Origin of the sequence: Enterobacter sp. HSTU-ASh6, assembly GCF_026319105.1 — a bacterium.
Classification (GTDB): domain Bacteria; phylum Pseudomonadota; class Gammaproteobacteria; order Enterobacterales; family Enterobacteriaceae; genus Enterobacter; species Enterobacter sichuanensis.
Window position 1 is genome coordinate 56162 of record NZ_WSPD01000002.1, and the last position, 57319, is coordinate 113480.

Below are 57319 nucleotides of genomic sequence, written 5' to 3' on the forward strand. Positions count from 1 at the left end.
TGCGCCATTACACCGGATAATTCTCGCAGAGAATAGTGGGTGGAATGTAATCGTGGATGGTATTTATACGGCCGAAGGGCTGGAAGATAAATCAGTAGTCTGGTCTAAATATCACTATCTGGTGCGGCAGGAAGCAATGCGTTTACATAAGCGGCTTCCTGCCAGCGTCGAGCTGGATGATTTAATTCAGGCAGGATCGATTGGCTTTTTAAGTGCGGTCGACAGTTTTGATCCGAAAAAAGGGGTAACGCTCACGGCGTGGATCACCCAGCGGGTGAAATGGGCGTTATTAGATGAGCTGAGAGAAAGCGACTGGGTTCCGCGACGGGTTCGCACCCATACGCGGGAAATAGTCGCGATTATTCAGCAAATCGAACAGGAAAAAGGCGGTGAAGCCACTGAGGCTGAAATTGCAGAGCGCATGGGCGTATCGCTGCAGGAATTTCAGCAGATGCTGGCAGATAATAATGCCAGTCAGATGTATTCGGTTGATGAGCTTCAGGAGAATTATGCCGACAGCTGGGAAACAAGCGATGACGAAAATGAATCGCTTAATCCACTGAATGATGCTGTCCGCCAGAATCTCATCGAGCGTATTACGGAACATATTCAGTTCATACCCGAAAGAGAGCAGGTGCTGTTGCAGCTCTATTATCTTCAGGATTTGAACATGAAAGAGATTGGCCTGGTGTTGGGTATCACGGAAACACGGGTGAGCCAGCTGCACAGCCTGGCGGTTAAAAGGTTAAGAAGTCGTATGGAATCGGATTGCCGATAAATACAGGTTCTTAACATTTATAATGTTAACACCGGTTAAGCAGCAGGATTAATCATTAAAATCAAGGTTTAATAACGTTTAACAATGCTTTATTAACTTTTTAAATCAACAGGTTAACAGTGACTGGAGGATTTGGAGACATTTCTGTCGCTTGTTCGGAAAATACTTAGTGTTTATGATTTTGCCAGTTTTGTGATGCAGCCTCCTTTGGCATTGAGAAGTACGTAACGCATTTACTGAGGAAGAATGACTTACCTCAGTGAATATCAATACCAAAAGACTCTCTGCATCAGTTCGGAAACGTTATCTATCTAAACTGACATGCCAGCTATTGGCTGAATAACATTGGGAGTTTTCGCCTGTGTCTAATTTCGACGAGTACCTGCAGAATATTCATGATATTAACCTGTCCTATTTACTGCTGGCCCAGCAGCTGATTCGTCAGGATAAATTCGCGGCGGGTTTTCGCCTGGGGTTGTCTGAAGGAACCATTGATAACCTGAAAGAACTTTCGTTGCCGCAATTAATGAAACTGGCGACAACCAATCAGCTTATTTGTCGTCTGCGCGTGGATGATGAAGTAGTGATTGAAAATTTAACCAAGGATTCGCGCATTGAAGCCCTGCAGCAGATCCATACCGGCATTATTTTGTCGACCCATCTTCTGAATGCTTTAAGTGAAGAAGATGCCGTGACGGCGGAGGAGGCATAATCATGTGTGGTGAAAAAAGTCTGCTGCAGGAAATTGATGAAGTGAATATCGCCATGGGATTAATTTCTCTCGGGGCGAGAATGCAGGTGCTGGAATCAGAAACGTCTCTGAGCCGTCGTCGTCTGCTGCGTTTATATAAAGAATTACGCGGCTGTCCGCCGCCAAAAGGGATGCTGCCTTTTTCAGAAGACTGGTTTATGTCGTGGGAGCAGAATATTCACTCGTCCATGTTCTACAACATTTACCTCTATTTGAAAAAGACCGAACAGGGACGCTCCATTGAAATGCTGATGAAGACCTATCGTCTTTATCTGGAGCAGTGCAGCACCTGTTCCGATGAAAAACCGGTACTGGGTCTGACCCGTGCCTGGACATTATTACGCTTTATCGACTGCGGCATTATTTCGCGTAAAGCCTGCAGCGTGTGTGGCGGCGGTTTTATCGTCACCACCGAATTTATCAAAAACCCATTTACCTGCAGCTTGTGCAGCCCGCCGTCGCGTGCGCTTAAAAAATCCCAGGTGAGCAATCCCGGCCTGCTGGGGGCGTTCGCCGCGCCGGAGATCCTCACGGCGTAAATCCTGACGGGCGGATATGTACAAGATGGCGTTTACCTGATGCCGGGAAAACCGGCATCGGTCAAGTAAGGAAAAGGAGAGAGTGTGTTAGTTATTGTTGGCTATCTTGTTGTCATATCGACCGTTTTTGGTGGTTTTCTCTTATCCGGCGGTAACCTGATGGCGCTGTTTCAGCCGCTGGAGCTGTTGATTATCGGCGGGGCCGGGGTCGGGGCGTTTATCGTTGGCAACAACGTGAAATCCCTTAAAGCAACGGGCAAGGCGCTGGTTAAGCTGTTCGTGGGTAAGCGCTACAACAAAGCGGTGTACATGGACCTGATGGCGCTGATGTTCCTGCTGCTCTCCCAGAGCCGCGTGCACGGGCTGATGTCGCTGGAAAAGGACATTGAAGACCCGCAGAACAGCGATATTTTTAGCGCCTATCCCCGCCTGATGAGCGACCCGATGCTCGCCAACTTTATCCTCGACTACTTCCGCCTGATGATTGGCGGCAGCATGAATTCCCATGAAATCGAAGCCCTGATGGATGAGGAGATCGAGACCTGCGAAGAGGAGCTGGAAGTGCCTGCCCACAGCCTCAATACGGTGGGCGATGCGTTTCCGGCGTTCGGCATTGTGGCGGCGGTGATGGGGGTGGTGAACGCCCTGGGGTCGGCGGATCGTCCGGCGGCGGAGCTGGGCGTCCTGATTGGCCACGCGCTGGTAGGGACCTTCCTCGGGATCCTTATCGCCTATGGTTTCGTGCTGCCGCTGGCCACCCTGCTGCGCCAGAAGAGTTCCGATCAGGTCAAAATCCTGCAGTGCATCAAGGTGACGCTGCTCTCCAGTCTCAACGGCTATGCCCCGCAGATTGCCGTGGAATTTGGCCGTAAGACCATCTTTACCAGCGAACGTCCGTCGTTCGAAGAGCTGGAAGAGCACGTGCGCGAAGTGAAGTCCAACGCCACGCTGAAAACCAAAACCTCGGACAGCGCCGCATGAAGAACGTCACGCCTGTCATCATTTCCCGTAAGCGCAAAAAGAAAAAGCATGCGCACCACGGCGGTACCTGGAAGATTGCCTATGCCGACTTTATGACCGCCATGATGGCCTTTTTCCTGGTGATGTGGCTGCTGTCGCAGTCCACGGACATGGAGAGGGAGCTGATAGCCGACTACTTCCGCATGCCGCTGAAGCCGTCGATGGCGAACGGCGATAAGACCAGCCTCAGCGACAGCGTCATCCCCGGCGGCGGGGATGACATTCTCAAGCGGCAGGGCGAAGTGTTTAAAGGACAGCTGAGCCAGATCGATAAGCACAAGCGCGTCGAGAGCCTGAAGCAGGCAAAAGAGAAGCTGCAGAAGATGATTGAAACCGATCCGCGGCTTAACAACTTCAAGTCCAACATTTTGCTGAATCTGACCAACGACGGTCTGCTGATCCAGATCACCGACTCCCAGGACCGCCCCATGTTCCGCGTGGGCAGCGAGCTGCCGGAATCCTACATGAACGGCATTCTGCAGGCGCTGGTGCCGCTGCTGCAGGAGCTGCCTAACGCGCTGAGCCTGACGGGCCATACCGACTCCCTGCCGTATGCCGGGGGCGAGGGCGGCTACAGCAACTGGGAGCTGTCCGCCGGTCGTGCCAACGCCGCGCGTCGGGTGCTGGTCAGGGCCGGGCTGAGCGATGAGCGCTTTCTGCGCGTGATTGGCACCGCCAGCCGGATGCCGCTGGAGAACACCCCGCCTGAAAGCGCGGTGAACCGCCGCATCAGCATTCTGGTCCTCAGCCGCTCGAAAGAGCAGGAGATCCGTCTGGAAGATACCCAGGCCCAGCGTGCAGAAAGCGTGCTGAGCGACATCAATCTGCAAAACGTGCAGGGCTATACCGATGGACATGAATGATTTTTCGCAGATCTTTTTTACTGAGGCAGAAGAGCTGCTGGCCGACATGGAGCAGCATCTGCTGCAGCTTGATGTGGTGGTGCCGGACCAGGAGCAGCTGAATGCCATCTTCCGCGCGGCACACTCCCTGAAAGGGGGCGCAGCGACCTTCGGTTTTACCGCCTTACAGGAGACCACCCACCTGCTGGAGAACCTCCTCGACCAGGCGCGGGCAGGGGAGAGGACGCTCAGTCGCTCGATCATCAACCTTTTTCTGGAATGTAAGGACATTATGCAAGCGCAGCTGGAAGCCTATCAGGCTTCGCAGGAGCCTGATGACGCTCAATTTCGCTATATCTGTGAAGCCCTCAGAGAAATAGCTCTTGAAGGAAAACCGCCCGCACCTGAGCCCGCGCCCGTGCCAGCCAGCACGGCCGGGGAGAAGGAAGCCACGCTGGTCGTGACCCTGCGCGACGTTGACGCGCGCGAGCAGACGATGCTGCGCGACGAACTGAGCAATATGGGGACGATTACAGACACGCAGACCTCGTCTGACGGCATGACGGTGACGCTACAGACCACCGCCTCGGCGGACGATATCACCGCCGTGCTCTGCTTTGTGCTCGACAGCAAGCAGATTGAGGTCCGGCCCGCAGCACCTGCAGCGGCACCAGCGCCCGCTGCGCCACCCGAAACCGTTGCCAAAAAAGCGCCACCGGCGCCGCGGGCAGCCAGTCAGGAGTCCGGCAGCATTCGCGTGGCGGTGAGTAAAGTGGACCAGATCATCAACCAGGTGGGCGAGCTTATCATCACCCAGGCGATGCTCTCCCAGCTCTCTCGGACCCTCGATCCGGCCAGCTACGATCTGCTGTCCGGTTGCGTGGCGCAGATGGAGCGCAACACCCGCGAGCTGCAGGAGTCGGTGATGTCCATTCGTATGATGCCGATGGACTACGTCTTCAGCCGCTTCCCACGGCTGGTGCATGACCTGGGCGCTCGGCTGAATAAAGAGGTCGAGCTGACCCTGAAAGGCGGCTCTGCCGAGCTGGATAAGAGCCTGATCGAGCGCATTATCGACCCGCTGACCCACCTGGTGCGTAACAGTCTGGACCACGGCATTGAAGAGAAAGAGGTGCGCGTCGCGAAAGGCAAACCGGTCACCGGCAACCTGACGCTCTCGGCCGAACACCACGGCGGCAATATCGTGATTGAAGTGAGCGACGACGGGGCCGGGCTGAACCGGGAGAAGATCCTCGCCAAAGCCCGTTCCCAGGGGATGACCATCAGCGACACCATGAGCGACGACGACGTCTGGATGCTGATCTTCGCCGCCGGTTTCTCCACCGCCGAGAGCGTGACGGACGTCTCCGGGCGCGGCGTCGGCATGGACGTGGTGCGACGCAACATTCTGGCGATGGGCGGTCATGTGGACGTGCTCTCCACGCCGGGAGCCGGCACCACCATCCGCATTATCCTGCCGCTGACCCTGGCCATCCTCGACGGCATGCTGGTGAAGGTGGGGGAGGAGATTTACGTCCTGCCGCTGGGCGCGGTGATGGAATCGCTGCGGCCGACCGACGAGATGCTGTGCCGCTTCGTCGGCGAAGAGCGCCTGCTGCAGGTGCGCGGCGAATATCTGCCGCTGGTGCTGCTGCGCCAGCGTCTCTCGGTGGCGGGCGAGGCCCCAGACGACGATGGCATTGTGGTCATCGTGCAAAGCGCGGGCTGCCGCTACGCGCTGTGGGTCGACCAGCTTATCGGCCAGCAGCAGGTGGTGGTCAAGAACCTTGAACATAACTACCGCAAAGTGCCTGGCGTCTCCGCAGCAACCATCCTCGGTGATGGCAGCGTGGCGCTGATCCTTGATGTGGTTGAGCTCTCAACGCTCAACGCTCCACAACCCCAGAGGGAGGGGGTAAACGCATGACCGTAGCAACCGCGAGTAAACCCGCCGCACCCGACGCCATCGCTCAGGAGTACCTGGTATTCCGCCTGGGCGATGAAGAGTACGGCATTGATATCCTTAAAGTGCAGGAGATCCGCGGCTGCGATCGCCTGACGCGTATTCCGAACGCGCCGAACTTTATCACCGGCGTAACCAACCTGCGCGGCGTGATTGTGCCGATTGTCGATCTGCGCGTGCGCTTTGAACTGCCCGACCCGACGCAGGACGACAGCACGGTGGTGATTGTCCTCAATCTCAATGACCGCGTGGTGGGCATTGTGGTGGACGGCGTGGTGGACGTGCTGTCAATGGACGTGGATAAGATCAAACCGACCCCGGATGTGGCCTCGGTGCTCTCCGGGCGCTACCTGCTGGGGCTCGGGGTGCTCGACAGCCGAATGATTATTCTGGTGAATATTGAAATGCTGCTGAGCCGCGAGGAGCTGGCGCTGGTGGATGCGGTGGCGTCGTCGCACAGCGAGGCCCATAGCCTCGTGTAGCGCTTTGCGGACACACATCAGCGGCAGAGGTTGCCGCTGATTCATAAGTCGCTATTATGAATGTCCGAGTTTCCAGAAAGCGCTAAGGATTGCCAGAAAAATGCCCGTCAATTTCGACCTCAACGATCTTTACGCCTTCAGAGCCCTGGTGGAGTACGGTAACTTCCGCATCGCCGCGGAGTCTATCTGCCTCTCCCAGTCCGCCCTGAGCCGCCGCATTGAGAAGCTGGAGGCGGCCGTCGGCGCGAAGCTGTTCGACAGAACCACCCGGCGCGTAACGCTGACTCTTTTCGGGCAAACCTTTGCCGATCGCTGCGGGCAACTTCTGGAAAATGTGGAGTCGATGCTGGCGGATATCGACAGGGTGAGCGAGGAGCGCACCGGGCTTGTCACCGTCGCCACCGTGCCGTCGGCGGCCTGCCATTTTATGCCGGAGGTGATCCGTCAGTTTCACAGCCGCTATCCGCGCGTGCGCATCAGGCTTATCGACAGCAGCGCGGGCAACGTCATTGAGGCGGTGGCCAGCGGCCAGGCGGACTTTGGCATCTGCTTTGCCAGAAGCCTGCAGCCGGATATCACCTTTATGCCGCTGGTGGAGGATGTGTATGTCGCCGCGTGCCGTCGCGATCATCCGCTCGCGGGGCGCAAAAGCCTCACCTGGCAGGCGTTTTATCAGCAGGATTACATCAGCCTGGATATTACGTCCGGGAACCGCAATCTGCTCGATCAGATGCTCGGCCATATTAAGCCCGAGCGTCCAGGCATTTGTGAGACGCGCCACGTGACAACCATGCTGGGAATGGTCGAAGCGGGGATCGGCATTGCTGCCGTCCCCGCCATGTCAATGCCCCATTCTGAGAACACTATTTTGACCTCTGTCCCGCTGACCGAGCCCGAAGTCAAACGCACTGTCGGGCTGATCCGGCGCAGCGGGCGGATTCAGTCGTGGATTGCCGCCGAGCTGGAAACCCTCATTACTGCCCGTTACCGCGCGGCGTAGCGACGGGGATCATCCCGGTGGCGGTGATGGTCTCCTGCGCCTGCGGCGACGCGAGGTAATCCAGCAGGGCTTTCCCCGCGGCAGGGTGCTCCGCGTGGGCGGTGACCGCTCCGGCAAAACGGGTGATGTACTGCAGGTTATCCGGCAGTTTGCCGACAAAGGTCACGCCGGGCACGGGCAACAGTTCGCTGACCTGCTGGAATCCCACGGCGTATTTCCCTTTCGCCACCTCAGAGGCAACCGGGATCCGCTCCACCTTGTGCGCTTTTCCCGCCACCTGCGCGTCAATCCCCAGCTTTTTGAACAGCGCACTTTGCACATACCGGCCGCTGGCGCTGTCGGAGTAGGCGATAGTGCTGGCCGCAAGCAGGGTCTGTTTTAGCGCGCTGTCCGTGGCGATATCCGGCACGGGCGACCCGGCTTTCACCACCATGCCGATGGGCGAATCTGCCAGCTCCACGCGAGAATCCGCGTTGACCATCCGGTCTTTTGCCAGATGCGCCAGCGCATCGCCGACCATGATCACCACGTCCGCTTTTTCACCGCGTGCCAGCCGGTTGGGGATCGCCTGCGGCGTCTGTCCCATCGACGGCCCCGGGATCAGCACGATGTGGTCACCCGTCCGGGCTTCATACCCGGGGGCGAGTTTTTCCAGCGCGGCCTTAAAACCGCCCGAAATCATAACCGTCACCTCCTGGGCCAGCGCGCCTGCGCTGGTGGCCAGCAATACCAGCCCGGTCAGTCCTGAACGTAAGAATGTGCGCATATTATCCTCGCTGAACTTGCAGGCTCATGGCGCTGCGACGGTAGAGATAAAACGTTGCCAGCAGCGCACAAATCGCCGCGAAGCTCATCCAGTAGCCCGGTGAGGCTTTATCGCCGGTGTACTCAATCAGGGCCGTCGAAATGACTGGGGTAAAGCCGCCGAAGATCGCCGTGGCAAGGCTGTAGGCCAGTGAGAAACCGGCAACACGCACCTCGACCGGCATGATCTCCGTCAGCGCCGGGATCATCGCGCCGTTATACAGACCATAAAGGAAGGAGAGCCACAGCAGCACACTCAGCATCATGGAGAAGCTCGGGGCGCTCGCCAGCAGCGTCAGGGCCGGATAGCTGGTCGCCAGCGCCAGCAGGGTCATGGCAATCAGAACCGGTTTGCGGCCGAAGCGGTCCGACAGGGCACCGCCCACCGGCAGCCAGATAAAGTTCGAGATCGCCACCAGCAGCGTCACCAGCAGGCTGTCTGAGGCGCTGAGCATCAGCACCTTTTTGCCAAAGGTGGGCGCGTAGACGGTGATCAGGTAGAACGCGGTGGTGGTCATGGCCACCATCAGCATGCCCGCGACCACGACCGGCCAGTTCGCCAGCAGGGTGGTAAAGACCTGACGCATCGCCAGCGTGTGACGGCGCGCGCGGAACTCCTCGGTCTCTTCCAGCTTGCGGCGCAGGAAGAAGATAAACGGCACAATCAGACAGCCGAACAGGAACGGGATGCGCCAGCCCCATTCGCGAATGGCGCTCTCTTCCAGCACCGCGTTCAGCGCAAAGCCCATTGCGGCGGCCACCATGATCGCCACCTGCTGACTGCCGGATTGCCAGCTGGTAAAGAAGCCCTTGCGGCCCGGCGTGGCAATTTCAGCCAGATAGACCGACACCCCGCCAAGCTCCGCCCCGGCGGAAAAGCCCTGCAGCAGACGTCCCACCAGCACCAGCAGCGGCGCCCACAGGCCGATACTTTCATAAGAGGGGATCAGCACAATCAGGAAGGTGCCGGCTGCCATAATCGACAGGGTGGTGATCAACCCTTTGCGACGGCCGACCTTGTCGATGTAAGCCCCGAGGACAATTGCGCCGATGGGGCGCATTAAGAAGCCTGCGCCGAAGACGGCGAAGGTCATCATCAGCGACGCGAATTCACTGCTCGCCGGGAAGAAGGTATGCGCGATATAGGTGGCGTAGAACCCGAACAGGAAGAAGTCGAATTGCTCGAGGAAATTGCCCGAGGTGACGCGAAGTATCGCGCCCGCTCGTGCACAAACGGTTGCAGGTGGGGTTGAGGAAATCATGGTCGTCTCCAGTTTATTATTGACGTATTGTCCGTCTGTTTCTGAAAACTGGATCAGGAAGGGAAAATTAATAAGCGCAAATTGTACATAAGCTGATGCGTGACATGCATCAATGTTAAGTGGTGCAACAGGATAGTTGTTATTTACAATAACTTAACATCCGTTTAATTAACCGGTTACTGCAGGAGGGCTGCATTTCACTCTTACAGTTATGTGACATTGCGCATAGAGCCCCGGGCGGCTTGAACAGACGGGACCTGCACCGCATGGATTTTTTTCTCCGGCCAGTAAAACCCCTGAGCAAGATCGGCACCCGCCAGCGATGCCGTTCTGACGTCACCCTGACTTTCAACACCTTCTGCAAGGACCACCGTTCCGAAACGCCGTGCTTCAGCGATCAGTTGCGCTAAACCCGCGCAATCGTTGCGATACTGCTGGAAAGCAGCGCAGTCGAGTTTTACCCCATCAAACACCAGCCCGCTATCGGTAAGCGTACTGTCATAGTCGCTGAGATAATCATCGAGCCAGACCTCCATACCGGCATGCTGAAGCCGCCGGAGATTCTCATCCAGTAATGCGAGCCTGGAGGCGTCAAGACGGGCGATTGCCATTGGGTCCTGAAGTTCAATGACCCCCGGTAAAGGGTCTTGCAGAAGCGCCGCGGCTCCCTCTTCGCTGGCGAGAATGGTCGTGGTGAGGTTAACAAAGAGCTTTACATGGATTCTTTGTCTTGCAAGGGTGTTGAGCTGCCACTTTCTCAACTGCAGAAGCTGGGCGGAAGAGCACTGTTCAAACCACTCTGCAATATTGACCTCAGCGGGAGGCTCAGACAGTACCTCATATCCATGAAGTTGCCCGGTAGTGAGTGACATTATGGGTTGCAGTCGAATTGTAAAACGTTTCATGACGAGGCTGGTGTGTGATTTTATTGGTGGTTAATTCTATATCTCGCCCTCCATTCAATGGGATTGAACTTTTCAATCGGCGTAAAAATAGTTTTTTGTGCTGGTTTTGTGGCTTTTATCGGCTCGCTTAATGTTTTTCTGCGAGTGTTTATACCCTGTTCATCATATGTAGTTTTTTGGTTAAGGTGATCAGTCTGCTAATTAATGTAATTAAAAAAGTCAGACTGAATTGTAAATATTTAACCGGCCATGTAAGCGCAGGTGCGCTGTTTTTAATCGCCTTAATCACAGGAGCATAAAACGCTAAAAGACAGAGTAATGTTGGTGGGTATGCAGGCGAGGGAGGAAGGCAAAACGGAATGACATGGGTGTACGAGACTGATTTTTCTACAGCTTTGTTGAGGCGGAGGAGCACTGAGATATCAGAATTGTATTTTTGTTGTGAATTTTAAGCTTAAATCTCATTAAAACTTGATTTAGATCAATTCTGTTCTCTGTTTTCAGTTTTTTCTCATCTTGAATGTTACTTATGTTACATTTCAAAACAACCATTATTTCATTTAACTTGTTGTTTATTAATGTTTTTATATGTGACGACAAGCGGTATTGAGTATGTGTTGAGCATTTCAGATGAGTCCCTTTCTTAATTTAATAATCCTGATTATTCCTGATTAGTCAAAGAGAGTCGGGTAAGTTGGTTCAAATTTATTATTAATTTTCAAGATTAAAATATTAAATTTTTGTCTTTTTAAGTAAATGATGCGATTTTTTGCCTGTGATACAGTGCAAAATTCTGACTATGTGGCCTGCATTGTGTAATGTATCCTGGACTTCGCAAAAAAAATAAACTTCACAAGATGAAAATATTAAAAATGATCTGCGTCACGTACCAAAACAAGGTAACGCAACCAGGTGCCATTTCGCGTATGCCCACGCCCGGAGGAAAACTTACTTAACAAGAGTATATGTATATGAAATTTATAATGAATAAGCAGATAATTTTTGACTCAGATATGTGTACGTTGGGCCTCGAAGATTCTCAGGATGAGTTGATTCAAATTTCGAATCCTACAAAGAGACTTTTATTGTTGCTGATCGCCCATAAGGGAGAGGCAATAAAAAGGGAGGTTATATTTAAGAAAGTCTGGGACGACTATGGCATGGTTTCCAGCAACAATAATCTTAATCAGTGCGTAAGCAAGTTACGCAAGATTATGAAGAACCTTGGCATGGATGAGGAGGTGATTGTTACCGTTCCCAAAATAGGCTTTATGCTGCATCAGCAGGTTGATGTCGAAAAATGCTCAGAGCCGGTTGACGTCATCGAGGATATCCCTTCTGAAACCGAAACCGCTTATATTGCCGACGGGCGTTTACTAAACGGCAAAATTGCCGAACGCAGCACGGGCGAAGTATCACGCTGGCGCATTATGAAAACAGGAATATTAAATCAGCTGATGCTTTTTTTCTCTGTTATGGCGCTGGGCGGGGCTGCAGGATTCTGGTTTGCCAGTAAGCCCGTGGAACGTAATGAGATTTACATAGGAAATGCTGGCTCCTGTAAGGTCATGATGTCTGAACAGGCGCTGAACAGTATAACCAATCCTGACGTAAAGAAAGGCGTGATGGATTTTGCGATAAAGCTAAACCCCGTCTGTAAGAGTAATGAGTATGTCCTGATCATCAAAAGCAGTTCGTTTAAAACGTATTCTTCCAATCTCTCGCGTCTCTACTTCATGCGCTGCGGCATAATGAGTGACGGCAAAGCAGAGATATGCTGGGGGTTATTGCCACCACGCTGAGTGCATTATCCTTTTATTTTCCCGGTATTCACCGGGAATTTCTCCTTCCTTCTTGATTACCGGTTTATTTCACCCATACAGTCAACAGCCTTTTCTCCCTCATCATCTTGCGAAAAGCATAATTCCTTTTCTTCTCCCTCACAGGCGCATAAGTAATCACTGCAATTATGATGTGGGCGATATAAAAAGCTTAATTCAACATTAAATTTCCTTAATGACCAGAATTATAATCTTAAGATTTGTGATTTAATAGTTAATTGTTTTTGCAATAAGAATTTTCGTATAGATTTGTTTCTGCAACTTACCGGGCAGGGTTTACGCGTTCGCCTTTATTTGGCGTTCAATTTTATATGACCGGTTTGTCTGTAAAAAAAGGAAGTTTTCATTATCGGTTCAATTGATAAAACAGGAATAAGCGTTATGAACAAGAAAAATATTATTGCGTTAGTACTGGGATCATCATTGGTCTCTGGTGGGGCTTTTGCTGCGTCTGACAACACCATCACGTTCCAGGGGGAAGTCACGGATGAAACCTGTTCAGTTGCCGTAAACGGTAACAGTGCCTCTCCGGTGGTGTTATTGCCAACGGTCAGCGCCTCTGATCTTGCCGCCAGCGGTGATACTGCGGGACCGGTCACGTTTGATATCGGGGTCAGCGGTTGCACGGGTAACGCCAGTGGGGAAACGAAAATCTCAACGGTGTTTGTCGGCAACCAGGTAACGTCTAACGGTAATCTCGGCAATACCGGTACTGCGAAGAACGTTGAAGTCCAGATCCTGGATACCGCAAACGCCGTCGTGAACCTGAGCAATGGTTTCACCGGTAATGGCGACCTCAAGCTGGCAGCGAACCAGACGGACGCCTCCGCGACCTATACCGCGCAGTATTATGCCAACGCAGCGGCGACGGCGGGTACGGTAGAGGCCACGTTGCAATACGCCGTTTCCTATCAGTAACAGGCCGCACTGGAACTAACGTGTGCGCGTTTTGCAGGATGCAAACGTGCACATTCCACTCAGCTCATTGCAGTCAGGGTCTTGCCACACCAGGTTCATTCGGCCCGGGAGTTGTTAATAATGATAAGCGCATATCTTAAGCGTATCGCTCAGTACCTGCTTTATTTGCCATGTGTACTGATGCTGACAAACACCGTATCCGCAAGCGTCACAATACTGGGTAGCCGGATTATTTATCCTGCCGGGGCCTTATCCGTCGACGTGCAGCTCAAGAACAATGACGACATTCCTTACGTGATTCAAACCTGGTTTGACGAAGGTGATGTTAACGCGACGCCAGCTCAGGGCGCGAAAATCCCCTTTCTGACGACCCCACCCGTGTTTCGAATTCAGGCGAAAGCGGGACAAGTTATCCGCGTGACCCACACAGGCGCGCGCGATTTACCGCAGGATCGGGAATCCCTGTACTGGTTCAATGCGCTCCAGGTTCCACCCTCAAATCTCGAGAGTGAAAAAGGGCAGAACAAAATGCTGGTCATGCTGCGTACCCGGGTAAAAGTTATTTACCGGCCTGCCGGCATTGGCTCCCCAAAAAATCAGCTGAATGGGCTGCGGGTCAACGCCACTTTCGATGCGCAAAAGGGGTATGGAATTTCGATAGAGAACCCTCAGCCGTGGTATGCGTCATTGACCCTCATTGAGGCTGAGGTGGGGGGAGAAAAGCATACCCTCACAGCTGATACGGTAGCGCCTTTCGATCGTCAGACGTTTTGGTTTAACAACTGGAAAACCAAAACCGCGGGAAACGGTACGGTGAGGGTTTGGCTTGTCAACGATCAGGGAGCACGGATCAATGGGCAATTTCCTGTCTCGTACCCCTGAGTTTCGACGCAATCTGCTGGCGCTGTGTATCTCATTGAATTGCACGGGTCTGGTGGAGGCGAAAGAATATGTTTTTGACTCTTCACTGCTGCAGGGCTCGTCCTGGGGCATGGATCTGGAGCAGTTCAACCGACATCAGGTCGCACCCGGACGCTATCTGGTTGATGTATATGTCAACAATACGCTGGTGAAAAGCGAAGAAAAGGTCATTTTTCGCGCTAAAACAGACGGTCAGGAGCCTGAACCCTGTCTGGGCAAATCGCTCATGCAGGCCGCAAAACTGAAAGCAGCAAACCACAGTAATGAGACAGCGTGTCGCCTTTTGAGTGAGTGGGCGGAACATGCTACCTGGCAGTTCGACCAGGCTTCATTGCGCCTTCAGCTGGCTATCCCGATGACGGCGCTCCAGCATATGCCTCGCGGTTATATTCCGGTCAGTGAATGGGACGCGGGTATGGCGGCGATTTTTTTGCGGCATAACACCCGCTACACGTGGACGGAAAATACGGATACGCACTATCGCTATCACTATTTGTGGAGCGGTATCAATGCCGGAACCAACCTTGGACTGTGGCAGGTTCGACACCAGGGAAACCTGCGCTATGCGGACAGCAGCATAAGCGGAAGCGATTCGAGCTATAACGTCGTTCGAACCTGGGTACAACGTCCCATTGAACCGATCGATAGCGTGCTGGCGCTGGGGGATAACTATACCGATGGCAGCCTCTTTGGCAGCCTCTCATTCAATGGGATGAAACTGGCAACCGATGAACGCATGTGGCCGCAGGGGAAGAGGGGCTACGCTCCGGAAGTGAGGGGCGTGGCATCCAGCAGCGCGCACGTAGTGATTAAGCAGCTAAATAACGTCATTTATGAAACCAACGTTCCACCGGGACCATTCGTCATCAATGACTTATATAACACCCGCAGCCAGGGGGATCTTGAGGTTGAGGTCATTGAGGCTAGCGGGAAAACATCCCGTTTTACCGTGCCTTATTCCGCTGTGCCTGATTCAGTGCGCCCGGGCAACTGGCAATATGGCCTCTCATTCGGACGCGTTCGTCAGTACTACAGTATCGAAAACACCTTCATGGAAGGTGTGTTACAGCGAGGGCTGAGTAATGAAGTCACCAGCAACCTTGGCCTGCGTGTGGCTAAGGATTACACGGCTTTTCTGGCGGGAGGCGTACTGGCGACAGATATCGGTGCCATTGGTCTGAATGCCACCTGGTCTGATGCCCTGGTTGAAAATGATGAGCGGCAACAGGGCTGGCGTGCAGAAATCAGTTACAGCAAGACGTTCACGGCAGGCACTAACCTTGTGCTTGCCGCATACCGCTATTCGACGAGCGGTTATCGCGATCTGGAGGATGTGCTGGGCGTTCGTCGCCAGCAGAAAAACGGTACGGAGTACTATTCGGACACCCTGCATCAGCGCAATAGACTGACGGCGACGGTCAGCCAGCCGATGGGAAGCTGGGGGGTACTTAATTTGAGTGCCAGCACGGCGGATTACTATAGCAATCAGTCGCGTATGACCCAGTTGCAGCTGGGCTACAGCAATCAGTGGCGACGAATTAGCTACGGGGTGAACGTTGCCAGACAACGGACGAGCTGGGACTACGGACGCTTTTATACCAGCACCCGCGAGCCGGTTGATGACAGTTCAAAAGAGAAATACACCGAAAATACTGTCTCTTTCAACGTGTCGATCCCTCTCGACTGGGGCAACTACCTGGCATCGGCGGCTTACAACTACAACCAGTCGCGGGCCAGCCGATCCTCGACCGTATCGTTAACCGGCACGGCAGGGGACGGTCGAGACAGATCGTACTCCGTATACGGCGGATATGAACGTTATCGGAATGGGAGCGGTGATAACGCCACGACGTTTGGCGGAAACGTTCAGGAAAATACCCGCGTGGGGTCCGTGCAGGCCAGCTATGACCAGGGGGATAACTACCGGCAGGCAGGGCTCGGCGCATCCGGAACACTGGTGCTACATCCTGGAGGATTAACGCTCGGGCCATATACCAGTGACACGTTCGCACTGGTACACGCCGATGGCGCACAGGGGGCGCGTGTACAGAACGGGCAGGGGGCAATTATTGACGCGTTCGGCTACGCCATTCTACCGTCGCTTTCCCCTTACCGTAGCAACACCGTCAGCCTGGACTCGCGCAATATGATGGCGGATGCCGAACTGAAAGGTGGAAATCAGCGCGTCGTGCCCTATGCGGGGGCCGTGGTCCGGGTGGACTTTGCCACGCTGAAAGGCAAAGCCGTTCTCATCACCCTCAACAACGGGGATGGGGAACTACCGCCAATGGGGGCGGAGGTGCGGGATGCCGAGGGAACATTGATTGGCATGGTGGGCCAGGGCGGCCAAATTTATGCCCGAGTCCCGGAGGCCTCCGGTGTATTGCGCGTGAAATGGGGCAAAGAGCGCGACCAGAACTGCCGTGTGCCGTATCAAATTACCGGGCGAAACGCAGAGCCGTTGGTTTACCTGAGCCAGATATGTGAAAAGGAGAATTAAAATGCAGGACGGGTTAAAACATTTTCTGGTGCTGGGGCTGTTTGTGCTAATAAGCCAGCCCGCTTGGGCAAACTGCATCAGGGTGACCAGCACGTCATCACTTTCCAGCATGGCCATCGCGGCAGGGTATACCGCCGCTGACTGGACGGGTGCCTGTGATACCTGCCATGGCAATATTGGGTTGCCGGCGGTAATCAACATCAACAGCGGCACTAACTTTCAGCCGTCGGGGACGTTGCTTGCCAGCGCGGTGGGCAATTTTTTAACGGCAGCGACCAATAAAACCTATACCAGTAAGCAAATTCTGTTTCGCTGTACCCTGTCTGACGCCGGCAGTTTATATGAAATGTATGCCACCAATGGTGATAACGCCTATACCGGCATGTATGCCTCCGCTGAAATTGAGGGTGCGTATTATGATGTCGCAAAAAACGTCGCGGTAAGAATGACCAATCTCAGCACCGGGGAATATTACAGCCGCTACTGGAAGCAAAGACAAATCACCTCGGCAGACTGGTATCAGGATGGAACCTATATTTACATTCCAGCCAGCGCATTCAGCAATGTGCTGTATGAAATGTATAAGATTTCATCCACTACCTATTATCTTAACGCCAGCAATTACTATAAAGATGCCTATACCCAACCGCGAGGTTATATTGCCTTTAAAGGTCCTGGGCTGGCATCAAATTCCATCGTGGTGGGCCAGGATAGCGCGGCTTATTATCATGGCTGGTATGCAAACTGGCCCGGTGCATGGAGTACGTACAATGCCGTGAGCTATGTCCGTGGCGCACTGTGTCAGGTTAAAGACTATCCCGCCGTTGTGCTTTTACCCACCATCAGCTCCGCGGTGTTGCAGGCCGGTGGTAACAGTCAGGCACCATTCTCGATCAGCCTTGAGTGTGAGTCAGGTGCGGTTTCCGGTACCGCCGCGTCCACGGCCAGCAAGGCAAACGTAGCCATGGGATTTTTGGTCAACCAGCCCGTAGCTGTCAGAGCTGCGCAGGCGCTGGGGCTGGTAACCAGCGGTGGAGGGCTAACCTGGTTACTGGATTCGCATTACGGCAACAGCGGCGTGGCTTCTGGCGTGGGTATAAAAATCCTTAACCGGAGCGGAAAGGCAATCAATTTGTTACCCGACAGAAGCACTACCGGCACGGGAAACTCGCGCGGCTGGTACGCGTATCAGGATCTTACCAGCCTGACGTCGACGGGGGAGGTAAACACCTATACCGGTGACTTTACCGCATCATTAGAGGCCCTCAGTGGGCAGACTGTGACGCCGGGTACGGTTAATGCGCAATTACAAGTCGTTGTTAATTTCCAGTAGGCTTGCTCTGGCAGGCTTGCTGATGATGAGCCTCATTGGTGAGGCATTCGGCGTGGTTAATGTCGATCGGACTCGCGTGATTTTCAGCGCAGGCGAAATGGCCCAGTCGCTGAATCTCTCTAACGATGGTGAAACGCCAGCCATGATTCAGGTCTGGACAGACATGGGCGACCCGCTGGTGCCGCCGGATAAGGTCAGCACGCCGATTGTGGCTACACCTCCGGTTTTCAAAATGTTGCCGAAGGAAATTCGTTCGTTGCGTTTGCTGCTTACGGCACGTCAGGGGCTGCCGAACGATCGGGAAAGCGTCTTCTGGCTGAATATTTTTCAGTTCCAGCCTGAGAGCGACCTGACCCGGCAGAAAAAGCAAAAGTTAATTCTGCCGTTACGCTTAAGGATGAAAGTCTTTATTCGTCCTGCCGGCATTGGCGACCCTGATGCGCTTCAGTATCAGACACTCCAGTTCAGGGCCCAGGATACCCGGTTAATCATTACTAACCCGACGCCCTGGAATATCAGCCTCAACGTTGAGATACCCGGGCAAAGGCCGCTGACCAATATTATGGTTTCGCCACGGATGGAACAGGCAGTGTCGCCTGATAAGCCCCTATTGCCGGGAATAAATTTAACCTATCGTGTGATTACTGATGACGGTAATTATCGTGACTATCAGACCGTAGTTCGAAAATAGTTTGCGGCGTTAGCATATATGGAAAAACTAAACATCGTTGTGGTAACAAACAACCGCTATTTTTCTCAAGGGATAATGTCCATTTTAACCCAGGACGAGCAAGAGCGCTGCACTGTCTGGACGCCCGTGCAGGTGGGCGTAAATATCAATAAACATAAAGGCGCTGATGCGGGAAGATGCTGGATTGTTGATGTCGATAATTATTTCAACAATACGCTCTTGTTTTTAGATCTTTTAACTGCGCTGGTGGATCTAAAGACCACCTTAAACCGGCGTCTGCGGGTCTTGCTTTGCTATAACAAATACATTTGCCTGCCTTCGCGGGACTGTTATGCGTCTTTTTCAGTGGTTAATGCGGCTCGCGGTATAAAGAGCGTCGAGCATAAGGTCAGGTCCCTCTCCGGGCACGATCGGAAAGATGTAGAGGTAACGAAATCAAGGAATAAAACGGCGCTAACTCGCCAGGAATATCTCGTGTTAAATGCCTTGTCTCAGGGGCTAAACGTCAGTCAGGTGGCCGAAAGATATCACATCACACCAAAACGGGTCAGCCACCATAAATGTAACGGGCTGGCTAAAATGAAGAAAAAGCGTTTGTATGGCGTTTATGGAGAATAAGAAAACTATTCTCCATACAGGGCAGCGACAAGCGCGAGTTGATTAACGATACGCTGTCGCTGCTGCCAGCGTTATGGGAAATCTCAGCGCTGTGAACAGCCTTTGCACTGTTTATTCTGGATCTGCTGGAAGAAATCGTTGCCTTTGTCATCCACCAGGATAAACGCCGGGAAGTTTTCCACTTCGATTTTCCAGATGGCTTCCATGCCCAGCTCCGGATACGCCACGCATTCCAGGCTCTTGATGCTGTTTTGCGCCAGCACCGCCGCCGGGCCACCGATGCTGCCCAGGTAGAAGCCGCCATGTTTATGACAGGCATCGGTCACCTGCTGGCTGCGGTTACCTTTCGCCAGCATGATCATGCTCGCTCCGTGGGACTGCAGTAAATCGACATACGAGTCCATACGCCCTGCGGTGGTCGGGCCGAGTGAGCCGGAGGCGTAACCTTCCGGCGTTTTGGCCGGGCCCGCGTAGTAAATCGGATGATCCTTGACGTACTGCGGCAGTTCTTCGCCGTTGTCGAGCAGCTCTTTCAGCTTCGCGTGTGCAATGTCGCGCGCCACGATGATGGTGCCGTTCAGCGACAGGCGGGTAGAGACCGGGTGCGCGGAGAGCTGCGCCAGGATCTCGTTCATCGGCTTGTTCAGGTTGATGCTGACCACGTCGCCTTCGCCCTGCTGGCGCAGTGATTCAGGAATATACTGGCCCGGGTTGTGTTCCAGTTTTTCAATCCAGATCCCGTCGCGGTTGATTTTGGCCTTGATATTGCGGTCTGCGGAGCAGGAGACGCCCATGCCGATTGGGCAGGAGGCACCGTGGCGCGGCAGGCGGATCACGCGGATATCGTGGGCGAAGTACTTACCGCCAAACTGCGCGCCGAGGCCGAGATTTTGCGCTTCCTGCAGCAGTTCCTGTTCGAGCTGCACGTCGCGGAATGCCTGTCCGTGTTCGTTCCCTTCGGTGGGCAGCGCGTCGTAGTAGCGGGTGGAAGCCAGCTTGACGGTTTTCAGCGTCGCTTCCGCCGAGGTACCGCCGATCACAAACGCGATATGGTACGGCGGACAGGCTGCGGTACCGAGGGTACGCATTTTTTCCACCAGATAGTTTTTCAGCTTCGCCGGGGTGATCAGCGCTTTGGTTTCCTGGTAGAGGTAGGTTTTGTTGGCCGAGCCGCCGCCTTTTGCCATGCAGAGGAATTTGTACTCGTCGCCGTCGACGCTGTAGAGATCGATCTGTGCCGGCAGGTTGGTGCCGGTGTTGACCTCTTTATACATATCCAGCGCGGCGTTCTGGGAGTAACGCAGGTTATCTTCGATGTAGGTGTTGTACACGCCCTGGCTCAGCGCAGCTTCATCGCCGCCGCCGGTCCAGACGCGCTGGCCTTTTTTACCCATGATGATTGCCGTGCCGGTATCCTGACAGGTTGGCAGCACGCCTTTGGCCGCGATTTCAGAGTTGCGCAGGAACTGCAGGGCAACGTATTTATCGTTCTGGCTCGCTTCCGGGTCGTTGAGAATAGCGGCAACCTGCTTCTGGTGCGACGGGCGCAGCATAAAGGCCGCATCGTGGAATGCCTGCTGTGCCAGGAGGGTCAGCGCTTCAGGCTCGACCTTCAGGATCTCCTGGCCGTCGAACTCGGCAACGGAGACGTGCTCTTTGGTCAACAGATAGTATTCGGTGTCGTCATGGGAAAGCGGGAAGGGGTTCTGATAAAAAAACGGTTTATTCGACATAGTATTGCTCCACAAAAATAAAACCGCCGGAGGAAACGTCCGGCGGTCAGGAATCAGAACATCATGGACATCCACGGATAACCAATCAGCAGCAGGGCCGCCAGGAAGATGGCACCGAAGATCGTGCCGAGGCGCCAGTAGTCTTTGGTTGGCAGGTAGCCGCTACCGTAATAAATTGGGCTTGGACCCGTACCGTACGGGGTGATGATCCCCATTACACCCAGCGAGGTCACCATCAGCAGAACGAAGACTTCCATATTCATGCCCGGAATGGTGGAGGCGATGGTCAGCATCGCCGGCAGCAGCGCCGTGGTATGCGCGGTGGTGCTGGCAAACAGGTAGTGCAGCAGGTAGAACGCCAGCAGCAGCACGATGGTGGCAACGCCCGGCGAGATACCGCTCATCAGCAGACCGCCTTCTTTACCCAGCCAGCTGATAAAGCCGGTAGAGGAGAGGCCGTCCGCCAGCGCCACCAGGGTGGCGAACCAGACGAAGGTGTTCCACGCAGCTTTATTACCGGTGATATCGTTCCACTCCAGCACGCCGGTCCACAGCATCAGACCCACGATGAGCAGGGCGGCCATCGCCGGTTCAATCCACGCGGCAGCGAAGATCCACATCAGCAGGGCACAGCAGACGAACACCAGCAGCAGAATTTCATTGCGGGACAGTTTGCCCAGTTTTTCCAGTTCGCGGGTCGCCCACAGCGGCACTTCATTATTCACTTTGACTTCAGGTGGGTAGAACCAGTAGGCCAGCAGCGGCATGGTCAGAATCAGCAGGATGCCCAGCGGCAGGAAGGCCAGGAACCAGGTCCCCCAGGAGATATCAATCCCCACTGTGCTTTTCACCAGCGCCAGCGCCAGCAGGTTCGGCGCAAGGGCGGAGAGGAACATTGAACTGGTGATACAGGCCGCGGTGATCGCTACCCACATCAGGTACGAACCAATTTTACGCGCGCTTGGGTCGTTCGGTTTTGAACCGTACAGCGGCGGCAGGTTAGCGATGATCGGGTAGATGGTCCCGCCGCTGCGCGCGGTGTTGGACGGGGTAAACGGTGCCAGCAGCAGGTCCGCGAAGGTAATGGCGTAACCGAGCGTCAGGCTGCGACGGCCGAGATACTTCACCAGAATCAGCGCCAGACGGCGACCGAAGCGGGTTTTGTCGTAGCCTGCGGCAAACATAAAGGCACCGAAAATCAGCCAGACGGTCGAGTTACCAAAACCGCTCACCGCCCATTTAAAGGAGGCGCCAGCCAGCTTGAATTTCGGGTCGGCCAGCTGATCGGGGCTGAACAGCACCCACTGGCTGCAGAGCGCAATCGCCACGACGCCGGTCAGGCCGATCACCGCGCCCGGTAGGGGTTCAAAAATCAGGCCGACGATCACGCCAACAAAGATAGCGAAGTAGTGCCACGCGTAAGGCGGCAGCCCTTCCGGTACCGGAACAAACAGCAGCAGTACGGCGACAATGACGGGCAGTGCCATCATCAGCAGTCGTTTTGCTTTTCCATTTGATGCCTGGTTCGCCACAGGGGGCGTTACAGCAGTTTTTGTATTCATAGTTTCACGTCTTAAGTTGTCAAGAATTCGGTCGCAGTGAAAAGACAAATTCGCTTTCTTAAGTTTCTTTGCTTTTTTTAGTTATTAAATGTGCGGTTTTGTATTTTCAGTAAAAGCGATTTAACGCATTTTTGATTGCGCTAAATTAAAAATTGATTATGTTTTTATATTGCGCTTTTGGATGCCATGACTATTGATCGCGATCAAAAAAAGAGAAATGCAGCGTTATTTTTGTGCTTTTATTAATAACCACTCAGGCGTATGTGGGTATTAGGTAATTTCTTAAGTGCTTTTATCAATCTTGTAACAATTGCGCAGTGGGTAATTTTATATTTGATTGAAAAATATAGGATTTTGTTGTTTATGGTGAAAGGGTCTTACCTTTAAAAATTTAACGGATTTTAAATTAATGTGAATACCTGAATCACAATCGCTAACACCAATGTGTTATTAATGTTATCGAAGGGATTAAATAGTTTATTAACTAACGTAATAACTTTAGAAACTAAAAAAATCATTATATTAATATCATGACATCGGCAAATAACGACGAAATAAAAAACCCATCCGATAACGAATTCTTAATTTTTAAAAGTTTGGAGTTTCTATTATGAGCACTAACGAACGCATTCTGACTCCCTTCACATTACCGAATGGTACTGAACTGAAAAACCGTTTGTTAATGGCACCAATGACCACCTGTACCGGCTATTACGACGGCACGGTCACCAGCGAGCTGGTGGAGTACTACCGGGCCCGTTCCGGCAGCATTGGGACCATCATTGTGGAGTGCTGCTTCGTCGACGATCTCGGTCTCGCCTTCCCGGGCGCGATTGGCATCGATAACGACGAGAAAATCGCCGGGCTGGCGAAAATCGCCGAGGCGATTAAATCCAAAGGTTCGAAAGCCCTGCTGCAGATCTACCACGGCGGCCGTATGGTTGACCCGAAACTGATCGGTGGCCGCACGCCGGTGGGCCCAAGCGCCGTCGCTGCGCCGCGTGACGGTGCAGCCACACCGGTTGCGCTGACCACTGAAGAAGTGGAAGGCATGATCGGCAAGTTTGGTGAAGCAGTGCGCCGCGCCATCCAGGCCGGTTTCGACGGCGTGGAAATTCACGGGGCAAACACCTATCTGATTCAGCAGTTCTACTCGCCAAACTCTAACCAGCGCGACGACGAGTGGGGCGGCAGCCGCGACAACCGCGCCAGATTCCCGCTGGCGGTACTGGACATTACCCACAAAATGGTGCGCCAGTACGCGGACGACGCGTTCATTATTGGCTACCGTTTCTCCCCGGAAGAGCTGGAAGTCCCGGGCATCCGCTTTGAAGACACCATGTACCTGCTGGAAAAACTGGCGGCGCGCGGTGTGGACTACCTGCACTTCTCCGTGGGCGCCACCCTGCGTCCTTCCATCGTAGATACCCAGGACCCGACGCCGCTTATCGAAAAATACTGCGCCATGCGTTCTGAAACCCTGGCGCAGATCCCGGTCATGGGCGTGGGCGGCGTGGTGAATGCTGCAGATGCCTGTGAAGCGCTGGACCACGGTTACGACCTGATCGCCGTCGGCCGCGCCACCATTGCTTACCCGGACTGGACTGACCGCATCGCGGCCGGGGAAACCCTGGAACTGTTTATGGACAGCACCAAACGCGAGGCGCTGAGCATTCCTGAACCGCTGTGGCGTTTCTCGCTGGTGGAAGCAATGATCCGCGACATGAGCATGGGCGAATCGAAATTCAAACCGGGCACGTTCACCGAGAAGGTGCAGGACGAGGCGAACGAGCTGGTGATTAACGTCAGCCTGGAAACCGATCGCATCGCCGATATTGAGCTGGCCTCTGGCCCGGGTGACGACGTTGAGTTTGTCACCAGCTTTGAAGAGATTCGTTCCCGCATTCTGGATGCCAATACCCCGCACGTGGACGCCATCACCGGTGCCACCAGCCAGAGCGAGGCGGTGAAAAAAGCGGTCTCTAAAGCGATGCTGAAATCCAGCAAAGCGCGGGCCGCAGAAGAGGGTGTCGACCCGAATGAGACCCGCAGCGTGGATGTGGTAGTGGTCGGCAGCGGCGGTGCCGGTCTGGCCGCGGCGATTCAGGCGCATGACGAAGGGGCGAGTGTGCTGATCGTCGAGAAAATGCCTACCATCGGCGGGAATACCATTAAAGCCTCTGCCGGGATGAACGCCGCAGAGACGCGCTTCCAGCGGGTGAAAGGCATTCAGGACAGCAAAGAGCTGTTCTACCAGGAGAGCCTGAAAGGGGGCGGTAACAAGAACAACCCTGAACTGCTGCGCCGCTTCGTGGAGAATGCGCCACAGGCGATTGAGTGGCTGGCTACCCGCGGCATTATGCTGAACGACATCACCACCACCGGCGGGATGAGCATTGACCGTACCCACCGTCCAAAAGACGGCTCTGCGGTCGGCGGCTATCTGATCAGCGGTCTGGTGCGTAACGTCAACAAACGCAACATTGAGGTGATGCTCGATACCTCCGTCAGCGACATCATCTTTGAGAACGGTGAAGTGACCGGCGTGCGTCTGACCACCGAAGAGAACGAAACGATCACCGTGGCCACCAAAAGCGTGATTGTCGCCACCGGCGGCTTCAGCGCCAACAGCCAGATGGTGGTGAAATACCGTCCGGACCTCGAAGGTTTCGTGACCACCAACCACAAAGGGGCGACCGGTGGCGGTATCGCGCTGCTGGAGCGTATCGGTGCCGGCACGGTGGATATGGGCGAGATCCAGATCCACCCGACCGTTGAGCAGAAAACCTCGTATCTGATTTCCGAATCCATCCGCGGGGGCGGGGCGATTCTGGTGAACCAGCAGGGGAACCGTTTCTTCAATGAGATGGAAACCCGAGATAAAGTCTCGGCGCATATCATCGCGCTGCCGGAGAAATACGCGTACATCGTCTTTGACGAGCATGTTCGTGCCAAAAACAAAGCCGCGGATGAGTACATTGCCAAAGGTTTCGTGACCAGCGCCAGCTCGCCAAAAGCCCTGGCAGAGGCGCTGGGAATGGATTACCACGCGTTCCTGGCCACTCTGGAGCGTTACAACGGCTTCGTGGAAAAACAGCACGATGACGACTTTGGCCGTACCACCGCGCTGCGTGCGCCGATCAACGAAGGGCCGTTCTACGCCATTCAGATTGCGCCGGGCGTGCACCACACCATGGGCGGCGTGACCATCAACACCGATACCTGCGTGCTGGACAGCAACCACAACGTGCTGCCAGGGGCATTTGCCGCCGGTGAAGTGGTTGGCGGGATCCACGGCGGTAACCGTATCGGCGGTAACGCGGTGGCAGATATCATTATTTTTGGTACCCTTGCCGGACATCAGGCGGCGATGCGTTCGAAAAGAATGTAAGGCTCCTGTTCTGTAAGCCGGATGCGCGTAGCGCTATCCGGCACTCTCCCCGGCGGCGCGGTGCTGGCCGGGGCGATATCTGAGGAGACATGCCATGCCTGATGACACCCGCGTCTACAGTTACTCCGCCGTCCTGATGGGCTCGCCCATCCTCCTGAAACTCTTCTCCCATGACGAAGCCCTCGCGTCCCGCGTGTTTCGCCTGATCAAACAGTACGAAGATCTGCTCACCGTCAACCGAGCCCACTCGCAGGTAATGGATATCAACCATGCTGCGGGGCAGCATCCGGTCAGCGTCAGCCGTCCGGTGTTTGAGTTGATTCGCTGCGCGAAAGCGGCAAGCCTCCTTAAAGACAGTGTGTTTAACCTGGCCATCGGCCCGCTGGTGAAGCGCTGGAAAATCGGGTTTCGCGGCGACAGCGTACCGCCAGCCGATGAGATTGCAGCCCTGCTTGCGATTACCCGTCCTGAGGATGTGGTGCTGGATGACGCCAGCAGCAGCGTGTTCCTGACCCGGGCAGGCATGGAGATTGATCTCGGGGCCATCGCCAAAGGCTATATCGCCGACAGGGTGCGGGATTACCTGCGCAAAGAGGGCGCTGAACTTGGGCTGATCAACCTCGGAGGGAATATCCAGACGTTAGGCTCGCCGGAAGGGGGCTGGAGCGTAGGGCTTAAAAAACCGTTTGCCGGTGATGAACTGATCGGCGCCATGACGGTAGAGAACCGCTCCGTGGTGACGTCCGGCACCTATGAGCGCTACTTTGAACAAAACGGCAAACGCTATCACCATATCCTCGATCCGCGCAGCGGATACCCGCTGGATAACGAACTGGACAGTGTGACCATCATTTCGACAGATTCCATTGATGGCGATATCTGGACCACGCTGATGTATGGCATGGGCGTGGAGAAGGGCTGTGCGGCCCTGCGCTCGCGCCCCGATATTGAAGCTATTTTTGTCACCAAAACAAAAGAAGTGGTGCTCTCTTCAGCGCACCACTTCCGTTTTACCCTGCTGGATAACGACTACCGCGTTACTGACAGTACTGCTTGAGCAGGCCCGTCTGCTCCGGCTGGAGACGATAACGATACACCGGACGCCCGGTGGCGCCGTAGTGAATGCTGGTGAACAGGATATTGATCTGCGCCAGCCAGATCAGGTATTTACGGCAGGAGACGCGGGAGATATTCACGGCGCTTGCCAGGTCATCGGTGGAAAATTCGGTTTCCGGATGGGCGTCAATCCACTGGCAGATCGTCCGCAGCGTCTGCGGCGTTAACCCTTTCGGCAGCTTTTTGTTATCCGCCAGTTCCGGCGCCCCACCGTGGATCAGCCGGTCAACGTCCGCCTGCTCATAATACTGGTGCGAGCCCATCAGACTGTGCTTTGCCTTCCAGCTGTTCAGCGCCTCTTCAAAGCGCGGGAACTGGAACGGTTTAATCAGATAATCCACCACGCCGTAGTGGATAGAGGTCTGAATGGTCGCGGCATCGGCAGCCGAGGAGATCATGATGACATCAATCGGACGGCCGGATGCGCGGATAACCGGCAGCAGATCCAGCCCGTTGTCCTGCTGCATATAGACATCCAGCAGCACCAGATCCACCGGCTGATTCGGGTCGTTAATCACGGCCTCGGCCTGGTTCAGCGTGGAGGCGACGCCGCAGCAGCTAAAGCCTTCAACACGGTTGACGTACAGACGGTTGAGGTCGGCTACCATGGCGTCATCATCGACAATTAATACATTTATCACGCGATATTCCTCTCGCTATCCCAGGGGATGTGAACAAAAAATTGGGTAAATACGCCAGGTTCAGATTCAACGGTAATGTCCCCGCCGAGGTTCTGAATTTGCTGACGGGCAAGGAACAGCCCAACGCCGCGGTTTTCACCTTTTGTTGAGAAGCCTTTAGTAAAAATAGTCTCCAGCTGGTCGGGATCAATACCCGGACCGTCATCGCTGACTTCGCAGCTGAGCCAGCCGTTCTGATAGTGCAGCAGCAGGGTGATCTCACCTTCCGGCTGGCCTTCCATCGCGTCCAGCGCGTTTTCAATTAAGTTGCCGAGCACGGTGACCAGCACCGCGACCTGCTCTTCACTGGCGGTATCCGGGATCTGGCATTCATCTGCGAGGGTGAGGGTGATCCCGGCCTCTTTCGCCCGGTTGATTTTACCCAGCAGGAACCCGGCGATCACCGGGGATTTCACCTTGCTCTGGATGGTGCCAATGTCGGTCTGATAATTATGCGCCGTCTGCAGGATGTACTCTTCCAGCTTGTCGTAGCGCTTAATGTTCAGCAGACCCAGGATCACATGCAGCTTGTTCATAAACTCGTGCGTATGGGCGCGCAGGGCGTCGACGTAATTGACCATACCGTCGATACGCTGCATCAGCTGGCTGATCTCGGTTTTATCGCGGAAGGTGGTAATGGCGCCTATCACCCGGTCCTGGCTTTTCACCGGCACCATGTTGCACAGCAGCAGCCGCCCGTTGCAGCTGATCTCCTGATCCTGACGCGCAACGCCCGTTTTTGACACGTCCCGCAGGCTGGCCAGCAGGGGAGCGCTGGCGTTTTCGCTCTGCTTGCCGGAGGGCAGGAGGAGTATCTCTCTGGCGGCGTGGTTGATCATCGTCACGCGCCCGTGAATATCGACCGCCAGCACCCCTTCACGCAGCGACTGCAGCATCGCCTGGCGCTGCTCAAACAGGGCGGAAATTTCGTAAGGTTCGAGTCCGAACAGGATGCGTTTCAGGACCCGCACCAGGCCCCAAATCGCCATAGAACTCATAAAAATACTGAACAAAATGGTCCAGACGGCGTTGAGGCGCCCACGGGAAATCTGATCTTCCACTTTTTTGAGGGAGATACCGACCACGACCACACCGATTTGTTCGTGCTGGCTGTCGTAAACCGGGGTGAAAACGCGAAGCGCTTCGGCGAGGGCGCCACGGTTAACGGAGACGTTCTCTTTGCCCTCCAGGGCCGGGTTCAAATCATCGCCGATAAAATGCAGCCCCAGCAGCGCCTCGTTCGGGTGTGAATAGCGGATCCCGCGCATATCGGTGACCACGGTGAACAGCAGATCGTTTCGTTTCGTCACCGCCTGGGCGATGGGCTGAATAATATTCTCCTGCGGTGCCTGCATCAGGCCGCGCTGTATCTCGGGGCTATCGGCGAGGGTGCGGGCAATGCCGAGCGCGGTGTCTTTGACATCATCGCGTGTTGCGCGGGTGATCTGCACCGAATAGAGCGCAAAGACCACCAGCAGGACTGAACCGATAATCGCGCACACCATCAGCGTGACCAGCGTATTGAGTTTCATGGGGCGCTTGCGCGTCGGAAGGAAAGGCTGCAAATCGCTCATCAACACTCCGCGATGATAAAGAAAGGGGGTAATTATCGCCGATGACGCGCTTTTCTTAAAGCCATGTAAAGGCGAGGATTGGGTCCTCTTTTCGTGACCCCCCTCGCAGGTCATCTATATAAAACACTTTATAGTGTGTGGGTACTCATAATAAGGAGGCTGTTTATGAGCATTATGCTTACCGGTTCGGTCAAGGAAAGACGGCACGCCAGCACGATGAATATTGATAGATTGTCCACGCTGGACATGCTGAAAGTCATTCACCAGGATGATGCACTCATTTCTGCTGCCATCACCCCTTGTTTACCTGCGCTTGCCCGCGTGGTGGATAACGCCGCCGCGACCCTTAACCACGGGGGACGTCTGGTGATTGTCGGCGCGGGGCCGTCGGGCTGCGTCGCGCAACAGGTCGCCGATGACTATGCGCCGGGCAAAACACCGGTGATTGCCGTGACGCTGCAAGAGGGGGAAGGGAGTTACGAGCGCGGTGTGGCTGATCTGCAGGCCATCAACTTTGGTGAACACGATATGATGCTGGCGGTGAGCGTCAGCGGAAAAACGCCGTGGGTCTGGGGCGCCATGCGGCATGCCTGGTCGCTGGGTTCGCCGGTGGCGATTATAACCAGCGATGCGCAAAGTGAAGCAGCGCAGCTGGCGAGCATGGTCATCGCGCCAGAGTTGGGGCCTGACGTTGTGGCTGGTTATCTCAACACCAAAGCCGGGATTGCGCAAAAAATGATCCTCTCGATGATCGCCACCGGGCTGGCCGTTCGTACCGGGCGCGTCTACAGCAACCTGCGCGTGGATCTTGAGGCAAGCAATACCCACTGGGCGGAACGGCAAATCGCCATTGTGATGGAAGCGGGGGGATGCACCCGGGCGCAGGCAAAAGCGGCGCTGGAAGCCTGTAACCACCACTGTAAAACGGCGGTACTGATGGTGCTGACAGGGCTGGATGCGTGGAAAGCCCATGAGCTGCTGGCGCAGAATAACGGGTTTATCCGCGTGGCGCTGCAGGAAGCGCCGTAAGATCTTCAGAAAGTAAAAAGGCCGCGATTGCGGCCTTTGGTGTTTTTGGGGGTTAGAACTGGTAGGTCATGCCTACGCCAACGATGTCATCCGTAGAGATGCCATTGGCTTCATAGAAGTATTCATCGTTATCCAGCAGGTTGATTTTGTAATCAACGTATGTGGAGAAGTTTTTATTGAAGCTGTAGGTCATGCCTAGATCGATATAGTTCACCAGATCCATATCACCGTGCTGACCCTGTGGGTGGCTGTGGTTACCCGGATAAGTCATGTCTTTACCTTTGGAGTAAACCCATGCCAGGGAAGGACGCAGACCGAAGTCGAACTGATACTGTGCAACGGCTTCGAAGTTTTGCGTCTCATCAGCAATACCATAATCGCCATATGGCGTCATGTTACGAGTTTGCGCATACATCATCGCCAGATAGATGTTGTTAGCATCGTATTTAGCGCCAATAGTCCACACGTCTGCTTTTTCACCGCCAGCGATAAGCGCGCTATTATGACCTAATCCTTCTTGTTCATTGGTGCGATCAGAAGAGGAGTACGCTGCGCCAAGGCTCAGACCGAAGTCAAAGTCATAAGAGGAAGAAATACCGAAGCCATCACCGTTCTGGAAGCGCACGTCGCTGTGACCGTTTTTGGTGCCTTCCTGATCTTCATCAGCGTTGGAACCTTCATTATTACCCTGATACTGCAGCGCAAAATTCAGACCTTCCACCAGACCGAAGAAATCTGTGTTACGGTAGGTTGCCAGACCGTTAGCACGGCCGTTCATGAAGTTATCGGTCCAGGTGTAAGAATCACCACCAAATATCGGCAGCATATCGGTCCAGGCTTCGACGTCATACACGACACCGTAATTACGGCCATAATCGAATGAACCGTATTCGCCATATTTCAGGCCTGCATACGCCAGACGGTTAAATGATTTATCGCCTGCAGATTCGGTATTATTCGCGTAGGTTTTATATTCCCACTGGCCGTAACCGATCAGATCGTGGGTGATCTGGGTTTCGCCTTTGAAACCAATCTGTACGTAGGTTTCATCGCCGTCGTCGCCCGGGTTGTCAGAGAAGGTATGACGCGCATCAACTTTGCCGTACAGGTCAACTTTGTTGCCATTTTTGTTATACATTTCAGCCGCATTTGCTGCGCCAGTCATTAATAATGCGGGTACAAGAATAGCCAGAACTTTTCTTTTCATTATATATTCCCTTGAAAGATAATTTATATGAATATATGTAATCACTCTCCGCAATTACAGCGTCGATACTATTCCAGCTATTGATTTTTAGTTTCAAAAATAAATGTAATTAAATCCGTTTAAATATTGCAAAATATTTCTATCAATCTCTTTATTTTTCTTGTGAATTAATTGTTTGATTTAATGTGGTGTAATTATTATTAAGTATTTCGAGCTTCTATTTATTAATTCATTTAATTAGGTTGTGTTATAGTTCAGGCTCATATTTCACGACAGGGCATCACGATGGAACTGACGCAGTGGCAACAGCGTTTTGAACGCTGGCTCGACGAAAACCACACCTCTGACGATGCTGCGCATGATATTTCGCACTTTCGTCGCGTCTGGAAAACGGCGCAAAAAATCATGTCTCGCCAGACCGCCGATCCGCTGGTGGTCCTGACCGCCTGCTATTTCCACGATATCGTTAGCCTGCCGAAAAACCACCCCGAACGCAGCCAGTCATCGCAACTGGCCGCGCGCAAAACCCGCGACATTTTGCAGCGCGATTTCCCGGATTTCCCCTCGGAGCACTATGCAGGCGTTGCACATGCCATTGAGGCGCACAGCTTCAGCGCCGGGATCGCGCCGCAGAGCGTGGAAGCGAAAATAGTCCAGGATGCTGACCGGCTGGAAGCACTAGGGGCTATCGGCCTCGCGCGCGTCTTTGCCGTCTCGGGCGCACTGGGCGTGGCGCTGTTTGACGCAGACGATCCCTTTGCCGATGCGCGTACGCTTGATGACCGGGCATTTGCCCTCGACCATTTTCAGACCAAACTGCTGCGACTGCCTGATACCATGCAAACGGAAATGGGTCGCGAGCTGGCACGGCACAACGCTGATTTCCTGATCCAGTTTATGGCGAAACTCAGCGCCGAATTGCACGGCGACTGCATCGGGCTGGATAGCCAGGTGATGAACCGCTTCCGTCGCAGTTTGCATGAATGAACTGTGGTAATCTGTCTCCAGACTTTATTCTCCGGTTAAAAGAATGCAGGAAAAACGATCAGTGACTGAGCCCGCGCCTGAGCAGGCTGAGAAATCAACGGCAACGGTGCAGGCGTTACTGCGTCAGCTGTTGGATATCTATGATGCTAAAACGCTGGCCAATCTGCTGGTGGCGCGCGGTGAGAACCACTGGAGCCCGGCCATTCTTAAACGGCTGGTGACCAGCGAGCGGGCAGGGCGTCGCCTGAGTGAAGGCGAGTTTCGTTATCTGCAAAACCTGCTTCCACGTCCTTCCGCTGCGCACCCGAACTATGCTTTCCGCTTTATCGATCTGTTCGCCGGTATCGGCGGCATCCGACACGGCTTTGAAGCTATCGGGGGTCAGTGCGTGTTTACCAGCGAGTGGAACAAACATGCCGTACGAACCTACAAGGCCAACTGGTATTGCGATCCGCAGGCGCATCATTTCAACGCCGACATCCGCGATGTCACCCTGAGCCATAAAAGCGGTGTCAGCGATGAACAGGCCGCCGAACATATTCGCCAGACCATCCCGGCGCATGATGTGCTGCTGGCTGGCTTCCCGTGCCAGCCTTTCTCGCTGGCCGGCGTCTCAAAAAAGAACGCCCTCGGACGCGCCCACGGTTTCGCCTGCGATACCCAGGGAACGCTGTTTTTTGACGTAGCCCGTATCATTGACGCCCGCCGCCCGGCCATTTTCGTGCTGGAAAACGTTAAGAATTTAAAAAGCCACGACGGCGGGAAAACCTTCCGCATTATCATGCAAACGCTGGATGAGCTGGGTTATGACGTGGCCGATGCCCAGGACATGGGCGCAGATGACCCAAAAATCATTGATGGTAAACATTTCCTGCCCCAGCATCGCGAACGCATCGTGCTGGTGGGTTTCCGCCGCGATCTCAATCTGAAGGGCGATTTCACCCTGCGGGATATCCCGTCTCTCTACCCCGAGCGCCGTCCCACCGTGGCCGACCTGCTGGAGCCTGTCGTTGATGCGAAGTTCATCCTCACCCCGGTGCTGTGGAAATACCTCTACCGCTATGCCAAGAAACATCAGGCGAAGGGCAACGGCTTCGGCTTCGGGATGGTAGATCCGAACGATCCGCACAGCGTGACGCGCACGCTCTCCGCGCGTTACTACAAAGACGGCGCGGAAATCCTTATCGACAGAGGCTGGGACAAGGCGCTGGGCGAAAAAGATTTCGACGATCCGCTCAACCAGCGTCACCGTCCGCGACGCTTAACGCCGCGGGAGTGTGCCCGGTTGATGGGCTTTGAGACGCCACAGGGTTATCGCTTCCGCATTCCCGTTTCGGACACCCAGGCGTACCGTCAGTTTGGCAACTCGGTAGTGGTGCCGGCGTTCGCGGCCGTGGCAAAACTGCTGGCCTCGCGCATCAGACAGGCGGTGGCACTTCGTCAGGGTGAGGCCGTCAATGACGGATGTTCACAATAAGGCGACGCGCAGTAAAAACATGCGTGCCATCGGCACGCGTGACACCGCCATAGAAAAGCGCGTGGCCGCGCTGCTGACGCAGGCGGGGTTTGATTTCCGCGTGCAGGATGCCGCCCTCGCGGGGCGCCCCGATTTCGTCATCGACGCCTGGCAGTGCATCATCTTTACCCACGGCTGTTTCTGGCATCATCACGACTGCTACCTGTTTAAAGTCCCGGCGACGCGCACCGACTTCTGGCTGGAAAAGATTGGCAAGAACGTTGAACGCGACAGGCGGGATCTGACCACGCTGATGGCGCAGGGCTGGCGGGTGCTGATCGTCTGGGAGTGTGCGCTGAGAGGCAGATTAAAGCTGAACGACGTTGAACTGTCGGAACGGCTGGAAGAGTGGATCTGCGGCGGCGGTCAGACCGCGCAGATCGACACGCAGGGGATTCACCTGCTCACGGTTTCTCCGCCTCGCAAGGCGTAACGACCGGTTTTGCTGGCAGCAAATATTTGCCCAGGGTGACCAGCACGACGGCAAACACAATGATCCCCAACGCCAGCCATTCAACGGCAGAGAGCGTTTCCCCACCTAATCCCGTCCCAAGCAGTACGGCCACCACCGGGTTAACATAGGCGTAGCTGGTGGCAACCGCCGGGGAGACGTTGCGGATCAGGAACATGTAGGCGTTAATGGCGATGATTGAGCCAAACAGCGCCAGATACCCTACCGCGAGAAAGCCCGACAGGTCAGGCAGCGTGGTCAGCTTTTCTCCCGTCAACGCCGAGGCGAGCAGTAGAACAATCCCCGCGGCGAGCATCTCAATTGCGCCAGCCATCATGCCGGTGGGGAGCGTGATACGTGAACCGTATACCGAGCCAAACGCCCAGCTCATGGAGCCTATCAGGATAATCACTGCGCCCCACGGGTTCCCGCTCAGGTTCCCGCCGCTGTTGAGCAGAATAATACCGGCGAGTCCGATACCAATTCCCAGCCATTCCAGCTTGCGGGTGCGGATGCCGAAAAGGCGGCTGAAGCAGAGGGTAAAGAGCGGCACGGTGGCAACGACCACGGCGGCGATCCCGGACGGCACATTCTGGTGCTCGGCAATCGTTACAAATCCATTTCCTACCGCCAGCAGCAGCAGGCCGATTAGCGCGGCATTCAGCAGCGGACGCAGCGGGGGAAGCTTGTGGCCGCGCAGAAGCAGGAACGCGAGCAGCAGGACGCCTGCCGAAAGGAAGCGAATGCCCGCCATCATCAGGGGTGGCCAGCTTTCCACGCCGATGCGAATGACAAAGTAGGTTGAACCCCAGATGATATACAGCGAAAAGAGTGCCCCGATGAGCGGTAGCAATTGCCGGAAACGCATAATCCCTCACGACGTAATAAAAAGTTCGCTGATAGTAAACGCGAAAACTATCGCGCTGGCGAGCCCTTTAATTGTGTAGTTGATGTGAATTTTTTGTTGACGTGAGGAGCCTGTTTCCGGCTTTGTACTTTTGCTCCATACTATTCACTTAATTACCAAAAAATGAAGGATTAAGATTTTGGCAGGAAGTAGCTTATTAACATTGCTGGATGATATTGCCACCTTACTGGATGACATTTCGGTGATGGGGAAACTGGCGGCGAAGAAAACCGCCGGCGTGCTGGGAGATGATTTGTCGCTGAACGCCCAGCAGGTGAGTGGGGTGAGGGCCAACCGTGAACTGCCGGTGGTGTGGGGGGTAGCAAAAGGCTCCTTCCTCAATAAGGTGATTCTGGTGCCGCTGGCGCTGCTCATCAGCGCGTTCATTCCGTGGGCGATAACGCCGCTATTGATGATTGGCGGGGCATTTCTCTGCTTTGAGGGCGTTGAGAAGGTTCTGCACTCCTTTAGCGCGCGCAAGGAGAGCGATACCCCGGAGATGCGTCAGCAGCGTCTTGAAGCGCTGGCCGCTCAGGATCCGAAGACCTTCGAGCGTGATAAAGTCAAAGGCGCCATTCGCACTGACTTTATTCTGTCCGCTGAAATTGTCGCCATTACGCTGGGCATTGTCTCTGACGCGCCGCTCCTGAATCAGGTGCTGATCCTCTCCGGCATTGCTCTTCTGGTGACGGTAGGTGTCTACGGCCTGGTGGGATTGATCGTGAAGCTGGATGACATCGGCTACTGGCTGGAGACGAAATCGAGCGCGGTAGCGAAAGGCATCGGCAAGAGCTTACTGGTGCTGGCCCCGTGGCTGATGAAGAGTTTGTCCGTGGTGGGCACGCTGGCGATGTTCCTCGTCGGCGGCGGGATTGTGGTTCACGGCATTGCCCCGCTGCACCATGCTATCGAACATTTCTCCGCCACACAGGGGGCGGTTGTCGCGGCGATGCTGCCCACGCTGCTGAATCTGGTGCTGGGCTTTATCATTGGCGCCATCGTGGTTGCGGCGGTAAAAGGGGTTGAGAAACTCCGCGGTACGTCGCACTAATTGTTACCCGGTGCGGGATGCAAAAAGACCATTCCTCGTCTAAATTGAAACAGTTTCACCCTGATACAGGAGGCAGGTATGGTCTTTTTGGTCAGTGATGAAGTTAAGCCGAAGAAGGGCGGTCCACGTATGATTGTGACCGGGTATTCCAGCGGAATGGTGGAATGTCGGTGGCACGATGGCTACGGCATCAAGCGGGAAGCATTCCGTGAAGATGAGCTTCAGCCGGGTGACGGACAGCACAAGCGGGACAAGGCTTAATCACGTAACGCCCGGCTTTGCCGGGCGTTTTTATCTCAGGGTGTAGGGCAGTGATCAGGGAGTGTGTGTGCAGCGCGATACCTTTGTTGTGAGACAATCTTTTTTGCAATGGCTGCATAAACGTAGCAATCCGGGGCTGATTGTTAATCTCTGTTTTATTGTCGTTCTGGTGTTTTCCACCCTCCTGACCTGGCGCGAAGTGGTGGTCCTGGAAGACGCGTACGTCTCCAGCCAGCGTAACCATCTGGATACGGTGGCCAGTTCGCTGGACAGACAGCTGCAGAACAGCGTGGACAGAATGCTGTTGTTCCGCCAGGGCATGCGCGATGCCATCCAGACGCCGCTGGCCTTTGACGCTTTACAGAGTGCGGTGTCACGCTTCAATACTCTGCGCATACTCCCCACCTGGCAGCTTGCCGTGGATAAAAAACGCACCCTGCCGATAAACGGGGTGTCCGATGCGTTCGTCGAAAAAACGACGCTTCTCAACCGCGACGCGGAGCGCATCAGCAATGAAATTTCTGCCGCGCTGGAAGTGGGGTATCTGCTCCGGCTGGCCTCATCAAGAGCGCAGACGGAATCGCGGGTGAACTACGTCTCCCGCGCCGGGTTTTATCTCTCTACCGACACGCCGGAGCAGGCGGGTGACATTACCTCCCGCTATTACCATCTGGTCACGCAAGCCTGGTTCACCGAGCAGTCAGAACGCAACAACCGCGCACGCGCGGTGCGCTGGTTTATCTCCACGCCCTCCGCATGGACCGGCGATGAACGCGCGATCACCGCCAGCGTCCCCATCTATTTTGATCATTACTGGTATGGCGTGGTGGCGATGGATTTCACACTGGGCACGATGCAACGCCTGCTGGCTGACGCGACGGAAGACAGAACGGAAGGGGAGTATCAGCTGTACGACACCCGGCTCAATTTGATTGCCACCTCTGCCCATGCGGGTAACCCGGTTAACCACTTTGACGAACGCGAAACGGCGCAGATTGCCCAGGCGATTGAACATGATACCGGCGGCGGCATCCGCCTTGGAAGCCGTTTTATTAGCTGGGAGCGGCTCGATCACTTCGATGGCGTCGTTCTGCGGATCCACACCCTGCATGAAGGGGTGCAGGACGACTTCGGCAGCATCAGTATTGTGCTGGCGCTGCTGTGGGCGCTGTTTACCGCCATGCTATTGATCTCGTGGCTGGTGATCCGTCGGATGGTAAGTAACATGTATACGCTTCAGCATTCGCTGCAGTGGCAGGCCTGGCACGATCCGCTTACCCGGCTGAATAATCGCGGCGCGCTGTTCGACCGCGCAAAAATGCTGGCGGAAACCTGTCGCCAGCAGTCGCTGCCCTTCTCGGTGATTCAGATCGATCTCGACCATTTTAAAAGCATCAACGACCGTTTCGGCCATCAGGCCGGTGATAAGGTGCTGTCCCATACGGCAGGGCTGATTACCACCGGATTACGCAAAAACGATGTCGCAGGGCGTGTCGGCGGGGAAGAGTTTTGTGTCGCCCTGCCGGGGATTAGCCTGGAGGAGGCGAGAGGGGTCGCGGAACGTATTCGTTGCCGCATCAACAGCAAGGAGATTCTGGTGAAGAAGAGCACGACCCTGCGCATCAGCGCGTCGCTGGGCGTCAGCAGCGCGGATGAAAAGGGGAATTACGATTTTGAACAACTGCAGTCCGTGGCGGACGCCCGCTTATACCAGGCTAAACAGACCGGGCGTAACCGCGTTGTGTGGCGGGATCAGGAGAGGAAGTGATCCAGCCCTTCGTGCCAGCCCGCGGGACCGGGTTGTTGGGTGTGATAAACCCGCGCGGGATTATCGTCCCGTAGCGTGATGCCCTGACGGTTAATGCCTTTAATCACTACCGCGTAATCCATGCTGTCCAGCAGCGGCGCATCATTGGGGCCATCACCGAGTCCCAGCGTCGTGGGTTCGATCGCCTCCTGCTCACGGTACTGCTCAATCAGCCAGTTAACCGCCACGTTTTTACCGCAGCGGGCGTCAAGAATATGCCAGAACCGCGCCCCCTGCAGACATTGCAGACCGCTACGCGCCAGCGCCTCTTCAAACTGGACCATTTTCTCGTCGCTGTCGCGCCAGATGAGCGTGACCGAGGCTTCCTGCCTGCGGGCCAGCCCAGAGCGATAGCGCGTCAGGCCGGTCCACTCGCTGATAACGCGATCGTCCACGTCGTCAAAGGTGGTGAACTTAACGCCCGTCTCGAGGCGGATTTGCTCGATCCGCGGTCGAATATCCCGGTGTGACATTCCTCTAATCTGACGCGGCACCTTTTCCCACCGCACGTCTGGCTGAATAACCGCGCCGTTCTCGGCAATAAACGGCAGACCTTCCAGACCCAGATCCTGCTGAATGTCCAGCATCTCGGCCGCCGTTTTGCTGCTACAGAGAATGAGCGGAACCTGGTTATCCAGCAGCCTGTCCAGCCAGGGCAGCGCGGGCAGCCACTCGTAGGTATGGATATCGAGCAACGAGCCGTCCAGATCGGAAAAAATCAGCAAGGTATCCCGCAGTGAAGGCATACAGACTCCTGGTAACGGTGGCGTCGCTTTCTAAGAAAATTCCTAAAAAATAGCCGAGGTAAAAACCGGAACAATGAGAACGGACCCTGGCAAACCCGCATTCGGCGTAAGTTGCTGCTCATAACCAAATGCATAATGCTGAAAATAATATATTCATTATAAGAATATATGCTTGTCAGACAAATTCGTTGGGGATAGTGTGGCATATACATCAGATTTCCTGGTGTAACGAATTTTCAAGTGCTTCTTGCAAAAGCAAGTTTTGATCCCGGCCATCCCCATGACCGGGATTTTTTTCGCCCTACCGATTGGCTTCAGACACGCTAAAGTCGTGAATATCCAATTCGAAGGCCTCCGCCAGCTCACGATAGGTGTGATAGTCCCTTCCGTTGACAATGACCCGGTCTGAATTGTCGTCCGTCCGGCGGACTTCTGACTCACTGATCTCATTGATGGCGGCCAGCAGGGCATCGACATCCACCTCGACTTCGCGCTTGATGGTGTCGCTGTACTCTTTATCGGTCTTCATTACGGGGCTCCTCATTCAACCTTCAACGCGGTCCAACGGTAAGTATAGCCTGTGTATAAAAACGCCATTCACACCGGGCAGCGATGTGCGTTTTTGCGTTTTGTTCTACACTGGCTCAAAACCAGAGGAGGAATGTATGAAGGTCAACGATCGGGTCACCGTTAAAACGGACGGTGGGCCGCGCCGCCCGGGTGTGGTGCTGGCAATTGAAGAGTTTAGTGAAGGGACAATGTACCTGGTCTCACTGGAAGACTACCCGCTCGGCATCTGGTTTTTTAACGAACTGGGGCATCCGGATGGGATTTTTGTCGAGAAAGCCGACTAACACGGCGTCGGGTCGCGCTTTGCGTGCCCGACCGCCTGTACAAAAGCAAAAATCTCTGGCCAGGCCAGAGATCAAAGGTAGGGTGCACAGGGTCTTTTCTTAAGCGACTAACGCATGTTGACGAAAATCCCGTTCGTCACATTATCGGTCAGGCGTACCACGTGGTAGATCACTTGCTTATTATGCGTTTTAATTTTCCTTTTAATATTTCCTTTGTGTGACGAAACGGTTTTAGCTTTAATATTCATCTGGTCGGAGATCTGAATAGTTCCCTGACCCGCCATCCACATTCGCAGCATACTTGATTCAGTCCTGCTTAATGATAGGGTGGGTAAGTTAACCGCTCCTACATTTTTAACTTCTTTATTCAAATAATCACCCAGAATGTCATCCAGCGACTCGGGTTTAATCGATTTAGAACTGATCAATAAATTTTTACGGACCAACAAATACTCATCGAAATGGATATTTGCGATCGCCATAAAAACAATAAACAGGGTTTTTGGATGCTGATTAATGATTTGCTTAATGTGCTGACTGTTGGCTGGATCGTGAATGAAACAGTCCTCATTAATAAACACCACGCCTGGTTTGAGTTCGTCACAAGCGGCCGCGAGCTCTTCAACGGTGTGTGCATCGTTGATGTCTCTCTTTCTTACCCCTCTGCTTGCCAGGTACCCGGTTAACCCTAGCCGGGTGTAGCTGCATAAATCCATAATGATCGTTGACATGGCATACCCTCACTCAATGCGTAACGATAATTCACCATCTGCCTGAGAGCTCAAAACAGCCATACGGGATGGAAAAAAATAATAAACCTGTGAGCATGACAAAGACTTTCAGGCGGACTCACTATCCCGTAAAGTTACGTATAATTTGCCAGGAATCTTCTTAAAGTAAAGTAAATATTAAGTATTGTGAGGTGGTTAGAAACAATTAAACCGCGTCAGATATATCCTGGAAGATGTTTTTCAGGTTTTATTTTAGGAATATCCTCAGAAAGACAATAGCAACAGTGAGGGCTATTATTTACGAGGCAGCTCGCTGACAATATCCGCTAAGAGGTTGAATATCTCGCCGAATAAATGTTCACAGAACGGAGCGATAAGGGGCATCAGTAATGACATTAATAAAATTCCGACCGTCAGCGTCAGTGGAAAACCAATGACAAACACCGAAAGCTGCGGTGCCATTCTGTTCAGTAAACCTAACGCCAGGTTGACGGTCAGCAGGAGGGTGATGATCGGCAGCGCCAGCATCAGCCCGTTGAGGAAAATCAGCCCTGCAGCGCGGGTCAGCGCCAGAAACGCATTGCTGTTCACCGGATTTTCCCCAATCGGCAGCGTATGGAAGGTGTCCACCAGCATGGAGATGAGCCACAGATGACCGTTGAACGACAGAAACAGCAGCATGGCGAGCAGGTCGATAATGCGCGCCAGCACGGGCATGTTGAGATGACTGCCGGGATCGACAAACGTGGCGAACGATAACCCCATCTGCAGGCCAATCAGTTCCCCCGCGGTACGCACGGCGGCAAACGCGAGCTGCATGGTAAAGCCGACGGCAACGCCAATCATCACCTGCTGCAGAGCCACCCACACCGCGTTCGCCGAGAAAATCGGGATCTCCACCGGGGGAAGGGACGGGGCGACGATAATCGAGATGATAATGCCCAGCCCCACTTTGACACGCTTGGGGATCGATTTCTCACTGAGGATCGGGGCAGTGGAGACCAGCGCCATAATGCGCAGCATCGGCCAGAAATAGACGCCGAGCCACTGAACCCACTGGTCGCTGGTGAAGTGCAGCATCGTCAGATCAGCCGATGATATACGGCAGGTTGGTAAACAGGTTGCGCATATAGTCCAGCAACAGGTTCAGCATCCACGGCCCGGCGACAATAATCGCCACGAACACGGCGATGATTTTCGGAATGAACGACAGCGTCATTTCGTTAATCTGCGTGGCGGCCTGAAGAATACTGATAATCAGACCCGTCACCAGCGCGACAAGCAGCAGCGGTGCGGCAACGGCAATGGCGATTTTCATCGCTTCCGTGCCCATCATCATGACCGATTCGGGTGTCATTGCCGTTCCTTAACTGTAGAAGCTCTGCGCCAGCGAACTGACCAGCAGCTGCCAGCCGTCGACCAGCACAAAGAGCATGATCTTAAAGGGCAGGGCGATGGTCGCGGGCGGCACCATCATCATCCCGAGCGCCATCAGCACGCTGGCGATCACCAGATCGATAATCAGGAACGGAATAAAAATGGTAAAGCCAATCTGGAACGCGGTTTTCAGCTCGCTGGTGACATAGGCGGGCAGAAGAATACGCATGGGTACCGCTTCCGGCCCCTGCAGCTCGCCGGTATTGGACAGACGGGCAAAGAGGGCGAGATCCGCTTCGCGCGTCTGGCGCAGCATAAATTCCCGCAGCGGCTGCGCGCCTTTATCCAGCGCCTCCTGCATGGAGATTTTATCTTCGCTGAACGGCTGATAAGCGTCGGTATAAATCTTATCGATCACCGGCGACATAATGAAAAAGGTTAAAAACAGCGCCAGCCCGAGCAGAACCTGGTTTGGCGGGGCGGACGGGGTGCCCAGGGCGTTTCGCAGCAGACCAAAGACGATGATGATGCGGGTGAAGCTGGTCATCATCAGCAGAATGGCCGGAATAAACGTCAACGAGGTGATGAAAACCAGCGTCTGAACCGGAAGTGACCAGCTTTGGCCACCGCCCGCGAGCGGGGTAGATACCAGACCGGGCAGTTGCGCATAAACCGCGGGAGCAAACAGGCCAACGCCCGCAAGCGTCAGGGATAACAAACGGCGCATCAGGATCTCCCGGAACGCTTAAGCAAACTCTTCATGACGGACTGAAAATCCGCAGGGGCCTCTGCGCGCGCGTCCACCTCAACAGGGGCGGGCGGCAGTTTATGTAATAAGTTGATGCTGGAGGCCGTGACGCCCAGGACCAGACGCGCATCCTCCACCTCGACGATGACCACGCGTTCACGTGGCCCCAGCGTGGTGCTGGCGCTGACTTTCAGGCCGCGGGTGCCGGCGGTTTTACCCGCCAGACCAAAGCGCTTCGCCAGCCAGGCGGCGATAAGAATAAAGGCAATAATACCGAACAACGCCCCGCTCACCTGGAGCAGAGGTGAACCGGGAACGGCAGAAGGTTGCGATAGTGTTGCCTGGGTTTTCATGCTTAACGGCTCAGACGACGCATACGTTCAGACGGGGTGATGATGTCGGTGATACGTACGCCGTATTTATCGGCAACCACCACTACCTCACCCTGGGCAATCAAATAACCGTTGATCAGAATATCCAGCGGCTCACCGGCCAGACCGTCAAGGGCGACCACGGAACCCTGCGTCAGGCGCAGCAGCTCTTTAATGGTCATCCGGGTGCGGCCCAGTTCAACGGTCAGCTTAACCGGGATATCCATAATCAGGTCGATGTCCTGCAGCGTGCCGCTGACGTCACCGCCGCCAAGCTGCTGGAAGACGGCATCCGCCGCACTTTTGCTCGGGGTCGCTTTTTGCTCGTTTAACGCGTCAGCCCACAGATCGTCCAGTGCTCCGCTGTTTTCATCGGACGGATTGTTCATGTCACTCATTTGGGCTGTTCCTCATTCAGCGAATTCAAAATCGGGTTGATCAAGTGCTCAACGCGTAACGCATACTGACCGTTAATCGTGCCGTACTGGCTTGTCAGCACGGGGACACCATCCACATGGGCAATAATGCGGTCGGGTTTTTCTATCGGCAAAACATCACCGGGTTGTAATTTCAGGATCTGGGATAACCGCAGCGGGATATCGGCGAAGCTCGCTACCAGCTCAAGCTGTGAATGCTGGACCTGGCGGACCAGATTTTCACGCCAGTTCTGGTCTTCGTTGCGGGAGTTCTCCAGCGGCGGGTTGACCAGCAGCTCGCGCAGCGGTTCGATCATGCTGAACGGCAGGCAGATGTTGAACTCACCGGTCAGGTTACCGATCTCCACGTGGAACGGGGTGTTCACGACGATATCGTTCGGGGAGGTGGTGATATTGGTAAATTTCACCTGCATCTCAGAACGGACGTACTCCACTTCCAGCGGGTTGATCGCTTTCCACGCGTCGCTGTATGACTCCAGCGCCAGCTTCAGCATGCGGTTAATGACGCGCTGTTCGGTGTGGGTGAATTCACGACCTTCTACTTTGGTCGGGAAACGCCCGTCGCCGCCGAACAGGTTATCCACCGCGATGAACACCAGGCTTGGGGAAAACACCACCAGACCGGTGCCGCGCAGCGGCTTCAGATGAATCAGGTTAAGGTTGGTTGGCACCGGCAGATTGCGGGCAAACTCATGATACGGCTGAATGCGGATCGCACCGACCGTGATATCCGGGCTACGACGCAGCAGGTTAAACAGCCCCATACGGAACTGACGTGCAAAACGTTCGTTAATGATCTCCAGCGCCTGCAGACGTTCACGTACCACGCGACGCTGGGTATTCGGGTCATAGGGGCGAATATCGCTATCGCCGCCAATACCCGGTTGCGGATCGTCACTCTTATCGCTGTCGCCGTTGAGCAGCGCATCGATTTCTGCCTGAGAAAGAATACTGTCGCCCATGTCGTTACCGCAGAATGAAAGCTGTGTACAGAACGTCAGTGACTTCCTGCTTAGGTTGACCATTTACCAGCGGGGTCGCCAGCGTTTGTTTAATGGCATCGACCAGCTTTTGCTTGCCAACATCGGTGGCCAGCGCCGAAGCGTCCTGACGAGAGAACAGCAGCAGAAGGCGGCTGCGCACCTCCGGGAGATAATCATTCAGACGCGCGCGGGTGGCTTCATCCTTCAGGCGCAGCGTAATACCGACATACAGCACACGGTCCGCATCACCGAGATTCACGGTGAAGGTGTCCAGAGGGAAAAATACCGGCGCCGGCGGCGGTGCAGGTTCGGCCTTGGCCGCAGCGGTTGAAGGTTCCTGCTGCATACGCCAGTAACTATAGCCCGCGGTAGCGCAGGCGGCGAGCGTGATCAACACCAGCAGCGGGATCCAGATGGAACGCTTACTTTTTTTGGTGATAGCGGAGTCAGTCATCTGATACGAGCTTCCTGTTTCGGTACAGCTTAATAAGGTGATTATCCCGTGTCCTGCTGTCGTCAAAGCGTGGAAAAGACGGGGATAATCACGCTACCTCTGGCGTTTAGGCGAAGATGTCTACGGCACCGTTACCGCGTGCGGCGGATTGCAGGGCCGCAGGGACAGGCAGAAGCTCATCGCTCTCTTCATTAAAACCGCCGGTGTTGCCGGAACGCGAAGCCTGGTGCTGCTGGGAGGAGGACTGCTGCTGCCCGGCAAAGCTCTCGCTGCTGACGCTGCTTTGCGCCAGCTGAATGCCGTTCTCCGCAAGCGAGGTCCGCAGGACCGGCAGGGCCGCCTCCAGTGCCGCCCGGACATGGCTGTGGGCAGAAACCATCTGCAGCTGCGCCTGGTTATCATCCAGTTTAAGTGAAATTTGCACCTGACCCAGATCTTCCGGGTGCAGACGCAGCTCCGCGGTCTGCTGGCCCTGCTTAGTGAACAGCGTGATGTGCTGGCTCAGGGATTGTTGCCATTCGTGGGTACCCAGCGGCTGACTTAACACCGGCGCGGTGGCCACGGTGGCGGCAGGCTGGCTGGTCGCATGGCTGGAGACGATCGGTGCCAGGGTGGCCGTCGGCGACGAGGAGGAGGATGAACTGGCGAGGTCCTGCTTCTCTGCGGTGGCGGTCACAACCGGTGCTGCCGGCGCGTTGGCAGGCAGCGCCGGATCGCTGTTTGTCATCTGCGTCTGGCTTTGATAAGGCGTCGTTATCTGCGCTTTTTCATGGCCGCCCTGCGCCGTGTTCAGCAACGGCTGGGTCGCACCGTTTTGGGCACGCGTTGCGGAACCCAGCGCTGACGGTGCGGTAATATCGTTACGCTCTGTCGCCTGGACGGTGCGGGTCTGCTGGTGCGGCAGCATGGCCATCAGCGCGCTTAATCCGGCCAGCTCCTCTTCGCTCAGCTCGCTTTTGCCGTCATCTTTGCTATTGACCGCATTGAGTGCTTTCAGGGCGTCGCCCTTCGATACCGGTACCAGCCCGGAAACCAGCGTCTCAGGCGAGATGACAGGCGTAGCTTCCTCGCCATTCAGTGACGGCTGACGCGCGAGCAGGTCGGCAATTTTAGCCTGCAGAGCGGTATCGCCTTTGGCCTCCTGAGCCACTTTAGAGAGCTTACTGCCGGCAGCTTTCAGGTCCGCCAGGGTCAGCGGCGCATCGTTGCCCTTGCCCGTTGCCTCCGTCAGGGCGCCCGCCAGCAGAGAGAGAAAGTCTTGCGCACCCTCGGTGCCTTTCCCTGTCTGCGTGCCGCCTGCGAGCTCGCTGTCGCTCATCAGCAGTTGTTGCAGTGTGATCATTCCGGTTTCCTCATTGATGCGCGCTGGGCAAACTCATCCATTTTCTTCTGATCCAGACGGTTTTCCGCCAGGGTCGTTGCGGCGATCTGCCGGTCCTGTAAGGTCTGCCAGGCCTGCAGTCGCTGCTTCTTCTCACGCCAGAAATTCAGCGCAGTATCGACTTTTTGGGTCCACTGGTTCAGCTGCTGGCGGTGCTGTTCTATCGCCTTCTCCAGCGTCTGGATAAACTGCTGATAGTTAATCCAGCGCTGGCTGCCAATGCCCTGTGTCATATCGGTATTGAGGTTGGTGCGATATTCATGCTGATAGTCGATTAACATCTTCAACTGTTCTTCAGCCTGCTGGCACCCGCGTCGCATTGCGCCAAGCTGCAATGCGGCATCATCAACTTCTTTTTCTGCCAGATCTTTCAGCGTTGATAACGCGCTGTTTTGCGCCATGACCTTCGCCCTCCACCTGTGTTACACCTGCGGGAAAATTAGCTCCAGTGCCTGAATGGAATCTTCCCAGTCGGCGCGTTCAAAAATGCCTTGTTGTAAAAATGCCTCCAGCTGCGGCCACAGGTTAATCGCTTTGTCGAGCATCGGGTCGCTGCCTTTGGCATACGCCCCCACACTCACCAGATCGCGGTTACGCTGGAAGCTGGAGAGGAGTTGTTTGAAGTTACGCACGCGGGCGTAGTGCTGCTCGGTTATCAGCGCCGTCATTGCACGGCTGATAGAAGCCTCAATATCAATGGCCGGATAGTGCCCGGCTTCGGCCAGACGACGCGACAGCACAATATGACCGTCAAGGATCGCACGCGCGGAGTCGGCAATCGGATCCTGCTGGTCATCGCCTTCCGTCAGCACCGTGTAAAACGCGGTGATAGAGCCGCCGCCGCTGATGCCGTTCCCCGCACGCTCAACCAGGGCAGGGAGTTTGGCAAAGACCGAAGGCGGGTAGCCTTTGGTGGCCGGTGGCTCACCGATGGCCAGCGCGATTTCACGCTGCGCCATCGCGTAACGGGTCAGGGAATCCATGATCAGCAGCACGTGTTTGCCGCGGTCGCGGAAATCTTCGGCGATACGGGTGGCGTACGCGGCACCCTGCATGCGCAGCAGCGGGGAAACATCCGCCGGTGCGGCGATAACCACCGAGCGGGCGCGGCCTTCCGCACCCAGAATGTTTTCAATAAAGTCTTTTACTTCACGACCACGCTCGCCGATTAGCCCCACGACGATCACATCGGCCTGGGTGTAACGCGCCATCATGCCGAGCAGGACCGATTTACCTACACCTGAGCCGGCGAACAGGCCCATACGTTGCCCACGACCAACGGTCAGCAGAGCGTTAATCGGGCGCACGCCGGTATCCAGCACATGCTCGATAGGGGTACGCTGCAGGGGGTTAAACGGTTGGGTGATCAACGCGCCGGTTTCTGTGGTGTCCGGGGAGGGCAGTCCGTCGAGCGGTTTGCCGCTGCCATCCAGCACGCGACCCAGCAGGGCCGGACCCAGCGGCAGCTGTTTTCCGCTCTGCAGTCCATCGCCGGTGATGTTTTTGGCATACACGCGCGCGCCGGGCAGGATGCCTTCCACCTCTTCAAGCGGCATCAGAAACAGGCGCTGGCCGTTAAATCCGACCACTTCGCTTTCCACTTCCCGCGTTTCCTGGCCATCCTGACGCTCAATCACACAGGTCGCGCCCAGCGGCAGCTGCAGGCCGGTGGCTTCCAGCACCAGACCGGTGGCGCGGGTCAGTCGGCCATAACGACGAACAGATGGCAGCTGCGCCATCTTCGTCTCAAAGTTGTCGAGGGTATTGAGCCAGCGGGTGAGGCGTGCGGTCATCAGACGACTCCCGGTGCCGCCAGGCGGCACAGTTCCTGCCAGCGGGTGGCGACGCTGGCGTCCAGGTCACCCTCATCGGCAGAGACTTTACATCCGCCGTGATGTAGCGTCGGGTCACCGCGCAGACGCCAGCCGTGCAGGCTCAGCGTGGCGCCCAGACTCTCTTCCACGCGCTGCAGGTCGTCCGGATGGACGCGCAGCTGCGGCTTCCCGCTGAACAGCGGCTCCTGCTGCAGCAGGCCCTGAATTTGTTTAATCAGCGCCGTGTTATCTACCACCGGCGTCTGGCCGATCACCTGACGGGCGGCTTCCAGCGCCATCTGCATCAGGCGCGAGGCAATGACGCTGTCCAGCGCGTCCAGCGTATGCTGAAACTCGCTGACCAGCTGCTGCATACGGGCATGGAGCGGCGCCTGCTGCTGGCGCGCCTGATCGATGCCGTGCTCTAACCCTTTCGCCAGACCTTCCTGGTATCCCTGCTCGTGGCCTTTCTGACGGCCTTCGTTCAGACCGGCATTATAGCCCTGCTCATGCGCCTGCATTTGCAGCTGAGCCAGCATCTGTGCCTGCTGTTCTTCTTCGCTCAGCTCGGGCTGTTCGACGTCCGGGTCACTCTCCTCGGTCTGAATCACGGCTGGCGTGAACTCGGAGAGGGGAGGGGCCAGATCGTCCGGCGTCCAGCGCTTCCACGGCAGCTCATTAGACATAGGTGTCGTCTCCGCTGCCAATCACCATCTCGCCGGTTTCTGCCAGACGACGAACAATAAGCAGGATAGCTTTCTGTTCGTTTTCCACCTGAGACAGACGAACCGGGCCGCGGTTGGCAAGGTCGTCGCGCAGGATATCCGCCGCACGCTGGGACATGTTGCGCAGGAACTTCTCGCGCAGCGGCTGCTCGGCACCTTTGAGGGCGATAAGCAGCGACTCGGAATCCACTTCCTGGAGCAGGCGCTGGATGCTGCGGTCGTCCACTTCGACCAGGTTTTCGAACAGGAACATCTCGTCGATGATTTTCTGCGCCAGCTCGCCGTCGAATTCGCGAACCGCGGTAATAACCGCCTCTTCCTGCTGGGTTTTCATCAGGTTGATGATCTCTGCCGCTGTTCTCACGCCGCCCATTTTGCTGCGCTTGAGGTTCTGGCCGTCGAGCAGGTTGTTCAGCACTTCGGTCAGCTCCGCCAGCGCGGCCGGCTGGACACCGCCGAAGGTTGCGATACGCAGCATCACGTCGTGACGCAGACGCTCTTCGAACAGCGCCAGAATATCGGCCGCCTGGCCACGTTTGAGGTGGACAAGAATGGTCGCGATAATCTGCGGGTGCTCGTCGCGAATAAGGTCGGCCGCGCTCTGCGGCTCCATAAAGTTAAGCGTTTCGATACCGCTGGCGGTATCGCGCGTTTCCAGAATATCTTCCAGCAGGCTGGCGGCACGCTCTTCGCCCAGGGCCTTGACCAGCACGGAGCGCAGGTAGTCGTTGGCGTTGACGTTGAGAGCGGCAAACTGTTCTGCTTCCTGCTCAAACTCCGACAGCACTTCGGTCAGCTGTTTGTTGGAGATCTGACGCACGTTGGCCATTGCCGCACTCAGAATTTGCACTTCCCGCTGGGAGAGGTGCTTAAACACCTCTGCCGCGCGATCTTCGCCAATGGTCATCAGCAGGATGACGCTTTTATCGGTGCCCGTAAGCGTATTACTCATGTTCGTTACCCATCCACTGGCGGATGACCAGCGCCACGACGCGCGGATCGTTATCTGACATTTCGCGAATGCGCTGGCTCATCACCTCAGCGCCCATGCGCTGGTTAGCACGGCGCTGCTGCATCTGCTCGTCTTTGCTGAGACGAACTTCAACCGCTTCTTCCACTTCCTGACGCGCGTTCATCTGTTCGCGAGCCGCTTTCTCGGCTTCTGCACGACGCTGGAGCTGAGGACGAACGCCCTTACGCCACAGCAGCCACGCGACAATCAGTACCAGCAGCCAGCGACCTGCGGACATCAGCTGGTCGATAAACGCCTGCTGTTGCCAGAACGGCAGTTCACCACCGGTCTCTTCAACCGAGTTGAACGGTGAGTTCACCACGTTGAGGCTGTCGCCACGCTTCTCGGAGTAACCCATCGCTTCACGGGTCAGGTCTTCGATCTGCTTCATCTGCTCGGCGGTCAGCGGCAGCGGTTTGCCATTCGGCAGCGTTTTGTAGTTCACCACCACGGCGACGGACAGACGCTGAATATCACCGACGTTCAGTTTGGTATGGCGAATCGTGCGGTCCACTTCATAGTTCGTGGTTTCGTTACGGCTGCTGGTACGCGGACCGGCGTTACTGGTCGTTGAGGTTGTCTGCTGATTCTGCTGACCGTTCTGCTGATTGGCCGGCGGGGTGGAGATCGGCGCCGCGTTTGCCGGGGCAGGCTGGTTAGAGAGCGCACCCGGCACGCCGCCAGGATAAGCACCGCCAATCTGTTCGTTAGAGTTGATCTGGCGCGAACGCATGACCGCCTGAGAGGCATCGCCGTTCGGGCTGTACTGCTCTTCGGTCTGTTCTTTATTGGAGAAGTCGATCTGCGCGGTGACCTGCGCATGCACGTTGCTGTTGCCCACCACCGGGCCGAGGATCGCTTCGATACGACGCTGGAGACGGCTTTCTACATCGGCGGCATATTTCAGCTGCGCGTCATTCAGATCGCGACCGGCGGTATTGGATTGCGTCAGCAGGTGGCCACTCTGGTCGACCAGCGTCACGTTACCCGGCGGTAGACCGGCGACGGCGCTGGAGACGAGATGCGTCACCGCGCTGATTTGCCCTTCGTCCAGCGCGCGGCCAGGTTCAAGGTTCACGGTCACGGAAGCGGAAGGCGATTTCTGCTCACGGACAAATAAGGAGGGTTTAGGCATCGCCAGGTGCACACGGGCACTCTTCACCGGGCCTAAGGTTTCAATGGTGCGGGCCAGTTCACCTTCCAGCGCACGCTGGTAGTTCACCTGCTCGCTGAACTGGCTGATACCGAATTTTTCCTGATCCAGCAGCTCAAAGCCCACCGCGCCGCCTTTCGGCAGCCCCTGCTGAGCCAGACGCAGACGGAGTTCGTGTACCTTATCTGCAGGCACTTCCAGCGCGCCCCCGTTATCGGCGAAGCGATAAGGGATGTTCATCTGGGTCAACTGGGTGACGATGGCGCCGCCATCCTGATCGGAAAGGTTACTGTAGAGCGTCCGGTAGTCAGGGCTTTTCGCCCACAGGACCATCGCTACAAGGATCGCAATTGCGGCAGCGCCTGCCACGATCAACGGGATTTTAGGATTCGCGCGAAGGCGGTTCATCCACTCGAGTGATTTATTTTGCGGCGCTGTCGATGCTGTAGCACTCATTGCGCACCTCTTAAATCCTGGTGGTTTACGTTATTCGTGTAGAGAAACAAAACTGACTCCCGGGTCGGCAAACACGACAAAAGTTCCATATTGATGGCACAGCCATTATTTGATGATTCGTGATTTTCTATGCGTCAAATAACCTGGTTTTTTAACGCTATTTACCGCCATTATCTTATTGACAAGCTGTTAGTCTTGACCGCGTAAAAAACCATCCAGGGGAGAGTCATGGCTATTCAGGGTATTGAAGGGGTTATCAGTCAGCTGCAGGCAACCGCGATGACGGCCCGTAATCAGAATGTGGCAGAACAGCAGCCGAGTATTAGCTTTGCCGGGCAACTGCACGCCGCGCTTGACCGTATCAGCGATACCCAGACCGCCGCGCGCACGCAGGCCGAGAAGTTCACCCTCGGCGAGCCGGGCGTGGCGTTAAACGATGTGATGACCGATTTGCAAAAAGCCTCTGTCTCCCTGCAGATGGGGATCCAGGTGCGTAACAAGCTGGTTTCCGCCTATCAAGAGGTGATGGGGATGCAGGTCTAAGACCTGGCGATCTTCGCTGGCAGCCTTAGCGCTTTAATGCCACAATATTTTTTTCTTCGAATGCAGGAAAGATGATGAAAAAAATAGCAATTGCTGGCGCGCTGCTGGCACTGACCGGATGCGTTCAGGTAGATAACTATCAGGACGTGATTAAGCATCCGGTCCCGGCACATCTGGCGGGATACTGGCAGTCAAAAGGGCCGCAGAGCAAAATGGTCAGCACGGAGGCGATTGCCACGTTAGTGGTGACGGAGGAGGGCGATACGCTGGACTGCCGTCAGTGGCAGCGCGTGATTGCTGTGCCGGGTAAAATCATGCTGCGTTCAGACAGCTATTACAACGTGACCCGCAAGCTGGATATCTATCCGCTGGAGCGTGATGGCTCGGTGCTGGAGTACGACGGCATGGAGCTGCAGAAGGTCGACCGCCCAACGGTGGAGTGTGCCGATTACCTGAGCAAAAATCCGCTGGAGAGTAAGCTGCCCTAAGGGTAAAAGCAAAACGGCAACCTCGTTGCCGTTTTTGGTGTTTGCGCCCTCTCCCTGTGGGCTGAGGGATCCCCACAAAATAATGCCTGCACAGACAACCCCCTCTCCCTTGAGGGAGAGGGCTGGGGTGAGGGGGAACATACGGCTGTAGAGGTTATTCCGTTCACTTTATGTTCCTTGCTACTCTGTAACGGCATGACCAGTGAACGTGCCAGGGCGGCTCAATCGCCACCGCCCTGGCGACCCGGGCTCCCGGCGGTAAATCGCCGCTTCGCGGTACCCTCAGCTTATTCCTCCAGGCTATCGGGTCGGGCATGAGCCTGCATCCCTGCAGGCCACGCCCTCTCGGCGCATCCCTGCGCCTCGCCCCGGCCTTACGGAAACGCTTCGGCGATTTACAGCCGGACCAGGGCATCGCTGTAAGTCATTAATTTTGCTGAAGCAACGTTCATCGCTTCAGGTAAAAAATTACTGGGGATTCCTCAGCCCGGTGGGAGAGGGACGGGGGGAGGGCATCAGGCCGCACGTTTCCCGTTCTACAACGCATCCTCAATCACCCACACGCTGACGCTTCCCCCTTTACAGGTAAACGTCCCTTCGCCATCCGCTGCCGTGGTGATGGTTTCTTCGCGATTGCCGAGAAAATCACGCCAGGTTTTATTACCGTAGTTTTCCCCAAGACAAATCACTTTTTCGCCGTCGTCGCCGTTCGACATCACCACCACGCAGCCAGGATCGTCATCGGTGCCGCTGCGGCTGAAGGCGATACAGTTAGGATGGTCAAAAAAGAGCGTCTGCACGCCGTGGGCAAAACGCTGGCGAGCGAGGATCAGCTCATGAAGCTGCTCAATCACTGGCATATCAATATGGTACGTTTCACCGTCTCCCCCGGTATCGTCATAGCTGGCGCCGAAGAGATCGGGATAGAAGACGCTCGGTACACCGTTTTCCCGCAGCAGGATCAACGCGTAGGCCAGCGGTTTAAACCAGGCCTCGACCGGTGCTTCCAGCGCCTGCAACGGCTGGGTGTCATGGTTGGCAACCAGCGTCACCGCATGGAACGGATCGGCTTCCACCAGCGTGCCGGTGAAAATCTGGCTCATGTCGTAATCCCGCCCCTGACGTGACGCTTCGTGGAATTTCATCTGCAGGGGGGCATCAAAGAGCATGGTTTTGCCCTCGACCTGATCGATATAGGCCTGAAGCTTATCCACCTCGTGGGACCAGTATTCCGCCACGATAAATAACGGCTGGGCGGCGACCTCCTGAACGTGTTCAATCCACTCTTTGTAGAACCAGGCGGGAATATGTTTCACGGCATCCAGACGAAAACCGTCGCAGCCGGTCTGTTCCATCACCCAGCGGGCCCAGTATTTGATCTCCTCGGTCACGGCGTGATTGCGAAAATCGATATTCTCGCCCATCAGATAATCGAAGTTACCCATCTCATCATCAACCTGATCGTTCCAGCCGTCGCCGGTGTAGTCGTTGACGATTTTAAAGATGCCGTCTTCATCGGGATTTTCTATATGGTCGACGCCGCTGAAGCATTTGTAATCCCAGATGAACTGCGAATATTGCCCGGCGCGGGCAGGGAAGGTGTAGCGGGTCCAGGCTTCGCACTCAATGACTTCGTCATCAATTTGCGTGCGGTCCTGCTCATTGACGCGCTGAACGCGAACAGGCTCTTTCTCGTCGGCCCCCATTTTGTGATTCACCACCACATCCAGCAGGACGGCAATGTTGTTGCTTTTGAGGGCGTCGATGGCCTCCAGCAGCTGCGCTTTGTCGCCGTATTTGGTGGCAACGCTGCCTTTCTGGTCAAACTCGCCAAGATCGAACAGGTCATACGAATCATAACCCACTGAATAACCCCCGGACGCGCCTTTATAAGCGGGGGGCAGCCAGATCATGTTGATGCCGATTTCGTTAAGGTTGGGGGCTAATGCCGTGACTTCTCGCCACAATTCACCGCCTGCGGGGTAATACCAGTGAAAGCATTGTAACAGGGTGGGGTTTTTCATCATCCTTGCTCCAGAAGCCGGTTAGCTGACTTCTGGAGTATGGATGAAGAAATCATAATTGTGTGTCGCGGGTCAAACTTTCTGGATAAAGAATATTCCCTGACAGCTTTCCATAGGTAGACGTGATGGATTGCTGTTTACCGGTTTGATTAATCAGGCTGCGCAGCTCGTCCATGCGGACTTTCAGCAACGCCTTTAGCGCATTCTCATTTTCGAGGATCATTTCCAGCAGCGCACGCGCTTGCTCAACCTGAGCCGGAGGGCATGACATGATGGGCGTTTGAGAAATCCTTTCCACCAGTTGTACGTAATGCATTTCCTGCTCGATAAGCGCATCCCATTGACCAGAATGTGCAAGATTTAGCATAGCAATGCTCTGAGCATGTAACGCCTGCCAGTGGCTAAGCGCTGCGCTGGGAGTATTCATCAAAATTATCCTGAAATAGAGGACGCATTGGGGCCGATTTGCTTCCATGCATCCGCAATGTTGTTTAATAAACCCTCGACTTCAACAATTGCGTCAACGTCGTTACTGACATTCGCCAGCAACAAACGTCGAACCATATATTCGTACAAGGAGGCAAGATTACCCGACAACTCGCTCTCAACCTCCATGTTCAGTCCTGCTTTTAAACCGTTGTCGATGATGTTGATGGCTTTGGATAACGCTTCGCCTTTTTCACGAATTTGTCCGGCTTCCATGAACAAACGCGCGCGGACAAGGGCGCTATGCGCCCCGTCGAACAACATGACAATCAGCTGGTGTGGACTGGCATTCATAACTGCGCTTTCGACTCCTATCTGCTGATAGGATTGAACACCAGAGGTGTTATACATATCCACTCCTCAATGCGACGACTATTTCTGTGAGAACTGTTGTGTCAGGTAGTTGGCCGTACTGGTCATTTTGGTGACTAATACGTCCAGGCTGGTGAACTGCGTTTTGTAACGCGCCATGGTCGCTTCAATTTGGGCATCCATGGCATCGTAACGTTCACCCAGCGTTTTCAGCGTTTTGTTGATCCCGTCTTTCGCGTTCTGGATCACCCCGGCGCTGCCGGTACTGGTGCTGAGCATGGAGGTCAGCGTGTTATTCATCTGGGTCGCCATGCCGGTTTTCTTTCCGTCACCGACGAAATACTGCTGTACGGCGTTCGGGTTGTCGGTCAGCGCTTTTTTCAGCTTATCGGTATCCACTTTCAGGTTACCGACAGTGCCGTCCGCGCCTTTCACCGGATCCTGGGTAATCCCCAACTGGGCCATGATCTGAACCGAGCCGGCCTGGACTTCGGTCAGCAGACCGCGTAGCTGAGACTGGATCCCACGCACGTTAGCATCACCGACCAGCGCGCCGTTGCTGGTGGACTGGCTGCCCGAACCGGCATCAACCGGAACATACTTCGTCAGGCTGTTAATCGTGGACTGCAGCGAGTTGTACGCTGTAACCCAGTCGGTGATCGCTTTCTGGTTGGCATCCGTTGCGCGTGTAATCTCAAGGGTTTCATCCGCTTTGCTCTCGGCCTTCACCGAGAAGGTGATCCCAGGCAGCGCATCGGTAATGGTATTCGACTGACGCTCGATCGAAATGTCGTTCACCACCACAATGGCGTTCTGTGCGGCGGTGTTCACCGTCAGGGCACCCGTTTTGGTGGTTGAATCGTAGCCAATTGCGCTTTGCAGCTTGTCATCGCCGGTCACGGTGATGGTCATCGCCCCATCCGTACCGGTGGTTTTTGATGACAGCATCAGGCGGTAATCACCATCTTTCGCTTTAATCACGCTGGCGGTGACGTTGCCGTTTGCTTTATTAATCGCACTCGCGATCCCTGCCAGGGAGGTATCGCCATCTGCCAGGGTCACCTCTAAAGGTGTCTTGGTACCCGGCTGGGTGATGGTGATTTTACGCGTCGTCCCTGTCGTATCGCCCAGCAGATCCGTGTTGTTGGCATAGGAGCCCGTCGTGAGCGCCTGTGCTTTTGCCACCTGGTTGACGTTGACAACATAGGAACCTACGGACGCGTCCGCCGTGGTTGTGGCAGTAAAGGCCGTGTTAGTGCTGGAAACGGACGTTGAGTTCCAGGTGGTTGCTTTACCCAGCGCAGCCGTCGCAGTCTGCAGCGAAGTCATGGCGCTCTGCAGTTTGCCGTAAGCGCTTAACTGTGCGTTATACGTTGATTGCTGGGAAGTAATCGTCGTCAGCTTGGTTTTCTCTGCTGCTTCCAACTGATTATATAAATCCCCGAGTCCTGCAGAACCTATCCCGAGGTTGCTGATAGTAGCCATGCATATTTTCCTTAAAATACGAAAGTAGTTCAGGACTCTTATCGGCCTCTTACCGCAAAAGTTTACGATGGTGAGAAAAAAATAATCCACAGAATAGACACGTCCTGGCGGGGTTAATGAAAGGATTGCACTTTAGGCACGCGATACGCGTATTAAAAACGGGGATAAGCAAGCGTCCTGTTGATCATCTTTTTATGCATTTAAAAAGCGTAAATAATATTCCCCTGGCGGGCCTTAATGGCTTTTTTAAAAATAAAATCATTGTAAAACAGTGTGTTATAATTTTTTCAAAATTGGTT

The 57319-nt window shown here is 55.1% G+C and carries 55 protein-coding genes and 1 pseudogene; 27 read left to right on the forward strand and 29 right to left on the reverse strand.

Translation table 11 applies throughout. The features are described from left to right. Positions 1 to 52: 52 nt before the first annotated feature. From fliA to GM298_RS02535, 8 genes are all read left to right on the forward strand, one after another. Positions 53 to 778, forward strand: a complete 726-nt coding sequence (gene fliA / locus GM298_RS02500; RefSeq protein ID WP_025759752.1) for an RNA polymerase sigma factor FliA — start codon at positions 53 to 55, stop codon at positions 776 to 778. A gap of 361 nt (positions 779 to 1139) precedes the next feature. Further along, complete coding sequence (gene flhD / locus GM298_RS02505; protein WP_025759751.1) at positions 1140 to 1490, forward strand: flagellar transcriptional regulator FlhD; 351 nt, start codon at positions 1140 to 1142, stop codon at positions 1488 to 1490. Positions 1491 to 1492: 2 nt separating this feature from the next. Beyond that, the gene (gene flhC / locus GM298_RS02510) at positions 1493 to 2068 is read left to right on the forward strand and encodes a flagellar transcriptional regulator FlhC (protein ID WP_025759750.1); all 576 of its coding nucleotides are present in this window, start codon (positions 1493 to 1495) and stop codon (positions 2066 to 2068) included. A gap of 84 nt (positions 2069 to 2152) precedes the next feature. Next, positions 2153 to 3049, forward strand: coding sequence for a flagellar motor stator protein MotA (gene motA / locus GM298_RS02515; RefSeq protein ID WP_059385112.1), 897 nt, complete (start codon positions 2153 to 2155; stop codon positions 3047 to 3049). Beyond that, positions 3046 to 3951 (forward strand): flagellar motor protein MotB, encoded by a 906-nt coding sequence (gene motB / locus GM298_RS02520; RefSeq protein WP_252086684.1) that lies wholly within the window; start codon positions 3046 to 3048, stop codon positions 3949 to 3951. Before motA ends, motB begins: the two co-directional genes overlap by 4 nt. Further along, positions 3938 to 5857, forward strand: a complete 1920-nt coding sequence (gene cheA / locus GM298_RS02525) for a chemotaxis protein CheA (RefSeq protein ID WP_266153523.1) — start codon at positions 3938 to 3940, stop codon at positions 5855 to 5857. The genes motB and cheA overlap by 14 nt, the downstream gene beginning before the upstream one ends. Continuing rightward, on the forward strand, positions 5854 to 6375 hold the full coding sequence (locus GM298_RS02530; protein ID WP_259566669.1) for a chemotaxis protein CheW: 522 nt from the start codon (positions 5854 to 5856) through the stop codon (positions 6373 to 6375). The genes cheA and GM298_RS02530 overlap by 4 nt, the downstream gene beginning before the upstream one ends. A gap of 100 nt (positions 6376 to 6475) precedes the next feature. Next, positions 6476 to 7375 carry a LysR family transcriptional regulator gene (locus GM298_RS02535; RefSeq protein WP_262746269.1) on the forward strand — a complete coding sequence of 300 codons (900 nt, stop codon included), beginning with the start codon at positions 6476 to 6478 and terminating at the stop codon, positions 7373 to 7375. Here GM298_RS02535 and GM298_RS02540 read toward each other — a convergent pair. The 3 genes from GM298_RS02540 to GM298_RS02550 all read right to left on the reverse strand — a co-directional run bounded on the left by GM298_RS02540 (position 7350) and on the right by GM298_RS02550 (position 10346). Then, positions 7350 to 8141, reverse strand: a complete 792-nt coding sequence (locus GM298_RS02540; protein WP_262783449.1) for a substrate-binding domain-containing protein — start codon at positions 8139 to 8141, stop codon at positions 7350 to 7352. The two genes, GM298_RS02535 and GM298_RS02540, sit on opposite strands and share 26 nt — an antisense overlap. Before the next feature lies 1 nt (position 8142). After that, the gene (locus GM298_RS02545; protein ID WP_266153524.1) at positions 8143 to 9441 is read right to left on the reverse strand and encodes an MFS transporter; all 1299 of its coding nucleotides are present in this window, start codon (positions 9439 to 9441) and stop codon (positions 8143 to 8145) included. A 209-nt stretch (positions 9442 to 9650) separates the two neighbouring features. Further along, positions 9651 to 10346 (reverse strand): EAL domain-containing protein, encoded by a 696-nt coding sequence (locus tag GM298_RS02550; RefSeq protein ID WP_088244272.1) that lies wholly within the window; start codon positions 10344 to 10346, stop codon positions 9651 to 9653. Between the two features lie 983 nt (positions 10347 to 11329). Between GM298_RS02550 and GM298_RS02555 the strand changes: the two genes are divergently transcribed. From GM298_RS02555 to GM298_RS02585, 7 genes are all read left to right on the forward strand, one after another. Next, on the forward strand, positions 11330 to 12148 hold the full coding sequence (locus GM298_RS02555; RefSeq protein WP_161493419.1) for a winged helix-turn-helix domain-containing protein: 819 nt from the start codon (positions 11330 to 11332) through the stop codon (positions 12146 to 12148). Positions 12149 to 12568: 420 nt separating this feature from the next. Further along, positions 12569 to 13105 (forward strand): fimbrial protein, encoded by a 537-nt coding sequence (locus GM298_RS02560; RefSeq protein ID WP_025760222.1) that lies wholly within the window; start codon positions 12569 to 12571, stop codon positions 13103 to 13105. 120 nt (positions 13106 to 13225) lie between these two features. Further along, positions 13226 to 13987, forward strand: a complete 762-nt coding sequence (locus tag GM298_RS02565; RefSeq protein WP_262783451.1) for a fimbria/pilus periplasmic chaperone — start codon at positions 13226 to 13228, stop codon at positions 13985 to 13987. Then, the gene (locus GM298_RS02570; protein WP_416347196.1) at positions 13971 to 16526 is read left to right on the forward strand and encodes a fimbrial outer membrane usher protein; all 2556 of its coding nucleotides are present in this window, start codon (positions 13971 to 13973) and stop codon (positions 16524 to 16526) included. Before GM298_RS02565 ends, GM298_RS02570 begins: the two co-directional genes overlap by 17 nt. 1 nt (position 16527) lies before the next feature. Next, the gene (stbD, locus tag GM298_RS02575; RefSeq protein ID WP_095450330.1) at positions 16528 to 17859 is read left to right on the forward strand and encodes a fimbrial usher protein StbD; all 1332 of its coding nucleotides are present in this window, start codon (positions 16528 to 16530) and stop codon (positions 17857 to 17859) included. Between the two features lie 22 nt (positions 17860 to 17881). After that, positions 17882 to 18550: a fimbria/pilus periplasmic chaperone gene (locus tag GM298_RS02580; protein ID WP_241658218.1), complete on the forward strand. Its 669-nt coding sequence runs from the start codon at positions 17882 to 17884 to the stop codon at positions 18548 to 18550. A gap of 18 nt (positions 18551 to 18568) precedes the next feature. Then, a complete protein-coding gene (locus GM298_RS02585; RefSeq protein WP_025760227.1) occupies positions 18569 to 19168 on the forward strand; it encodes a LuxR C-terminal-related transcriptional regulator in 600 nt (199 codons plus the stop codon). A gap of 83 nt (positions 19169 to 19251) precedes the next feature. On the opposite strand, the gene fumA is transcribed toward GM298_RS02585, so the two are convergent. Together fumA and GM298_RS02595 are read right to left on the reverse strand one after the other, a co-directional pair. After that, on the reverse strand, positions 19252 to 20901 hold the full coding sequence (fumA, locus tag GM298_RS02590; RefSeq protein ID WP_095450328.1) for a class I fumarate hydratase FumA: 1650 nt from the start codon (positions 20899 to 20901) through the stop codon (positions 19252 to 19254). Positions 20902 to 20954: 53 nt separating this feature from the next. Then, the gene (locus GM298_RS02595) at positions 20955 to 22463 is read right to left on the reverse strand and encodes an anion permease (protein ID WP_014884418.1); all 1509 of its coding nucleotides are present in this window, start codon (positions 22461 to 22463) and stop codon (positions 20955 to 20957) included. Positions 22464 to 23073: 610 nt separating this feature from the next. On the opposite strand from GM298_RS02595, the gene GM298_RS02600 reads away from it, so the two are divergent. Both GM298_RS02600 and GM298_RS02605 read left to right on the forward strand, forming a co-directional pair. After that, positions 23074 to 25854 (forward strand): flavocytochrome c, encoded by a 2781-nt coding sequence (locus GM298_RS02600; RefSeq protein ID WP_266153527.1) that lies wholly within the window; start codon positions 23074 to 23076, stop codon positions 25852 to 25854. 94 nt (positions 25855 to 25948) lie between these two features. Continuing rightward, complete coding sequence (locus GM298_RS02605; RefSeq protein WP_025759485.1) at positions 25949 to 26911, forward strand: FAD:protein FMN transferase; 963 nt, start codon at positions 25949 to 25951, stop codon at positions 26909 to 26911. Here GM298_RS02605 and dcuR read toward each other — a convergent pair. Together dcuR and GM298_RS02615 are read right to left on the reverse strand one after the other, a co-directional pair. After that, the gene (gene dcuR / locus GM298_RS02610) at positions 26892 to 27611 is read right to left on the reverse strand and encodes a two-component system response regulator DcuR (RefSeq protein WP_025759484.1); all 720 of its coding nucleotides are present in this window, start codon (positions 27609 to 27611) and stop codon (positions 26892 to 26894) included. The genes GM298_RS02605 and dcuR overlap by 20 nt on opposite strands. Next, complete coding sequence (locus GM298_RS02615) at positions 27608 to 29224, reverse strand: sensor histidine kinase (RefSeq protein WP_025759483.1); 1617 nt, start codon at positions 29222 to 29224, stop codon at positions 27608 to 27610. The genes dcuR and GM298_RS02615 overlap by 4 nt, the downstream gene beginning before the upstream one ends. A 165-nt stretch (positions 29225 to 29389) precedes the next feature. Between GM298_RS02615 and GM298_RS02620 the strand changes: the two genes are divergently transcribed. Next, positions 29390 to 30253 carry an N-acetylmuramic acid 6-phosphate etherase gene (locus GM298_RS02620; protein WP_259566688.1) on the forward strand — a complete coding sequence of 288 codons (864 nt, stop codon included), beginning with the start codon at positions 29390 to 29392 and terminating at the stop codon, positions 30251 to 30253. Between the two features lie 52 nt (positions 30254 to 30305). On the opposite strand, the gene ompC is transcribed toward GM298_RS02620, so the two are convergent. Beyond that, on the reverse strand, positions 30306 to 31460 hold the full coding sequence (ompC, locus tag GM298_RS02625; RefSeq protein ID WP_266153528.1) for a porin OmpC: 1155 nt from the start codon (positions 31458 to 31460) through the stop codon (positions 30306 to 30308). Between the two features lie 285 nt (positions 31461 to 31745). On the opposite strand from ompC, the gene GM298_RS02630 reads away from it, so the two are divergent. The 3 genes from GM298_RS02630 to GM298_RS02640 all read left to right on the forward strand — a co-directional run bounded on the left by GM298_RS02630 (position 31746) and on the right by GM298_RS02640 (position 34396). Beyond that, positions 31746 to 32447: a phosphohydrolase gene (locus GM298_RS02630; protein WP_095441699.1), complete on the forward strand. Its 702-nt coding sequence runs from the start codon at positions 31746 to 31748 to the stop codon at positions 32445 to 32447. Positions 32448 to 32508: 61 nt separating this feature from the next. Beyond that, positions 32509 to 33924, forward strand: coding sequence for a DNA cytosine methyltransferase (locus GM298_RS02635; protein WP_266153529.1), 1416 nt, complete (start codon positions 32509 to 32511; stop codon positions 33922 to 33924). Beyond that, on the forward strand, positions 33905 to 34396 hold the full coding sequence (locus tag GM298_RS02640; RefSeq protein ID WP_126800851.1) for a very short patch repair endonuclease: 492 nt from the start codon (positions 33905 to 33907) through the stop codon (positions 34394 to 34396). Before GM298_RS02635 ends, GM298_RS02640 begins: the two co-directional genes overlap by 20 nt. Here the strand turns inward: GM298_RS02640 and yedA are convergent. Next, entirely contained in the window at positions 34368 to 35282 is a 915-nt protein-coding gene (yedA, locus tag GM298_RS02645) for a drug/metabolite exporter YedA (RefSeq protein WP_025759478.1), read from the reverse strand. The two genes, GM298_RS02640 and yedA, sit on opposite strands and share 29 nt — an antisense overlap. 178 nt (positions 35283 to 35460) lie before the next feature. Here yedA and GM298_RS02650 point away from each other — a divergent pair, with 178 nt between their 5' ends. The 3 genes from GM298_RS02650 (at position 35461) to dgcQ (ending at position 38401) form a co-directional block, all read left to right on the forward strand. Then, on the forward strand, positions 35461 to 36372 hold the full coding sequence (locus GM298_RS02650; protein ID WP_025759476.1) for a DUF808 domain-containing protein: 912 nt from the start codon (positions 35461 to 35463) through the stop codon (positions 36370 to 36372). A gap of 78 nt (positions 36373 to 36450) precedes the next feature. Then, a complete protein-coding gene (locus tag GM298_RS02655; protein WP_025759475.1) occupies positions 36451 to 36633 on the forward strand; it encodes a YodC family protein in 183 nt (60 codons plus the stop codon). A 67-nt stretch (positions 36634 to 36700) separates the two neighbouring features. Further along, entirely contained in the window at positions 36701 to 38401 is a 1701-nt protein-coding gene (gene dgcQ / locus GM298_RS02660) for a cellulose biosynthesis regulator diguanylate cyclase DgcQ (RefSeq protein WP_266153530.1), read from the forward strand. Here dgcQ and GM298_RS02665 read toward each other — a convergent pair. Together GM298_RS02665 and yodD are read right to left on the reverse strand one after the other, a co-directional pair. Beyond that, entirely contained in the window at positions 38386 to 39186 is an 801-nt protein-coding gene (locus GM298_RS02665; RefSeq protein ID WP_266153531.1) for a mannosyl-3-phosphoglycerate phosphatase-related protein, read from the reverse strand. The two genes, dgcQ and GM298_RS02665, sit on opposite strands and share 16 nt — an antisense overlap. A 301-nt stretch (positions 39187 to 39487) precedes the next feature. After that, entirely contained in the window at positions 39488 to 39715 is a 228-nt protein-coding gene (gene yodD, locus GM298_RS02670) for a YodD family peroxide/acid resistance protein (RefSeq protein WP_013097742.1), read from the reverse strand. Positions 39716 to 39851: 136 nt separating this feature from the next. Between yodD and dsrB the strand changes: the two genes are divergently transcribed. Beyond that, positions 39852 to 40040: a protein DsrB gene (gene dsrB, locus GM298_RS02675; RefSeq protein ID WP_008500312.1), complete on the forward strand. Its 189-nt coding sequence runs from the start codon at positions 39852 to 39854 to the stop codon at positions 40038 to 40040. A 107-nt stretch (positions 40041 to 40147) separates the two neighbouring features. Here dsrB and rcsA read toward each other — a convergent pair whose 3' ends face one another. The 14 genes and pseudogenes from rcsA to fliF all read right to left on the reverse strand — a co-directional run bounded on the left by rcsA (position 40148) and on the right by fliF (position 51682). Then, positions 40148 to 40771 carry a transcriptional regulator RcsA gene (rcsA, locus tag GM298_RS02680; protein ID WP_013097740.1) on the reverse strand — a complete coding sequence of 208 codons (624 nt, stop codon included), beginning with the start codon at positions 40769 to 40771 and terminating at the stop codon, positions 40148 to 40150. A 287-nt stretch (positions 40772 to 41058) separates the two neighbouring features. Further along, positions 41059 to 41851, reverse strand: a pseudogene (fliR, locus tag GM298_RS02685) (flagellar biosynthetic protein FliR); the annotation flags it as partial. Between the two features lie 7 nt (positions 41852 to 41858). Continuing rightward, entirely contained in the window at positions 41859 to 42128 is a 270-nt protein-coding gene (fliQ, locus tag GM298_RS02690; protein WP_008500315.1) for a flagellar biosynthesis protein FliQ, read from the reverse strand. A gap of 9 nt (positions 42129 to 42137) precedes the next feature. Beyond that, positions 42138 to 42875: a flagellar type III secretion system pore protein FliP gene (fliP, locus tag GM298_RS02695; protein ID WP_008500316.1), complete on the reverse strand. Its 738-nt coding sequence runs from the start codon at positions 42873 to 42875 to the stop codon at positions 42138 to 42140. After that, positions 42875 to 43249 carry a flagellar biosynthetic protein FliO gene (gene fliO / locus GM298_RS02700; protein WP_266153533.1) on the reverse strand — a complete coding sequence of 125 codons (375 nt, stop codon included), beginning with the start codon at positions 43247 to 43249 and terminating at the stop codon, positions 42875 to 42877. Before fliO ends, fliP begins: the two co-directional genes overlap by 1 nt. Before the next feature lie 2 nt (positions 43250 to 43251). Further along, positions 43252 to 43665: a flagellar motor switch protein FliN gene (fliN, locus tag GM298_RS02705; protein ID WP_025759467.1), complete on the reverse strand. Its 414-nt coding sequence runs from the start codon at positions 43663 to 43665 to the stop codon at positions 43252 to 43254. Beyond that, complete coding sequence (gene fliM / locus GM298_RS02710; protein ID WP_008500320.1) at positions 43662 to 44666, reverse strand: flagellar motor switch protein FliM; 1005 nt, start codon at positions 44664 to 44666, stop codon at positions 43662 to 43664. The genes fliN and fliM overlap by 4 nt, the downstream gene beginning before the upstream one ends. 4 nt (positions 44667 to 44670) lie before the next feature. Then, positions 44671 to 45141 (reverse strand): flagellar basal body-associated protein FliL, encoded by a 471-nt coding sequence (fliL, locus tag GM298_RS02715; protein WP_021241388.1) that lies wholly within the window; start codon positions 45139 to 45141, stop codon positions 44671 to 44673. A 106-nt stretch (positions 45142 to 45247) separates the two neighbouring features. Beyond that, complete coding sequence (gene fliK / locus GM298_RS02720; RefSeq protein WP_266153534.1) at positions 45248 to 46483, reverse strand: flagellar hook length control protein FliK; 1236 nt, start codon at positions 46481 to 46483, stop codon at positions 45248 to 45250. Further along, positions 46480 to 46923, reverse strand: coding sequence for a flagellar export protein FliJ (fliJ, locus tag GM298_RS02725; RefSeq protein WP_014170734.1), 444 nt, complete (start codon positions 46921 to 46923; stop codon positions 46480 to 46482). The genes fliK and fliJ overlap by 4 nt, the downstream gene beginning before the upstream one ends. A gap of 21 nt (positions 46924 to 46944) precedes the next feature. Then, on the reverse strand, positions 46945 to 48315 hold the full coding sequence (fliI, locus tag GM298_RS02730) for a flagellar protein export ATPase FliI (protein ID WP_045285403.1): 1371 nt from the start codon (positions 48313 to 48315) through the stop codon (positions 46945 to 46947). After that, on the reverse strand, positions 48315 to 49022 hold the full coding sequence (gene fliH, locus GM298_RS02735; RefSeq protein WP_025759464.1) for a flagellar assembly protein FliH: 708 nt from the start codon (positions 49020 to 49022) through the stop codon (positions 48315 to 48317). Before fliH ends, fliI begins: the two co-directional genes overlap by 1 nt. Continuing rightward, positions 49015 to 50013: a flagellar motor switch protein FliG gene (gene fliG, locus GM298_RS02740; protein WP_008500327.1), complete on the reverse strand. Its 999-nt coding sequence runs from the start codon at positions 50011 to 50013 to the stop codon at positions 49015 to 49017. Before fliG ends, fliH begins: the two co-directional genes overlap by 8 nt. After that, positions 50006 to 51682: a flagellar basal-body MS-ring/collar protein FliF gene (gene fliF, locus GM298_RS02745; RefSeq protein WP_094919065.1), complete on the reverse strand. Its 1677-nt coding sequence runs from the start codon at positions 51680 to 51682 to the stop codon at positions 50006 to 50008. Before fliF ends, fliG begins: the two co-directional genes overlap by 8 nt. A gap of 228 nt (positions 51683 to 51910) precedes the next feature. Here fliF and fliE point away from each other — a divergent pair, with 228 nt between their 5' ends. Together fliE and yedD are read left to right on the forward strand one after the other, a co-directional pair. Continuing rightward, positions 51911 to 52225: a flagellar hook-basal body complex protein FliE gene (gene fliE, locus GM298_RS02750; RefSeq protein WP_028019587.1), complete on the forward strand. Its 315-nt coding sequence runs from the start codon at positions 51911 to 51913 to the stop codon at positions 52223 to 52225. Between the two features lie 74 nt (positions 52226 to 52299). After that, positions 52300 to 52713 carry a lipoprotein YedD gene (gene yedD / locus GM298_RS02755; protein ID WP_266153536.1) on the forward strand — a complete coding sequence of 138 codons (414 nt, stop codon included), beginning with the start codon at positions 52300 to 52302 and terminating at the stop codon, positions 52711 to 52713. A gap of 536 nt (positions 52714 to 53249) precedes the next feature. Here yedD and amyA read toward each other — a convergent pair. From amyA to fliD, 4 genes are read right to left on the reverse strand one after another with little or no spacing between them, the layout of a single operon-like run. Further along, positions 53250 to 54737, reverse strand: coding sequence for an alpha-amylase (gene amyA, locus GM298_RS02760; RefSeq protein WP_025759922.1), 1488 nt, complete (start codon positions 54735 to 54737; stop codon positions 53250 to 53252). A 52-nt stretch (positions 54738 to 54789) separates the two neighbouring features. Continuing rightward, positions 54790 to 55164 carry a flagella biosynthesis regulatory protein FliT gene (fliT, locus tag GM298_RS02765; protein ID WP_266153537.1) on the reverse strand — a complete coding sequence of 125 codons (375 nt, stop codon included), beginning with the start codon at positions 55162 to 55164 and terminating at the stop codon, positions 54790 to 54792. A gap of 5 nt (positions 55165 to 55169) precedes the next feature. Beyond that, positions 55170 to 55574, reverse strand: coding sequence for a flagellar export chaperone FliS (gene fliS, locus GM298_RS02770; protein WP_045285398.1), 405 nt, complete (start codon positions 55572 to 55574; stop codon positions 55170 to 55172). 21 nt (positions 55575 to 55595) lie between these two features. Next, positions 55596 to 57020, reverse strand: a complete 1425-nt coding sequence (fliD, locus tag GM298_RS02775) for a flagellar filament capping protein FliD (protein ID WP_045285397.1) — start codon at positions 57018 to 57020, stop codon at positions 55596 to 55598. Positions 57021 to 57319: the final 299 nt, after the last annotated feature.

Excerpts from the sequence above, each read along its gene's own strand:
- flhC (WP_025759750.1), top strand. The coding sequence starts at position 1,493 with ATGTGTGGTGAAAAAAGTCTGCTGCAGGAAATTGATGAAGTGAATATC.
- motB (WP_252086684.1), top strand. The coding sequence starts at position 3,046 with ATGAAGAACGTCACGCCTGTCATCATTTCCCGTAAGCGCAAAAAGAAA.
- cheA (WP_266153523.1), top strand. The coding sequence starts at position 3,938 with ATGGACATGAATGATTTTTCGCAGATCTTTTTTACTGAGGCAGAAGAG.
- GM298_RS02530 (WP_259566669.1), top strand. The coding sequence starts at position 5,854 with ATGACCGTAGCAACCGCGAGTAAACCCGCCGCACCCGACGCCATCGCT.
- GM298_RS02535 (WP_262746269.1), top strand. The coding sequence starts at position 6,476 with ATGCCCGTCAATTTCGACCTCAACGATCTTTACGCCTTCAGAGCCCTG.
- GM298_RS02540 (WP_262783449.1), bottom strand. The coding sequence starts at position 8,141 with ATGCGCACATTCTTACGTTCAGGACTGACCGGGCTGGTATTGCTGGCC.
- GM298_RS02545 (WP_266153524.1), bottom strand. The coding sequence starts at position 9,441 with ATGATTTCCTCAACCCCACCTGCAACCGTTTGTGCACGAGCGGGCGCG.
- GM298_RS02550 (WP_088244272.1), bottom strand. The coding sequence starts at position 10,346 with ATGAAACGTTTTACAATTCGACTGCAACCCATAATGTCACTCACTACC.
- GM298_RS02555 (WP_161493419.1), top strand. The coding sequence starts at position 11,330 with ATGAATAAGCAGATAATTTTTGACTCAGATATGTGTACGTTGGGCCTC.
- GM298_RS02560 (WP_025760222.1), top strand. The coding sequence starts at position 12,569 with ATGAACAAGAAAAATATTATTGCGTTAGTACTGGGATCATCATTGGTC.
- GM298_RS02565 (WP_262783451.1), top strand. The coding sequence starts at position 13,226 with ATGATAAGCGCATATCTTAAGCGTATCGCTCAGTACCTGCTTTATTTG.
- stbD (WP_095450330.1), top strand. The coding sequence starts at position 16,528 with ATGCAGGACGGGTTAAAACATTTTCTGGTGCTGGGGCTGTTTGTGCTA.
- GM298_RS02580 (WP_241658218.1), top strand. The coding sequence starts at position 17,882 with ATGATGAGCCTCATTGGTGAGGCATTCGGCGTGGTTAATGTCGATCGG.
- GM298_RS02585 (WP_025760227.1), top strand. The coding sequence starts at position 18,569 with ATGGAAAAACTAAACATCGTTGTGGTAACAAACAACCGCTATTTTTCT.
- fumA (WP_095450328.1), bottom strand. The coding sequence starts at position 20,901 with ATGTCGAATAAACCGTTTTTTTATCAGAACCCCTTCCCGCTTTCCCAT.
- GM298_RS02595 (WP_014884418.1), bottom strand. The coding sequence starts at position 22,463 with ATGAATACAAAAACTGCTGTAACGCCCCCTGTGGCGAACCAGGCATCA.
- GM298_RS02600 (WP_266153527.1), top strand. The coding sequence starts at position 23,074 with ATGAGCACTAACGAACGCATTCTGACTCCCTTCACATTACCGAATGGT.
- GM298_RS02605 (WP_025759485.1), top strand. The coding sequence starts at position 25,949 with ATGCCTGATGACACCCGCGTCTACAGTTACTCCGCCGTCCTGATGGGC.
- GM298_RS02615 (WP_025759483.1), bottom strand. The coding sequence starts at position 29,224 with ATGAGCGATTTGCAGCCTTTCCTTCCGACGCGCAAGCGCCCCATGAAA.
- GM298_RS02620 (WP_259566688.1), top strand. The coding sequence starts at position 29,390 with ATGAGCATTATGCTTACCGGTTCGGTCAAGGAAAGACGGCACGCCAGC.
- ompC (WP_266153528.1), bottom strand. The coding sequence starts at position 31,460 with ATGAAAAGAAAAGTTCTGGCTATTCTTGTACCCGCATTATTAATGACT.
- GM298_RS02630 (WP_095441699.1), top strand. The coding sequence starts at position 31,746 with ATGGAACTGACGCAGTGGCAACAGCGTTTTGAACGCTGGCTCGACGAA.
- GM298_RS02640 (WP_126800851.1), top strand. The coding sequence starts at position 33,905 with ATGACGGATGTTCACAATAAGGCGACGCGCAGTAAAAACATGCGTGCC.
- yedA (WP_025759478.1), bottom strand. The coding sequence starts at position 35,282 with ATGCGTTTCCGGCAATTGCTACCGCTCATCGGGGCACTCTTTTCGCTG.
- GM298_RS02655 (WP_025759475.1), top strand. The coding sequence starts at position 36,451 with ATGGTCTTTTTGGTCAGTGATGAAGTTAAGCCGAAGAAGGGCGGTCCA.
- GM298_RS02665 (WP_266153531.1), bottom strand. The coding sequence starts at position 39,186 with ATGCCTTCACTGCGGGATACCTTGCTGATTTTTTCCGATCTGGACGGC.
- yodD (WP_013097742.1), bottom strand. The coding sequence starts at position 39,715 with ATGAAGACCGATAAAGAGTACAGCGACACCATCAAGCGCGAAGTCGAG.
- dsrB (WP_008500312.1), top strand. The coding sequence starts at position 39,852 with ATGAAGGTCAACGATCGGGTCACCGTTAAAACGGACGGTGGGCCGCGC.
- rcsA (WP_013097740.1), bottom strand. The coding sequence starts at position 40,771 with ATGTCAACGATCATTATGGATTTATGCAGCTACACCCGGCTAGGGTTA.
- fliQ (WP_008500315.1), bottom strand. The coding sequence starts at position 42,128 with ATGACACCCGAATCGGTCATGATGATGGGCACGGAAGCGATGAAAATC.
- fliP (WP_008500316.1), bottom strand. The coding sequence starts at position 42,875 with ATGCGCCGTTTGTTATCCCTGACGCTTGCGGGCGTTGGCCTGTTTGCT.
- fliO (WP_266153533.1), bottom strand. The coding sequence starts at position 43,249 with ATGAAAACCCAGGCAACACTATCGCAACCTTCTGCCGTTCCCGGTTCA.
- fliN (WP_025759467.1), bottom strand. The coding sequence starts at position 43,665 with ATGAGTGACATGAACAATCCGTCCGATGAAAACAGCGGAGCACTGGAC.
- fliM (WP_008500320.1), bottom strand. The coding sequence starts at position 44,666 with ATGGGCGACAGTATTCTTTCTCAGGCAGAAATCGATGCGCTGCTCAAC.
- fliL (WP_021241388.1), bottom strand. The coding sequence starts at position 45,141 with ATGACTGACTCCGCTATCACCAAAAAAAGTAAGCGTTCCATCTGGATC.
- fliK (WP_266153534.1), bottom strand. The coding sequence starts at position 46,483 with ATGATCACACTGCAACAACTGCTGATGAGCGACAGCGAGCTCGCAGGC.
- fliJ (WP_014170734.1), bottom strand. The coding sequence starts at position 46,923 with ATGGCGCAAAACAGCGCGTTATCAACGCTGAAAGATCTGGCAGAAAAA.
- fliI (WP_045285403.1), bottom strand. The coding sequence starts at position 48,315 with ATGACCGCACGCCTCACCCGCTGGCTCAATACCCTCGACAACTTTGAG.
- fliH (WP_025759464.1), bottom strand. The coding sequence starts at position 49,022 with ATGTCTAATGAGCTGCCGTGGAAGCGCTGGACGCCGGACGATCTGGCC.
- fliG (WP_008500327.1), bottom strand. The coding sequence starts at position 50,013 with ATGAGTAATACGCTTACGGGCACCGATAAAAGCGTCATCCTGCTGATG.
- fliF (WP_094919065.1), bottom strand. The coding sequence starts at position 51,682 with ATGAGTGCTACAGCATCGACAGCGCCGCAAAATAAATCACTCGAGTGG.
- fliE (WP_028019587.1), top strand. The coding sequence starts at position 51,911 with ATGGCTATTCAGGGTATTGAAGGGGTTATCAGTCAGCTGCAGGCAACC.
- yedD (WP_266153536.1), top strand. The coding sequence starts at position 52,300 with ATGAAAAAAATAGCAATTGCTGGCGCGCTGCTGGCACTGACCGGATGC.
- amyA (WP_025759922.1), bottom strand. The coding sequence starts at position 54,737 with ATGAAAAACCCCACCCTGTTACAATGCTTTCACTGGTATTACCCCGCA.
- fliT (WP_266153537.1), bottom strand. The coding sequence starts at position 55,164 with ATGAATACTCCCAGCGCAGCGCTTAGCCACTGGCAGGCGTTACATGCT.
- fliS (WP_045285398.1), bottom strand. The coding sequence starts at position 55,574 with ATGTATAACACCTCTGGTGTTCAATCCTATCAGCAGATAGGAGTCGAA.
- fliD (WP_045285397.1), bottom strand. The coding sequence starts at position 57,020 with ATGGCTACTATCAGCAACCTCGGGATAGGTTCTGCAGGACTCGGGGAT.